We start from the raw sequence: 54247 nt of genomic DNA, 5'->3' as shown, positions 1-54247 counted from the left end.
GATGATCACGCAGGGCGCCAGGGTCTTGCACAGTTGCACCAGGTGGCTGAGGGTCTGGGCGCTGTTGAGTTCGCTGCGGGCGCGCTGGATGTAGCCCTTGTCGATCTTGACGATGTCCGGCCGGGTCTGGCGGATGAACTCCAGGGTGCCCAGGCCCGCGCCGAAATCGTCGATGGCCACCCGGCAGCCCAGTTCGCGCAGGCACAGGACAAACTCGCTGGCCGCCTCGATGCTCGGTGGCGTGGCGCTTTCGGTAATCTCGATGACCAGCCGCGCGGCCACGCCGGGAAAGTCTCGCAACTGCTGGACAATGGGGTACCAGAATGAATCGATGATCGCGCTCTGGGCCGAGATATTGCACCCCAGGCGCAGGCGTTCGTCCCGTTGCAGGCTGTCGATCACACAGAGCACCACGCTGCGGTCCAGCTCGCGCATCACCTGGTGTTTTTCCAGTAGCGCCAGGGGGTAGACATCCCCGCCCTGGGCATCGACATGGCGCAGCAACCCTTCGTGGTAGAGCACCCGGCTGCTGTCGGGCAGCCATACCACCGGCTGGAATGCCAGCATCAAATGGCCCTCGGCCAATTCACGATAAAAGTCTTTGATGCTTTGCATGACAGATCCATAGGCAAGCCAACGACGCACCCTCGAACATGGCACGACGAGCCCGCCGCCGCACTCGCCCAAGGGTCCCTGCCCAACCATGATCGACCCTGCCCGGGCCACCCGGAAGTGTTCCCGGATACCTTTCGCTTGTCCTCGGAAACCTGGGCCGGTGCTTATTCGTCTGTGGCCTTTTGTTTATTGCAATCATGCAAAAGGCCTCATCGATATCATTTAGCCACTAGTCCAGGAAGACCTATGCACAGAATGACCAGCGCCAGCTTTCGGGTGCTTGCCGATGTCATGAGAGAAGGCGGCGCGAATGTCGACGCCCTGCTCAGAACCTTCGGCAGCAGCATCCAGGACGTTGAGGAAAATCCCAAGGGCGTGAGGCTGGAACTGGTCTATCAAGTAATGCGCGAAGCCACCCGCCGCACCGGCAACCCGGACCTCGGGCTGCTGGCCTACAGCAAGGCCCACCCGGCCAACCTGGAGGCCCTGGGCTATGCGGTGATGTCTTGCGCGACCCTGGGGGCAGCGCTGCAGCGCCTGGTGGACTACCAGGCGCTGACCAGCAACGGCTTCTGCATGTGCCTGGAACGCAAGCCCGACGCGTTGCAACTGATCGGCTTCGACGTCACCGCCGAGCCTTCGCTGATCCCCCGGGCGGTGATCGACGCCGGCGCCGCCCAGACCCTGGGCCTGCTGCACTGGCTGCTACCCCAGCACAAGCCGCGGCCGCTGGTGGCGGCCTTCACCTACCCCGAGCCTGAGGACACGCGCATGCTGCGCCGGCTGATGGGCGACAACCTGCAGTTCTGCGCGCCCCACAACAGCCTGACCTTCAGCAGCCAGGACTGCGCCATCGCCCTGCCCACCGCCGACCCGGCGCTGGATGTGCTGCACATGGAATACGCCCGCAACCGCCTCAATGTGCTGCTCAGCGGCTCGATGACTGCGCGGGTGCGCCGCGCCCTGTCCGAATCCCTGGCCCAGGGCGCGCCCAGCGACCTGCCGCATATCGCCCAGGCAGTGGGGGTCAGCACCCGCAGCCTGCAACGCAGCCTGGGCCATGAAGACGTGCACTTCTCGGCGCTGCAGGACGAGGCGCGGCTGATGCTGGCCCACAGTTTTCTGCGCAACTCCATGCGCAGCGTCAAGTACATCGGCGCCCTGTTGGGCTTTCGCGACCAGAGCAGCTTTCACAAGGCCTGCCTGCGCTGGTTCGGCATGACCCCGGGGCGCTACCGCGAGCAGTGACAGCAACGCCGAGCAAAGGCTCGGCGCAAGGTGACAGGAGCCTGGATCAGTGGCTGGCTTGCAACTGCGGCTGCACTTGCGGCATGGCCGAAGAGTGGTGATTGAGGATTTTCCACTGCCCGCCCAGGCGCTCGTAGAGAAAGGTGTAACGGGCCTGGACCTGCTGTTTCTTGCCGTCGGCGGCAGTCAGGGTGAAGGTGTAGACGCCGCTGTCCATGGCCGCATCCGGGCCCAGGTGACGAATCTCCCGGTAGTTGATCTGGCCCACCGGCCGCGAGGCCATGAAGTGCTCGAAGTAGTCCTGGATCTGCGCGTGGGTGCTACGCACCTGGTTGGAGACCGTGGGTTGCAGCACTGCATTGGCCGCATAGAGGCTGACCACGGCTTGCGGGTTGCCGGTCTGCAGGGCGCTGTTCCAGCGGTCGAAGAGGCCGGCGATTTCCCGGTCCTGCAGGTTCTGCGGCTGCTCGGCCACGGTGCGGTACACGTAAGGGGTGGCTTCCAGGGCCTGAGCCAGTGGCGCGCTCAGCACGAAGAACAGGGCCAGGGCGGTGCTTTTCAGTTTCATTCACGGACTCCAGTGGGTTTCAATGAGCCCCACTGTGCCCCGGGCCGTCGCCCCTGCCATCGGCCAACTGGAGCCTGCGGCCTATGCCATTCGGCAGATAGGCGCGATACCGGGCACGGGGGTCTAATACCCTGCCCCGAACCACTGCACCGCCCCCACCCTGGAGTTTCCCGATGCCCAGCCCGCCCCTCGATCCCGCCAGCGCCCTGGCCCTGCGCAGCCAGTACCGGCAGTCGCAAAGCCGCGCCGCGCGCCTGCGGCTGCTGGTGGACACCGGCCAGGAGCTGCTGCAACTGCCCCCCGGACAGATGCGCCAGCGGGTGGTGCAGCGGGCCTGCGCCTTTGTCGCCATGGACCAGGGGCTGTTGCTGGAATGGAGCCGCGACGGCGTGGCCCATGCCAGCGCCGAACAGGGCCACGGCGAATGCCTGCAAGCCCTGCGCGCCGTGGCCGGGCAGGCCCAATGGCTGGAGCGCCCGCTTGCGCAAACCGGGGTGCTGCGCGTACTGCTGCACCGCGCCGACGGCCAGCCCTTCGGCGCCCTGCTGCTGGCCAACAGTGTGCCCATCAGCGCGCCGGACAGCGAAGACCTGGAATCCCTGCAACTGCTGGCCACGCTGTTGGCCACGCACCTGGAAAACCAGCGCCTGCTGCAGGACCTGCAAGCCCGGGAGCGCAGCATGTCGGAGCTGGTGCAGCGCCTGTTCAGCGCCCAGGAGGATGAGCGCAAGCGCGTCGCCTACGACCTGCACGACGGCCTGGCGCAAACCCTGGCCGGGTTGCACCAGCGCCTGCAGGGTTTCGCCGGGCGCTGCCCGCCGCTGCCGGAGCCCCTGCACGATGAACTGCAGACCATCCTGCAACTGGCCCAGGGTTGCGTCGGCGAAGGCCGGCAACTGATCGGCGGCCTGCGCCCCCATGTGCTGGACGACTTCGGCCTGTTGCGGGCCATCGACCGCGAGGCCGACCGCCTGCGCGACGCCGGGCTGGCGGTGCACTGGCAGCAGCGCTACCCGGAGCGCCTGCCGGCGGCCCTGGAAATCGCCCTGTTCCGCATCGCCCAGGAAGCCATCAACAACATCCTCAAGCATGCCCGGGCCCACAGCGTCAGCCTGAACCTGGCCCTGGAAGCAGGCCAGGCGGTGCTCGGCATCAGCGACGACGGCGCAGGTTTCCAGCCGGCATCCGGCCAGGGCATCGAACAGTTGGGCCAGGTGGCCATGCAGGAACGCGCCCATTTGCTGGGCGGGCGTTTCACCTGCCACAGCCGGCCCGGCAGCGGCACCCGGATTCTCGCCCGCGTCCCCGTCCCCTCCTTGGAGCACGCGGTATGACAGCGGTGATACGCCTGGTCCTGGCGGACGATCATGAAGTCACCCGCACCGGCTTCATCGCCCTGCTGGCGGGCAACCCGGAGTTCGAGGTGGTGGGGCAAGCCAGGGATGGCGAGCAAGCCCTGGCCCTGTGCGAGCAACTGCGCCCGGACCTGGCCATCCTCGATATCCGCATGCCCCTGCTCAACGGCCTGGGGGCCGCGCGCCTGCTGCAACAGCGCCAGCCCGAGGTCAAGGTGGTGATCTTCACCATGGACGACAGCCCCGATCACCTGGAAGCCGCCATGGCCGCCGGCGCCGTGGGCTACCTGCTCAAGGACGCCAGCCGCGAAGAGGTGCTCGACGCCCTGCAGCGCGTGGCCCGCGGCGAAGAGGCGCTCAACAGTGCGGTCAGCGCCCGCCTGCTGCGGCGCATGAGCGAGCGCGGCAACCGCCAGGCGCCCCAGGCTCAGGCCCTGACTGCCCGCGAGCGCCAGGTGCTGGGGCTGGTGGCCGGTGGCTTCAGCAACCGCGAGATCGGTGAAAAGCTGGGCATCACCACCGGCACCGCCAAGGCCCACGTGGAACGGGTGATCGGCAAGCTTGGCGCCGCCGATCGCACCCAGGCCGCGGTGCGCGGCATGGCCCTGGGGCTGGTGGCGCAACCTGCCGGGCAGTGGCCGTGAACCTGCTCAGCGCCCGGCGCTGGGCCGACCTGCCGCTGCGGGGCAAGGCGCTGGTGGTGATCTCCCTGCCGCTGGTGATCCTGCTGCTGTCGCTGGTGCTGATCTACAGCACCGAGCGCCAGACCGCCCGCGCCGAGGAGGACGTGCGCCGGGTGCTGCTGGTGCAGGGCGATATCCAGGCGGTGCACACCCTCCTGGCCGAGGCCGCCGCCAGCGTGCGTGGCTACCTGCTGACCCGGCGCGAGGACTTTTTGCCCGCCTACCTCCAGGCCCGGCCGCAGATCGAGGCCGCGCTGCAACGCCTGGACCAGAATGTCCAGGACCCGCGCATGCGCGACTACCTGCAGACCATCACCCCGCTGATCCGCACCAAGCTCGACGGCCTGGTGGCCCTGCGCAACGGCAGCCGCGACGACGCCGCCACGGTGACCGCGATCCTGATCGACAACAAGCAGGTACTGGACGTGCTGCGCGAGCAGATCAGCGCCATGCGCGTGCGCGAGGATGCGCTGCTGGCCGAACGTAGCGCAGCCGCCGCGGCAACCCGCATGCGCCTGCTGTTCGCCACCTTGCTGGCCGCCGGCTGCGGGCTGTTCGGCGCCATCGTCGCGGTGCTGTTGCTGTCCCGGGGCATCGTCACCCGGGTGCAGCAGGTACAGGGCAATGCCCAGCGCCTGGCCCTGGGCCAGCCGCTGCGCCCGCAAGCGCCGGAACAGGATGAAATCGGCCAGCTGGGCACGCGCCTGGTGGAGGCCGGGCAACTGCTGGCCGAGCGCGAACGGGCCCTGCGCGACAACGAGGAACGCCTGCGGCTGATCATCGACGGGGTCAAGGACTACGGGATCTTCGCCCTGGACACCGCAGGCCGGGTTACCACCTGGAACGTCGGCGCGGAACGGATCAAGGGCTACAGCGAGCAGGAAATCATCGGCCGGCATTTTTCCCTGTTCTACCTGCCCGAAGAGTGCCCCCAGCACCCGGACATGGCCCTGCGCGAGGCCACCGCCCACGGCCACTACATGGAAGAGGCCTGGCGCTGTCGCAAGGACGGCAGCCGCTTCTGGGCCAGCGTGGTGATCACCGCGCAGTACGACGCCAGCGGCGCCCTGCGCGGCTTTTCCAAGATCACCCGGGACATCACCGATCGCCGTGCCGCGGAAATCGCCCTGGGCACCGCCCGCGAGGAAGCGGAAAGCGCCAGCCGCGCCAAGAGCGAATTTCTCTCGCGCATGAGCCACGAACTGCGCACGCCGCTGAACGCCATCCTCGGCTTCGCCCAACTGCTGGACATGGATTCCAGTGCCGGCCAGCGGCCCCAGGTCGGGCATATCCTGCGGGCCGGGCAGCACCTGCTGGGGCTGATCAACGAGGTGCTGGACATTGCCCGTATCGAGGCCGGGCGCCTGCCGCTGAACGTCGAGCCCATGGCCCTGGCGGCGGTGCTGCACGAAGCCCTGACCCTGGTGTCACCCATGGCCGCGGACGCCGGCATCACCCTGGCGCCGCTGCCGGAACTGGCGGCGGACAGCGGCGTGATCGCCGACCGCCAGCGCCTGATCCAGGTGCTGCTCAACCTGCTGTCCAACGCCATCAAGTACAACCGCGCGGGTGGCCGGGTCAGCATCGACGTGGCGATCGAGGCATCGCGCCTGCGCCTGAGCGTGCTCGACACCGGCGCCGGCATCACCGCCGAGCGCCTGGAGCGCCTGTTCAAGCCCTTCGAACGCCTGGACGCCGACCCCAGGGTCGAAGGTACCGGCCTGGGGCTGGCCCTGAGCAGGAGCCTGCTGGAAATGATGGACGGCAGCCTGGGCGTACAGAGCAACCCGGGCAGCGGCAGTTGCTTCACCCTGGAGCTGCCCTTCGTGCGCCTGGCCGCTGCAGCCGCCGTGGCGCCCTGCAACGCCTCGGCGCTGAACGTGCCGGCGCCACAGCCCGCAAGCCGCTACCAGGGCAAGGTGCTGTGCATCGAAGACAACCTGCAAAGCCTGGCGCTGATCGAAACCCTGCTGCAACGGCGCCCGGGCATCCAGCTGCTGTCGAGCATGCAAGGCCAGATGGGCCTGGACCTGGCCCGCCAGCACGCGCCGCAGATGATCCTGCTGGACGTCAGCCTGCCGGACCTGCCCGGCCTGGAGGTGCTGCAACGCCTGCGGGCCTCCAGCGCCACGGCCGACACCCCGATCCTGATGATCACCGCCGACGCCAGCGAACCGACCCGGCGCGCCCTGCTCGACGCCGGGGCCACGGCGATCCTGACCAAGCCCATCCACATCCCGGTGTTCTTCGCCCACCTCGATGCCTGTCTTCCGGAGCTCCCATGACTGCCGATCTGCGCATCCTCATCATCGATGACCAGCGCCCCAACCTCGACCTGATGGAACAGCTGCTGGCCCGCGAAGGGCTGCACAACGTCCTCAGCAGCACCCAGCCGCTGCGCAGCCTGGAGCTGTTCAACAGCTTCGAGCCGGACCTGGTGATCCTCGACCTGCACATGCCCGAGTTCGATGGCTTTGCGGTACTGGAACAGCTCAACCGACGGATCCCGGCCAACGACTACCTGCCGATCCTGGTACTCACCGCCGACGCCACCCGCGACACCCGCCTGCGGGCGCTGGCCCTGGGCGCCCGGGACTTCATCAGCAAACCCCTGGATGCCCTGGAAACCCTGCTGCGGATCTGGAACCTGCTGGAGACCCGGGCCCTGTACAAGACCCTGCGCACCCTGGTGCCGCCGGAGCGCATCGAACTGCTGCGCCCACCAAGAACCTGACCTGCCGCACCTGGCCCCACCACCGCCCCCTGTAGCCGCTGCCGCAGGCTGCGGCTACAGGAAGCTCGGGGGGTCAGAGGTCGCGGAAGAACTCCCCCGGGGTGGCGTCGAACTGCTGGCGAAAGGCGGCGATAAATGCCGAGGTCGAGTCATAACCACAGGCCAGCGCCACATCGGTGACCCGCTCGCCCTGCTCCAGGGGAGTCAGGGCGCCCAGCAGGCGCAGGCGCTGGCGCCAGGCACGGAAGGTCAGCCCGGTGTCCTTGAGGAACAGGCGGCTGAGGGTCTTCTCCGTCACCCCAAGCTTCTGGCTCCACTGGCCCAGCGTCGTGGCCTGCTCCGGGTGCGCCTGCAGGCTGCGGTAGATCGCCCGCAGGCGCACGTCGTGGGGCAGCGGCAGCATCAGGTCCAGCTGCGGCGCGGCGGCCAACTGGTCCAGCAGCACCTGGGCCAGGCGCCCGTCGGCGCTGTCCTCGACATATTCCACCGGCAATTCACTGAAGGCGCGGATCAACTCCCGCAGCAGGCTGCTGACCGCCAGCACCTGGCAGCTGTCCGGCGCCGCCCAGGTGGTAACGCTGCAATCGAGGTACAGGCTGCGCATCTCGGTGCGCGGCGAGCTGAACACCCGGTGCGGCACCCCGGCGGGAATCCACACCGCCCGTTGCGGCGGGGCGATAAAGCGCCCGCCGCTGGTCTGGATCTCCAGCACCCCGGCAATGGCGTAGGACAATTGCACCCACGGGTGGCTGTGACGCCGGGTCAAGGCGCGATTGGGCAAGGATTCGGTGCGCCCGTACACCGGCCGCGGCAGGCTGGGCAAACCGGGAATACTGCGCCGGACGATCTTTTCATGTCCTTTAGGCGGCATTAACTGGCTCCTTGGCGTTAGTCGGTAAAACGCAGCCACGTTAGAGTCGCCCCACCGCACTTGGCAACCCCCGGATGATCCCGCTATGACTCGCTCGCGTCTTTTGCCCGACAACTTCACCCTGACCCTGATCGGCGTGGTGCTGCTGGCCAGTTTCCTGCCGGCCAGCGGCCAGGTGGCCATAGGTTTCGGCTGGCTGACCAACATCGCCATCGGCCTGCTGTTCTTCCTCCACGGCGCCAAGCTCTCGCGCGAGGCGATCATTGCCGGGGCCGGCCACTGGCGCCTGCACCTGCTGGTGTTCAGCCTGACCTTCATCCTCTTTCCCGTGTTGGGCCTGGCGCTCAAGCCGCTGCTGTCACCGCTGGTGGGCAACGACCTGTACATGGGCATGCTGTATCTGTGCGCCCTGCCGGCCACGGTGCAATCGGCGATCGCCTTCACCTCCCTGGCCCGGGGCAATATCCCGGCGGCCATCTGCAGCGCCGCGGCGTCGAGCCTGTTCGGGATCTTCCTCACCCCGCTCTTGGTGACCCTGCTGCTGAACGTGCACGGCGAAGGTGGCTCGACCCTGGACGCCATCCTCAAGATCAGCGTGCAGTTGCTGCTGCCCTTTATCGCCGGGCAGATCGCTCGACGCTGGATCGGCGCCTGGGTCGGGCGCAACAAGAACTGGCTGCGCTTCGTCGACCAGGGCTCGATCCTGCTGGTGGTCTACGGCGCCTTCAGCGAAGCGGTGAACGAAGGCATCTGGCACCAGATCCCGCTGTGGGAACTGGCCGGCCTGGTGGTGGCCTGCTGCGTCCTCCTGGCGCTGGTGCTGCTGGCGTCGAGCTTTCTCGGCAAGCTGTTCGGCTTCGACCAGGAAGACCGCATCACTATCCTCTTCTGCGGCTCGAAAAAGAGCCTGGCCACCGGCGTGCCCATGGCCCAGGTGCTGTTTGCCGGCAGCACCATGGGCGTGCTGATTCTGCCCCTGATGCTGTTCCACCAGATCCAGCTGATGGTCTGCGCGGTGCTGGCCCAGCGCTACGCCAAGCGCCCGGAATCGGTGGCCGAGCTGATGGGCCAGGTCGACCCGTAGCCTTTCCTGCAAGGCGGCCCGGCGGCTGGCCGGGCCTGCGCGCAGATGGCGGTGAAGATCGCGCAATGGCATGATGCCGCGGCGAAAATCATCAAGGACCGCTGATGTTTCCCCATCGAATTCAAACCCCCAGCCAGGCCGACCTGGAACTGCAGGTTAGCGCCCGGCTGGAGGCCGATGACCAGGCCCAGGTCATCGTCCAGTTCGCCAAGGCCGAACAGTACGACGACGAACTGCTGAGTCAGCTCGACACGCTCTGCGCCCGTTTCGGCGAGCGCCTCAATGTGCGTTTCTACAGCCACTATCCGGGCAGCGCGTTTGACGGACGCACCTTGCTCGCCCTGCCCAATGTTCACTCCCTGAGCCTGGATTGCCTGGACACGCTGGAACACTTCGAAACCATTGGCAGCCTGCACAAACTCAAGGATTTCGCCCTGCAAGTCATCAGCGCCGACCTGCCGGGCCTCTTGGCCCTGCCCAACTTGAGGGGGCTGCGAACGCTGCGCCTGTCCCTGGACAAGGGCCCAGCCATCGATCTCGCGCCCCTGGCCACCATGGCCGAGCTGCACACCCTGTCCCTCAGCGTGCAAAGCCATCACCTGGACGTACTGAGCCAGTGCCCGGGCATCCGCCACCTGGACCTGCATCGCATGCCGGCCAAGACGCCCCTGGGCATGGTCGCCGGCATGACCGGCCTGCACAGCCTCTCGGTAACCTTCGGCAGCCGTGAACAGATGCCGGAGCTGCGCAATCCCCAGGTCAAGGAACTGGAGATCATGCGGGTGCGCGGCCTCAACCGCCTGGACCTGGATGGCTTTCCCCTGCTTGAAGTGTTGAAGATCGAGGACCAGGCGCAACTGAGCCAACTGGACCTTGGTGGGGCACCGCAGTTGCGCAAGATGAGCCTGATCAACCTCAAGGCCCTGGGGGAACTCAGCGGCCTGAAAACCTCGAGCATCGCTGACCTGCGCATCATCAAGGCCCCACAGTTGGATCTACTGGCACTGATCGACAGCCACCTACCGGCCAACGTGCAGCACCTCAAGCTGCTCAGTGGCAAACGCGCCGTGGACAACCAGGTCAGAGCCCGACAACAGCAACTGGGCATTCCTGAACCCCGCGGCCCCTATTGACCCACCCTTGTAGGCGCGAGCTTGCTCGCGAAGGACGTCAACGATAACGCGCACTTGCAGGGAAGCTGCGGCGCGTTGGAAATCATCGCGAGCAAGCTCGCTCCTACAGATTCACCGCCCCTTCCGTGATCACCCGCACCCGTGGCGCGCATTGGCACCCCACGGCTGTGCTAACGTTCGCCAACCCCAAAGTTTGAAACCCTGCCCCATGTCCATCACTGAGAATCTCCTGGCCTTCACCCTGGCCGCCACGCTGCTGACCCTGACCCCGGGCCTGGACACCGCCCTGGTGCTGCGCACCGCCACTGTGGAAGGCCGGCGGCAGGCGCTGCGCGCAGCGTTGGGCATCAATGCCGGCTGCCTGATCTGGGGCGCGGCTGTGGCCTTCGGCCTGGGGGCCTTGATCGCGGTGTCGGAACTGGCCTTCAACCTGTTGAAGTACTGCGGCGCCGCCTACCTCGCCTGGCTGGGACTGAACATGCTGCTGCGCCCGCGCCACTCGTTTGCTCCCACAGGCGCGAACAGCGACCCCGGCACCAACTGGTTTCTCAAGGGCATGCTGGGCAATGTGCTCAACCCCAAGGTGGGAGTGTTCTACGTGTCCTTTCTGCCGCAGTTCATTCCCCAGGGCCAGCCGTTGGTGGCCTGGACCTTCGGCCTGGTGAGCATTCACGTGGTGCTGGGGCTGGTCTGGTCGCTACTGCTGATCGCCGCCACCCGGCCCCTGGCCGGTGTGCTGCAGCGGGAAAAGGTGATCCAGTGGATGGACCGCACCACAGGGATGATCTTCGTACTGTTTGCCGCTCGATTGGCCTTGAGCAGGCGCTGAACATCGCTCCCCTCAAACCTCAGCCAGCACCGCCCCACGCTCCTCCAGCAGCTTCACAAAGCTGCTCAAACTCTGGGACACGGTGCCGCGCCGCCAGACCAGCCAGGTGTGCAGGAAGCGAAAACGCGGGGACAACGGCCAGACGCTGACCGTGGCGCAGCCGGGCATGCTTTCCAGCATGCTGCGGGGCATCAGCGCCAGCCCGGCGCCGGCGCTGACGCAGGCCAGCATGCCGTGGTAGGACTCCATTTCATGGATCTTGCCCGGCACCGCGGCGTCTTGGGTGAACCAGCTTTCAAAGTGATGACGGTAGGAGCAGTTGGCGCGAAAGGCATAGATGCTTTCGCCGTTGACCTCCCGCGCCCGGGTAATCGGCGCATGCCCCAGCGGGGCGATCAGCACCATTTCCTCCTCGAACACCGGCAGCCCTTCCAGGGCCGGGTGGCGCACCGGGCCGTCGACGAAGGCGGCCACCAGGCGGCCAGACAGCACGCCGTCGATCATGGTCCCGGAGGGGCCGGTGGACAGGTCCAGTTCCACCTTAGCGTACTGCTGGTTGTAGGCCGCCAGCAGCGCCGGGATGCGTACCGCCGCCGTGCTTTCCAGCGAGCCCAGGGCGAACGGTCCCTGCGGCTCCTCGCCGGCCACAGTCAGACGCGCCTCGGCCACCAGGTCGAGAATGCGCCGGGCGTAGTCGAGGAAATTCCAGCCGGCGGGGGACAGGCGCATGCGGCTCTTCTCGCGGATAAACAGCTCCACCCCCAGGTCCTGCTCCAGTTGCTTGATCCTGGTGGTCAGGTTCGACGGCACCCGGTGGATCAGTTGCGCGGCGGCGCTGATGCTGCCCTGCTCGGCAACGGCCTTGAAAATTTCCAGCTGGACCAGATCCACGGCATTCTCCAAACGTGAACGACTTGCTCAATATTATTCAGTTTTCAGCAAAGATCCAGCACCGTAACCTGCCGCCATTCCCACCCGAGCAGGACGGTGCCATGAGCCTTGTTTCCAGCCACACCCACGCCTTGTCCATCAACCCCGCCACTGGCGAGCAGATCGGCGCCTACCCCTACCAGTCCGAGGCTGAGCAGGACGCCGCGCTGAGCCGTGCCGCCGCTGGTTTCGCCCAGTGGAAACGCCAGAGCATCGCCGAGCGCGCCAGCCGCCTGAACGCACTGGCCCAGGCCCTGCGGGACAACAGCGAGGCCATGGCCCGCATGATCAGCCTGGAAATGGGCAAGCCCCTGCCCCAGGCCCGGGGCGAAATCGAAAAGTGCGCCCAGCTGTGCCTGTGGTACGCCGAGCACGGCCCGGCCATGTTGGCCCCGGAAGCGACCCTGGTAGAAAACAACAAGGCACGCATCGAGTACCGGCCACTGGGCCCGATCCTCGCGGTGATGCCGTGGAACTTCCCGATCTGGCAGGTGCTGCGCGGCGCGGTGCCGGCGCTGCTGGCGGGCAACACCTACGTGCTCAAGCACGCCCCGAATGTCATGGGCAGCGCCTACCTGCTGCTGGACGCCATGCAGCGCGCCGGTTTCCCTGAAGGGGTGTTCGAGCTGCTCAACGTCACCCCGGACGGCGTATCCAGCGCCATCGCCGACCGCCGCATCGCCGCCGTGACCCTCACCGGCAGCGTGCGCGCCGGCATCGCCATCGGCGCCCAGGCCGGCGCCGCGCTGAAGAAGTGCGTGCTGGAACTGGGCGGCTCCGACCCCTTTATCGTGCTCAACGACGCCGACCTCGACGAAGCGGTCAAGGCCGCGGTGATCGGGCGCTACCAGAACACCGGCCAGGTCTGCGCCGCCGCCAAGCGCCTGATCATCGAGCAAGGGGTGGTCGCGGAGTTCACCCGCAAATTCGTCGAAGCCACCCGCGCTCTGGTGATCGGCGACCCGCTGGCCAGCGACACCTATATCGGCCCCATGGCCCGCTTCGACCTGCGTGACGAGTTGCACCAGCAGGTCCAGGCGACCCTGGCCGAAGGCGCCACCCTGCTGCTGGGCGGCGACAAGGTCGAAGGCGCCGGCAACTATTACCAACCCACGGTGCTGGCCAACGTCACCGAGCAGATGACCGCCTTCAAGCAGGAACTGTTCGGCCCGGTGGCCGCCATCATCAGCGCCCGGGATGCGCAACACGCCCTGGAACTGGCCAACGACAGCGAGTTCGGCCTCACCGCCACGATCTTCACCCAGGACCTGGAACGGGCCCGGCAGATGACCGACGAGCTGGAAACCGGCGGCGTGTTCATCAACGGCTACAGCGCCAGCGACCCCCGGGTGACCTTCGGCGGAGTGAAAAAAAGCGGCTTCGGGCGCGAGCTGTCGCACTTTGGCGTACGCGAATTCTGCAATGCGCAGACGGTGTGGCTGGATCGCCGTTGAGGCTCGGAGGCCACGTCATAGGCTGAACGACCCCGGTGAAAAGCGGACCTGGATCAGGTCCGCTTTTTAATCGGATTAGAGGCCGGCTCTGGTGCGAATCAGAACTTTCCTAATGAAAAAGCGCCGTTTTTTTCATTCTTTTAAGAATTTTCTTGAAGCAAGCAAGCCTGCCTCATTCTTATGATGCTGCTCTTTGGCATTACTCTGAGGTCCGCTATGTGCTCCTCCCTGCAAAAGTTCATCGTTCGTCTCCCAGGCGACCTGCACAACCAGCTCAAACACATTGCCAAACGAGAAAACCGCAGCATGAACAATGAAATCGTCGACCGCCTGGAAAAGTCCCTGGTCGTCGATGAAACCCGTGAGATGAATGAGAAGCTCATCAGCCTGCTGCTGCGCAAGGTCGATTCCATGGAGGAGCGGATCAAGTACCTGCAGATGGGCCACCCGGAGCCCGAGCAGGATTGCCCACCGCCGTGTTACGCAAGGACTTGAAGCGGCCACTCCCGCCACGCGATCTTCTACCTTTCCCGCCTTTACCCCCTCGCTGCAGCTTGTATGATGGCGCCTGCCCGACAGTACCCAGCGGCAACCGCCAGGCCCCGGCCTGATGCTCGCAGGGCTCCCCCGCTGTTCCTCACTACACACGCAGGTCGACGCTCGTAGCCTTCCCAGGAACCTCCCCCGGCTTCTGCCATGGGGCCGCGTCGCCTTCTAGGATTGTTCATGAGCCGGATTCACCCGACTGCCCGCGCGCGCACCTGCAGCTCAGCTTTGCCCCTCAACCGCCTGACCCTGGGCCTGCTGCTGGCCGGCAGCAGCGCCGTGGCCAACGCCGCGGGCACCCAGTTGCCGACCCAGACCGTCAGCGGCGAAGAGCCCTACGGCTATCGCGTCGACAGCGCCTCGGTGGGTGGTTTCAGCGAGACGCCCTTGCTGGATACCCCGGCCTCCATCAGCGTGATCAATGAAGACATGATCCTCGACCAGCAGGCCCGCCTGCTCAGCGACGTGCTGAAGAACGATGCCTCGGTGGGCCAGAGCTACGCGCCGGTGGGCTATTACGAAAACTTCGAGGTGCGCGGCTTCTCGCTGAATGCCGCCAGCAGCTACAAGATCAACAACCGCACCATCACCGGCGAACAGAACGTCGCCCTGGAAAACAAGCAGCGGGTGGAATTGCTCAAGGGCCTTTCCGGCCTGCAAAGCGGGGTCAGCGAGCCCGGCGGGCTGATCAACTACGTGACCAAGCGGCCCACGGACATTCGTTCGGTGACCGTTTCCACCGACGACCGCGGCAGCGGCTACCTGGCCACCGATGTCGGCGGCTGGTTCGGCAGCGAACAGCAGTTCGGCCTGCGTGCCAACCTGGCCCATGAAGACCTACACTCCTACGTCGAGCACACCAATGGCCAGCGCGACTTCGCCTCCCTGGCCCTGGACTGGAACATCAGCCCCGACGCCCTGCTGCAACTGGACATCGAATACCAGAACAAGCAGCAGCGCTCGGCACCGGGCTATCAACTGCTGGGGGGCTCCAGCCTGCCCCACCACGCCTCGCCGAAAAGACTCCTGGGGCACCAGAGCGGGTCAAAGCCGGTGACCAATGAATCGCTGAACATCGGCGGCAATTTCGAGTACCGCTTCAACGATGACTGGAAGGGCAACCTCAGTGCGTCGCGCAGCAAGGTGGTGATCGATGACTACAGTTCGTTTGCCTGGGGCGGCTGTACCACCGGCTGCATCAATGCCAACGGCAACTACTTCAGCCCCGAAGGCGACTACGACATCTACGACTTCCGCAGCCCCGACGACACCCGGCGCAACGATGAAGTGCAGGCGGTGCTCAATGGTCGTTTCGACACCGCAGGCCTGGGCCATGAGTTGAGCGTGGGAACCAGTGCGTTTCGCCGTGTAGTGGACCGGCGCGAGTCCATCAATCAATGGATTGGCACGGGCAATATCCAGAGCGAGCCTGAGAACTTCGGCCGCTACGACGGCGCCCTCAACGACACCCACAAACGCCTGGACAGCCGCCAATACGGCCTGTTCCTCAGCGACCGCATCAGCTTCAACGAACAGTGGCAGACCGTCCTCGGCGGGCGCGAAGTACGCCTGGACGAAGAGAGCTTCGACAAGGACGGCGTGCGCGATCGCCACACCCAACGCTATGTGTTCCTGCCCCAGGCCGCGCTGATCTACAAACCGATCAACAACATTTCGCTGTACACCCAATACAGCAAGGGCCTGAGCCTGGGTGGCCAGGCACCCTGGTTCGCCAGCAACAATGGCGACACCCTCGCCCCCACCGTCTCCCGGCAGATCGAAGCCGGGGTCAAGTACGACTGGCAGCGCATGAGCTTTACCGCCGCCCTGTTCCAGATGCGCCAGGCCTACCAGTACTCACGCCCGGATGCTGCTGGCGGTTTCACCTACGTCCAGCAGGGCCAGCAAAAGAACACTGGCCTGGAGCTCTCCGCCAACGGCTGGGCCACCCAGCGCCTGCAGATTGCCGCCAGCGTCGCGGCAATTCGCTCCCGGGTGGAGGGCACCGGTACCCCGGCCTACGAAGGCCATCAAACCCTCAACGTCCCCCGCCTGCGGGCCAGCCTGCAGGGCGACTACGCCCTGCCCTGGCTCGACGGCCTGGCCCTGCTGGGCGGCATGCAATACAGCGGCAGCCAATACGCCGACCGCCAGGGCAACGTCGCCACCGGCGCCTACGCCATCTTCAATATCGGCAGCCGCTACAGCACTCGAATTGATGGCTACGACACGGTGTTTCGCCTGACCGTGGACAACCTGTTCGACAAGCGCTACTGGCGCGACACCGGGGAATACATGGGCGACGACTACCTGTTCCAGGGCGCGCCGTTGACGGCGCGGTTGAGTGCTTCGGTGAATTTCTGATGCAGACCGCCCCTTCCTACCTCTCCCGTAGGAGCCGGCTTGCCGGCGAAGGCGATCTCGGGGGCCTCTTCGCTGGCAAGCCAGCTCCTACAGGCCAGCGGCCGGGGTCAGCCAGTCGCGCAGCAGTTCGGTGGTGCGCTGGGGATGCTCCAGGCGCGGCAGGTGACCGCATTGCGCCAGCACTTGCAGGCGTGAACCAACAATGCCCTGGTGCAGGAACTGCGCTTCGGCCAGAGGGGTGATGGCGTCGTTTTCGCCCACCACGATCAGGGTCGGCACCTTGATGCTCGCCAGCAGCGGGCGGTAGTCCGCACGGTCGATGATCGCTTGTTGCTGGCGCACAAACCCCTCTTTGCCAATGACCAGGGCCATGTCCTGCACCAGTTTCGCCACCGGCGTGTCCAGGCAGCGCGGGTGCATCAGCCGCGGCAGCAGGTGCGGGGTCACGCCCTTGAAACGGCCCTGACGGGCCAGGGCCAGCAAGCCGCGACGCATCCGCGCCCGGGCCTCGTCGTCAGGGCGGGCCATGGTGTCGAACAGCGCCAGCTTCAGCACCCGTTCGGGGGCCTGGCGCAACATTTCCATGGCCACATAGCCGCCCATGGACAAGGCCGCCAGGGCGAATTGCGCAGGCGCCTGTTGCAGGGTGCGGCGGGCCATCTCGGCAATGCTGGCATCCAGGCTGAGGTCGGCAATCTGCACCTCGCGCTCTGGCCCCAGGGCCCGTGCCTGTTGCTGCCACAGGCGTTCATCGCACAAGAGCCCGGGCAGCAGGACCAGGGGCAATGGTTTGTCAGTGCCTGAACCCGGCATCTCAACCTCCATTGGCAGCCACCTGGAACCGGGCGATGTGCTGCCACATCAGGCCCGGGTTGGAATACATGGGGAAATGCCCGCAGTCGGGAATCCGTGCCAGTTGCACACCCCGGGCCTGGAGCTGCGCCAGGTAGGACAGCCCGGCATTCTGCTCGCCGTACATGAACATGCGCGGGCACGGCAGGCCGAGAAAACGCTGCATCAGGTTGCCGTGATCGGATAGCTGGACCATGGATTCGAAGATGCCGCGAACCGCGCCTGCCCGCACCTTGTGCCCCAGGCTCGCGGCATACAGGGCACTGGCATAGGCCGGGGCATGGCGCGCGCGCTCGAGGAAATCGTCGAGGAAACGCTGCGCGTCCGCCTCGGGGTAGTCGACAATCTGCCGGCTGAGGAAGCAGTCCTCAGGGGCGATGTTGCCTTCGATATCGACAAAGCTCAGCACCCGCTCAGGGCAGCGGTCCGCCAGCATCAGGGCCGTCAGGCCGCCCATGGAATGCCCCACCAGATGGAAGCGCTCGATACCGAAATGCTCCAGTACCTGCAACGCGGTCTCCAGCAGGAACGGGATGGAGATCCGCGATAGGTCCTCACACTGGCTTGCCCCACAACCTGGCGCGTCGTAAGCGATAAAGGGCTGGCCGGCGAAGGCCGAGTGACGGGTGATATCGGCGTAATCCTCCTTGGTGGAACCAAAACCATGGAGGAACAGGATCGGCGCAGGGGTGCCGCCGCGATGCAGGGTGGCGATTTGCAGGGGCACGCCGGCCACGTTCAGCGGCAGATGGGTGTGGGTGAACTCGGGGGCTGATGGCACGAAACAATCCTTGGGCTTCAGGCAGGCGCAGGCGACAGGAAGGCCAGTCTCGGGGCCGGCAAGCTGCCTGTAAATTCCCCATTGCAGAACACAGCCATAGGGCAAAGCTATAAAACCCCGCCACTCAGTTGGCGCCCTGGAACTGCGCCACCAGCGCCTGCACCAGGGGATTGGCCCGGGTCGAATTCCAGGCCATGGCGGTGGTCACCACGTTCAGCCGTTGGCTCAGAGGCCGCAGCACCACGTTGTCCGGCGCCACGGTCTTCAGCGAGGCCGGCACCAGGGCAATGCCCTGGCCGCAGCTGACAAAGGCGATCTGCGAGGCCACCGAACGCACTTCATGCAGCACCCGGGGCGAGAAACCGCTGTCGCGGCAGGTGGCGATCAGGTTGTCGAAATACACCGGGCTGACCCGCCGGGAAAACATCACCAGCGGCTCGTTGGCCAGGCTCGACAGGCTGATGCGCGAACGCGAGGCCAGCGGGTGATCGGCGGGCAAAGCCACCGCCAGGCGGTCCTCGGTCAAGGGCAGCGAACGCACGCTGGCCCCCAGGTCGCCTTCCAGGCGGGCGAAGGCCAGGTCGATATCGCCGGCCTCCAGGGCCGGAATCGCCTCGACGCTGTCGATCTCGCGCACCGACACCGTCAACTGCGGGTAATCGGCCTTGAGCTGTTCGATCAGCGGCGGCAGCACATCGAGCATGGCGCTGGTGATGGCGCCGATGGTCAAGAGCCCGGTCTGCCCCGCCACCGCCTCGTGCACCGCCAGCTCCAGGCGCTCCAGTTGCTCGGCGAACTTGCGCACCGCCGGCAGGATCGCCGCCCCCACCGGGGTCAGCTGCGCGCCACGGCGCGAGCGGTCAAACAGCTTGACCTTGAGGGCGTGCTCCAGCACCTGGATCTGCTCGGTCAGCGGCGGTTGGGACATGCCCAGGCGCTTGGCGGCGCGGCTGAAATTCTGTTCTTCGGCCACCGCGAGGAACAGCCAGAGGTGGCGAATCAGGCGGAAATTGATCATGGAAATTCCATAGGTTGAACGTATGAAAGGCTTCTGCGATTCGTAATATACCTATCAAGGCCCAGCCTCGACACTGGCACCTCCTTCACCACGGGAGCCACCCATGCCCAGTGCCGATCCTCTCCAGCGCCTTGCCGCACTGGACAGCAACACCGTCTCCGACGCCCTCGACTTCCTCGCCCTGCCCGGCGCCACCCTGGGCCTGCGGCCCTTGTGGAACTGCGAAAAAATCGTCGGCCGCGCCAGCACCGTACTGCTCGGGCCCAAGACCGACCAGCAGCCCACGGCGCACCTGATTACCCCGGTGGTGGAGCAGATTTGCAGCACTGACCGGGTGCTGGTGATTGCCGGAGGCCTGGAGGGCATTTCCTGCTGGGGCGACATCCTGGCCAATGCCGCGAGCGCCAAACAGGTTCGCGGCACGGTGATCGACGGCTACAGCCGCGACATCGACGGTAGCGCGGCCATCGGTTACCCGGTCTACGGCCGTGGCGTGACCATGATCAGCGCCCGCAACCGGGTGGTGCAGCTGGCCAGCGCCGTGGCCATCGAGGTCGCGGGCACCTGGGTCAATGAAGACGACTACGTGATCGCCGACAACTGCGGCACGGTGTTCGTCGCCGCAGAGCATGTCGAACAAGTGCTGGAGCTGGCGGAACGCATCACTCGGCGCCAGGACGCCATGGTCGCCGCCGTGCGCAGCGGCCGCTCGGTGGCCGAGGTGATGCACGACAGCCACTTCGACGCCATCCAGCAGGAGCCGGCCCGATGAACAGCCAGGACCAGGAACTGGTGGCGCTGTTCGCCGGCCTCGACACCCCCGGAGTTTCCGATGCCCTGGACAAGCTCGGCCTGCCGGGCCAATGCCTGGGCCTGATGCCCCTGGACAACTACCGACAGACGCTGGTGGGCCCGGCCTTTACCGTGCAGTACGTCAGCGCCAGCGTGCCACCGGGCACCGTGGGCGACTTTATCGACGACGTGGCGCCCGGGGACGTGCTGGTGATCGACAACGGCGGCCGCAGCGACTGCACCGTGTGGGGCGACATCATGACCCAGTACGCCGGGCGCAAGGGTATCGCCGCCACGGTGATCGACGGCGTCTGCCGTGATGTCGGCAAGGCGCTGGGCGATGGCTACCCGGTGTTCAGCAAGGGCCGCTATATGCGCACCGGCAAGGACCGGGTGCAAGTGCAGGCCTTGAACCAGCCGGTCTCCATCGGCGGCGCCCGGGTCTGCCCCCGGGACATCGTAGTGGCCGACGCCAATGGCGTGGTGGTGGTGCCCCGCGAGCACGCCCGGGAAGTGGCCGCCTGCGCCCGCCGGATCGAAGCGGTGGAAGCCGATATCCGCGCCCTGCTCGACCAGGGCCAGACACTCAAGCAAGCCCGGGAAACCCTGGGCTATCACCAGTTGCAGAGGAAATCCTGAGCATGTTCAACGACCTCAAGGCCCAGGCCAAGCGCCTGGGCAGCTCGACCCTGTATGAAGCCAGCGGCCTGCCCTGCGCCGTGGACAGCCGAATTCGCCCGATCTGGGACGGCGCCTTCATCGCCGCCCCGGCCTTCCCGTTGCAGTGCTCCCCCGGCGACAACCTGGCGCTGCACCTGGCCATGGAGCGGGCGCCCCGGGGCAGCGTGCTGGTGGTGGCCACCGGCAATTTCATCGCCGGTTACTGGGGCGAAGTGCTGACCGTGGCCGCCGAGGCCGCCGGCGTGGAGGGCCTGGTGATCGACGGTGGCGTACGTGATGTGGCGGCGCTCAGGGCCCGGGGCTTCCCGGTATTCGCCCGAGGCGTTTCAGTGCAGGGCACGGTCAAGGCCAGCGCGCCCTCGGTCGGCCAACCCTTCAACTTCAACGGCGCCGCCGTGGCCCAGGGCGACCTGGTGGTGGCCGATGATGACGGGGTGATCATCATTCCCCAGGCTCATATCGCCCGCACCCTGGCCGAGGGCGAAGCCCGAGCGCAAAAGGAAGCGCAGATGATGCAGGCCCTGAAGCAGGGCCATTCGACCCTGGAACTGATGCAACTGACGGCCTGGAGAACACCGGCATGAACACAGACCAGCAACGCCTCAACCAGCGCCTGGCCGCCACCCAGCCTTCAGCCACCTACCGCATCATCGACCGGGTGGCCGAACGCCGCGCCGCGGGGGCCAGGGTCATCTCGCTGTGCGCCGGCGAGCCGGATTTCGACACCCCGCCCCACGTGCGCCAGGCCGGCATCCAGGCCATCGAGCATGGCCACACCCGCTACACCCAGGTGGCCGGCAGCCGCACCCTGCGCGAAGCGGTGGCGGCCAAGTTCCGCCGGGAAAACGGCCTGGAAGTGGAGTGGCAGGACACCCTGGTGTGCAACGGCGGCAAGCAGGTGATCTACAACGCCCTGGCCGCCACCCTCGATGAGGGCGATGAAGTGCTGGTGCCGGCGCCCTATTGGGTCAGCTACCCGGAGATGGTCCAGCTGTGCGGCGCCACCTCGCGGATCATCCGCTGCGAGGCCGGCAGCGGCTTCAAGTTGACGCCGGCCGCCCTGCAAGCCGCCATCACCCCGCAGACCCGCTGGCTGATCCTCAACTCACCGTCCAACCCCAGCGGCGCGGTGTACCGCCGCGAAGAGTTGCAGGCCCTGGCCGAGGTGCTGCTCAAGCATCCCCAGGTGCTGATCCTGGCGGACGACATTTATGAACACCTGATCTTCGATGGCCAGGCCTTCCACACCCTGGCCCAGGTGGAGCCGCGCCTGGCACCGCGCACCCTGACCATGAACGGCGTCTCCAAGGCCTACGCCATGACCGGCTGGCGCATCGGTTTTGCCACCGGGCCGCGCTGGCTGCTGGCGGCCATGGAAAAACTCCAGGGCCAGCAGACCTCCGGGGCTTGCGCCATTTCCCAGCAGGCCGCGGTGGCGGCGTTGAACGGGCCCAAAGACTTTATCCTGCACAGCCGAGAGGTATTCCAGCGACGACGGGACTGGATGGTGGCGCGCTTGAACGCCATTCCCGGGCTCAAATGCGCAGTGCCGGCCGGGGCCTTCTACGTGTTTGTCTGCTGCGCCGGCTTGCTCGGCCGCACCTCCCCCGGCGGCCGGCTGCTGAACAGTGATGAAGACCTGGCCCATGCCCTGCTGGAGGAAGCCGATGTGGCCGTGGTCCAGGGCAGCGCCTTTGGCCTGGGGCCCTACCTGCGCATTGCCTACGCCCTGGATGACCCAGCGCTGCAGCGCGCCTGCGACGCCATCGAACGCTTCTGCACCGCCCTGTAGAAGCCGGCTTGCCGGCGAAGGCGATCTCGGGGGCCCCTTCGCTGGCAAGCCAGCACCTGCAGAGACCTGCCGCCATCTGCCCCCGCGATAGCGCCATCTCCAATCTGCACGACCCACCCTCTGCGTATGCAGTTACGATATGGGCAACTCCCTCCCCACCCCGGCCTGACCTTCCGTGCGGTGCGAACAACAAACCGGAGATTGCCTGATGCTGCCCCCTGCCCCCGATATCGCCCGACTCCAGCCCCTGCCCGTCGCCCTGGTGGATGAACTGACCACTCTGCTGGGCCAACGCTTCAGCACCTCCGCCAGCGTTCGCGAGCACCATGGCCGGGACATCTCTGCCCTCGATCCGCTGCCGCCGCAAGGGGTGGCCTTCGTCAATCACCTCGACGAAATCATCGCCGTGCAGCAGGCCTGCCATCGCCATCGGGTGCCGATCATTCCCTACGGCAGCGGCAGTTCCCTGGAAGGCTGGCTGCATGCGGTGCACGGCGGGGTGTGCATCGATGTGTCGGCGATGAACCAGATTCTGGAAATCCGCGTCGACGACATGGACGTCACCGTGCAACCCGGGGTAACCCGCAAGCAGCTCAACGCTGCGCTGCACGGTACCGGCCTGTTCTTCCCCATCGACCCCGGCGCCGACGCCTCCCTGGGCGGAATGGCGGCGACCCGGGCCTCGGGCACCAACGCCGTGCGCTACGGCACCATGCGCGAAAACGTCCTAGCCCTGACCGCAGTGCTGGCCGATGGCCGAGTGCTGCACACCGGCGGTCGGGCGCGCAAATCCTCCTCGGGTTATGACCTCACCCACCTGCTGGTAGGCTCCGGCGGCACCCTGGCCACAGTGGCCGAGCTGACGGTGAAACTGCACCCGATTCCCGAAGCCATTTCCGCCGCGGTGTGCAACTTCCCCAGCGTCGACCAAGCGGTGCAAACGGTGATCCAGGCCATCCAGCTGGGGGTGCCGATCGCCCGTATCGAACTGATTGACGCCCTCACCGTGCGTGCCCTGAACGCCTACAGCAAAACCCGATTGAACGAGGCGCCGTCGCTGTTCTTCGAGCTGCACGGCTCGCAATCCTCGGTCCAGGAACAGGTGGAAACCATCCGCCTGCTGGCCGATGAACACGGCGGCCAGGACTTCGAATGGGCCGTGCACCCTGAAGACCGCAGCCGCCTGTGGCAGGCGCGGCACGACGGCTACTTCGCCGCCGTGGCCCTGCGCCCCGGCTGCCGCGCCCTGACCACCGACGCCGTGGTGCCGATCTCACGCCTGGCCGAATGCATCGAAGCCACCGCCGCCGACCTGCAGCAGCAAGGCTTGCTGGCGCCGATTTTCGGCCATGTCGGCGACGGCAATTTCCATGCGGTGATCCTGGTCAACCCCGACGACCCCGAGGAAGTGCAGCGCGCCGACGGCGTGGCCCAGCGCCTGGCGGAACGGGCCATCGCCCTGCAGGGTTCCTGCACCGGCGAGCACGGCGTCGGCCTGACCAAGCAGGCCTATATGAGCCTGGAGCACGGGCAGAACGCGGTGGACGTGATGGCGGCGATCAAGGTCGCCCTCGACCCGCAACAACTGATGAACCCGGGCAAGATCTTCCCCCGCGGCCCGGCCGTCGACTAAGGCAGCGGCCCGCCAAGGAGCCAGCATGGAAATCCGCCAGCTGAAATACTTCGTCGCCGTGGTCGATGCCGGCAGCCTGTCCCGCGCCGCCCGGGAAGTGCACGTGGCGCAATCGGCCCTGAGCAAGCAGATGTCGGCCCTGGAAGCCGACCTCGGCGCGCAGCTCTTTCATCGCAGCAACAGCGGCATCCGCGTCAACGACGCCGGCAAACTGTTCTACGAATACGCCCAGGGCCTGCTCAAGCACCTGCAGGACGCCCGCGCTGCAATCAGCAGCGAACCCGGCGCCCTAAGCGGCTCCATCGTCGTCGCCCTGCCCCAGAGCGTGGCCAGCACCGTGGCCCTGCCGCTGATCCAGGCCGTGGCCCGCACCTACCCCAAGGTCGAACTGCACCTCAATGAAGAGCTCACCGGCAACCTGGTGGACCAACTGGTGCGGGGCCGGGTCGACATTGCCCTATTCACCCCCATCGGCCTGCCGCCGCAAGTCAGCTTCAGCCCGCTGCTGGAAGAAGACTTCTACCTGATCCACCGCGCCGACGACCGCCACGCCCCGCCACCGGGCAGCGTCACCCTGGCCGAAGCCGTGGCCCGACCGCTGGTGTTTCCCAGCCGCGCCCACAGCCACAGCACCCGGGCCTGCGTCGACCAGGCCCTGGAACGCCTGCACTTGCCACCGGCCCAAGTGGCCATGGAGGTCAACTCGGTGCACATCCTCAAGAGCGCCGTGGAGGCCGGCATCGGCCCCAGCATCATGCCGCTGAACCTGGCCCTGCGCGAAGTCGCCGAAGGCCGGCTGGTGGCCCACGCCATTCACCCCCGGGAAGTCTTTCGCACCCTGGGCATCTGCGTCTGCGAAGCCCTGCCCGGCAGCAACCTGCGCAGCGCCATCGCCCACCTGATCGCCCAGGTGGTGCGCGACATGAGCCGCTCCGGCGAATGGCCCGCCACCCGCCTGCTACCCGAGGCCTGAACCGCTGTTTCACCCATTGCTTCGACAACAAGAATAAAGAGGCTAGCCATGCACCGACCTTCCCCGCCACCTGCGGCTCTCGACGACGCAGCCCTGCACTCGGCCTACCGCAAGACCGCCTGGCGCATCATCCCGCTGCTGATTTTGTGTTACCTGGTGGCCTACCTGGACCGGGTCAACGTCGGCTTCGCCAAGCTGCAGATGCTCGACGACCTCAAGTTCAGCGAAGCGGTGTACGGCCTCGGCGCCGGGATCTTCTTCGTCGGCTACCTGCTGTTCGAGATCCCCAGCAACATCGCCCTGCACCGCTTCGGCGCGCGGCGCTGGATCGCGCGGATCATGGTCACCTGGGGCCTGCTGTCGGCGGCCATGATGTTCATCGAAACGCCACTGACCTTCTACGTGTTGCGGCTGCTGATCGGCATTGCCGAAGCCGGCTTCTTCCCCGGCATCATCTTCTACCTCACCACCTGGTTCCCCAGCCAGCGCCGCGGGGTGATGACCGCCCTGTTCATCATGGCCCTGCCGATTTCCAGCCTGTTCGGCTCACTGATCTCCGGGCTGATCCTGCAACACCTCAACGGCGTCTCCGGCTATGCCGGCTGGCAATGGCTGTTCGTCATCGAAGGCCTGCCCGCCGTGGCCCTCGGTGCCGCGGTGTTCTTCCTCCTGCGCGACCGCATCGCCGACGCCCACTGGCTCACCCCGGAAGAACGCCACGGCATGCAGGCCGCCATCGACCGCGAAGCTGCCAACAAACAGAGCCACCGCCTGCGCGACGGCCTGCTCAACCCACAGATCTGGCTGCTGGGCGCGGTGTACTTCTGCCTGGTGCTGGGCCAATACGTCATCAGCTTCTGGCTGCCCACCATCATCCGCAACAGCGGCGTGCAACAGCCCTGGGCCATCGGCGCCCTCACCGCCCTGCCCTACGCCGCCGCAGCGGTGGCCATGGTCATCGTGGGTCGCAGCTCGGACCGCCACGGCGAGTACCGCTGGCACCTGGCGGTCTGCGCGGGGATTGGTGCGCTAGGCGTGGCGTTTGGCACCTTCTTTGGTGACAACCTGATACTGGCCATGTTCGGCCTGATCGTTGGCACCGCCGCCATGATCAGCAGCCTGCCGGTGTTCTGGGGCTTGCCCACCGCCGTAGTGGGCGGCGCGGCCGCCGCGGCGGGCGTGGCATTGATCAACACCCTGGGCAATGTGGCGGGGTTCTTCAGCACTATCGTGGTGGGCTGGCTGACCCAGGTAACGGGAAACACCCAGACCGCAATGTACTTCATGGCGGCCATCCTGCTGATCGGCGGCGGGCTGGGCTTGATGGTCAACCACGTACGCAAGACGGCACGACTACAAACTGCCTGACGCGCCCCCCTGTAGGAGCCGGCTTGCCGGCGAAGGCGCCCACAAGACCGCCCTCGCCGGCACAAATAACACCATCGCCGAGCACCTGAATCAGTCAAGCCACCAGCTCAACAGCGTCTCGTCCTCATCGTCATCGAGGTTTTTATAGACATTGGCGTAGTACCACTGGATCCCGGTTTGCTCGCGGAAACCATCGAAAAACCTGTTGATGTTCTCCATCCCGTTTTTTGCAGGGACCGCCAACGCCAGCGTCCCCCCGCACACCCCATCCAGAGTCCCATTCAGCTCACGAATGACATCGCTTTCGAGTACCGAGATCACCGCCGGATCAATGTAGTCGGCATAGATCTGAATGCAGAAATTCCCGCCCCGCTTCAGCACTTGCGCCGGCGCATCGGGATTGCGGATGGAAACGATATCGCCCCGCGCCAGGTTCTGCGCCAGCCCCGGTGAGGAGAGCAACTCGTAGATATGCTCATCGATGCGCCGCGCCAGCAGTTCCTCGCGAACGGCGCCATCGTCATCGGCCATGTACACCTGAATCAGCACAGGGGATTGCTTGTCGTCCATACGGGGCTCCACAGTTTCCACGTTCAACACCTGACCCTTGTCCTGCTACCCAGCGCTTCCATCCCCTGCCTCAGGGCAACGGCTCAAAACGCCCACTGCCCGCATTCCACGCAAACCCCGGCAACGTGCAGTCCTGAAAGCCAATCCGCAGTTGCTCCCCCTCAGCCTGCACCTGCAAGGTATCCACCCCCAGGTTGCGACACCCCGGCGCCGCAACCGCCAGGCTCTGCAGCAACTTGCCACTGGCCTTGTCCATCACCTCCAGCGTCGTGATCCGCTGATCATTGCCCGGCATCGGCACCTGGAAATACCAGCGTTTGGTGGAAGCACTCTGCAACAGCGTGGTGATCGGCTGCGGCCACGAGCGATCCGAATCCACCAGGCCCACCAGCTTCAGCGCAATGGGCAAGGTCTTGCCCGTGCGATAACTGGTCCAGGTGCCGCGCACCTGCTCCTGCTGGCGGGAGTTCAGCAAGTCATTGAACTGCAGACGCGCCACCGGCAAGCCCTGCTCGTCCAGCTCATCCATGGCCAGCGTCTTGTTGCTGTAGCTGAAGGTTGGCTTGAGGCGGATCGGCGTGCGATAGCGCTGATAGGCATAGGTGCCCTGGTAGACCGCATTCTGGCTGCCCAGGGTCAAGACAACCGCCTGCTTGCCCACCGTGCCCTCATACACCCCGTGGGACGCCTGCGCCGGCAACAGCCACAGCGCCAACACCAGCACCGCCAGCCCCCGAGCAACATCAAACCCACGCATCAGAAACGCTCCTCGCCCGACGACAGATATTCCAGCCGATCAGGGCTGATCACCCGGTAATAATCCCAACGCCGAGTGCGCTGGTCGTAATTGATGAAGTCCTGCTTGCTGAACTCCATCTGGCCACCGGGGGAAAAGCGCAGATCCCCCTCCACCGCGAACTGCTCCAACTGCGGATGGCGCAAGTATTCCCGGCGCTCACGGTTGTACAGGTAGTACTGAGTGGGCGAGCACCACAGCCGGCCATCCGACTCCGCCAGGCGATAGCCCTGGGCCTGAAAATCAATCCGCGCCTCGGCCTGGAAATGCCCGAAGGTCAGCGTCCTGGTACCGACCGGCGACAGGCACCACTGCCCACTGATCTCCTGCACCCGCCGCCCGGTGGTGCGGCTCATCACCCGAATACTGTCCACCCGCGCCACCTCCTCCCCGGCCTTGCGCGCGGCATGCACACTGAAATAGAAATCCCGATCGAACACCGGCTGCAGCAACTCCCCCTCAAAAGCGCCCAGCTGACTGTCACCAAAACGCGTCACCCGCTGCAACTGCAACGGCTGCTGCGTGCCCGTGCGCAGATCCACCAGACTGCCCTGCAACGCCTGCGCCCCCTCGGCGAACGGCTGCAACGACACCGCCGTCGCCGGCAGAGTCGGGTTGTCCATGATGTTGATCAAGAGCGCGGAGCCGGGATGGAAAGGCGTGGATTCCAACGCCATGGGCAGGCGCTCGGATTCGGAGAACCAGTAGCCGGACATACCGCCGCCGTATTGGGAGTCGTAGGTGAGCGCCAGTTCAACCGGAGTGGAGCCGAGGGTGCCGCGGTAGGTGGTGGTGGGGTTGGCTTGGGCGGTTGGGGTGAGGAGCCCGAGGCCTAGCAAGAGTGCGGCAGTCAGCCGGAACAGGAGGTGTTGCAGGTGACGCTGTTGGCCAGCCCTTGTTTGTGGACTGCTGCCAATGGGCTGGGTCATGCCTGCGCTCCTTGCGGTGGGGAAAAGGGGGCGCAGGATAGCAAAATCGACTGGAGGTCAGATGGCTTTGCCGAGGACTGGCCCGAATCTGAAATGGTCCAACAGGCTGTTGGACAATTACCGGGGGGCCACAATCTGCTGCTGATCACCAAGCTGAAAGGCCTATAAAGCTATGTGTCAGGCACAGCGGATATGAATTCCCCGGAGAGTTCAGCCGGTCCTTACTAGCAATAGAGACCGTTCCTACAGAAGCGCCATTGTCCCGGACCTGCCCCGTCCCTATAGTTTTCTCGTCCGCTGAATTTTGTCAGCGGCAGGGTTTCGCAGCCCAACAGAAAGATTCAAGCAACACAGTCACTGCCAACTCAGGCAAACTTCGCCTGCGTTTCGTTTATGGCAGCTGTGCGTGGGAGACCTTCGGGTCTGCCGGGTTTGTTTCTTTCCTCGGTCTGCGAACCCGCGTACAGCTGCCACCCAGTTGATTCGCAGCAACAGGTGGCGATTTTTCATTTTCTTGGAAGAAACGACACCATGAATACTCAAGATCTATCCGAACGATTTATTCCCATGACCCCAATCGCCAGCGATGGGCCGGTGCTGTTTGTTGACAGCCAGGCGCCGTTGATGGATCTGCATGCGTGTGCGAGTGAGCGGTTGGTGACTGCACTCGATTATCTGAATCTGATGGCCTGCGCTACGTTGCGTGATGCGAGCGATAAGGACCTTGGCACCGTGACCAACACCACCAGGTTGTTGATGCAAGATGTACGGGATGTGTTGGCGGTAATTGAGACAAGGGCATTTAGCGTTTGATTTAAATACCAAGAAAGCCGGCCACAAGCCGGCTTTTTAATTGTCCGAAATAATCCTATCCCATCCAAGAATCTTCCTGATAGCTTAGCTATTCCGGGGGTTTCAGGCATTCCTCTGTCCGATGGCGTTCAACGCCATTTGACCTCATCCGACGATGAAGTGGGGGGTCAGGTGGGGGGACAAAAGGGACGACAGGGGAAATCTAATGGCTAAGCTGAATCCGAAACAAGTCGAAAACCTGACCGAACCTGGCACCTATGAAGATGGTGATGGCCTACGGTTGGAAGTCAAACCTAGCGGAAGCAAATCCTGGACACTTCGCTTCCAACTGGCAGGTCGCCGTAGAGAGATGGGCTTGGGCTCATTCCCTGAAGTGACTCTCAAAAAGGCTAGGCTCGCCGCCAGCGCCAAACGCACTCAAGTGAGCGACGGTGTAGATCCGTTAGCCGTTCGCGACATCGAACGCGCAGCCCAACGCGAAGCACAGCGATCCAGCGAGGCTAAACAGCTGAAGTTCGAGACGCTCGCGAAAGAATACTGTGATGCCCACGGGGGCACCTGGTCAGAGAAATGGCGCAAAGGCTGGCTGCGCAAGCTGGAGCTGTATGCGTTTGACCATATCGGCAAGTTGTCTGCCGATGAGATAGGTACGCCTCAGGTGCTCAAGGTGCTGCAACCCATTTGGGCCACCAAAACCAGAACCGCTGACGAGGTACGTGGCCAGATTGAACAAGTTCTGGATGCAGCCAAGTCACACAACCTGCGAGAAGGTGAGAACCCTGCACGGTGGCGTGGTCACTTAGAGAATCTGCTAAGTCGTGCTGAAAAGAAGAAGGCTCGCAAACGCGAGCACTTCGAAGCCTTGCGGTGGCAGGACGTGCCAGCTCTGATGACAAAGCTCAGTACAAACACGGCACCGGCCTCCCTTGCAGCTCAATTGCTGATCATGACCAGCGCCCGCGCTCACATGGTGAGGTTCGCTCGTTGGGACGAGTTTGATTTGGAAGCTGGTACTTGGTCGCTGCCAGACGAGCGGATGAAGATGCGGGTAGCATTCGTAATTCCACTTGCTGAAGAAGTCGTGACGCTGGTGAAGAGCTTTGAGCGAAGTGATAGCCCGTTTCTATTTCCAGGCCAGGGCAAGTCAGGGGTCATGCACGCAAACGCCATACGAACGCTCCTACACGGCATGAAATACGAACACATCACACGACACGGCTTTCGTTCATCATTTAGAGACTGGGCTGGGGAATGTACCCACTACCCTCGTGAGGTTTGCGAGATGGCTCTGGCGCATGATGAACGCGACCAGACTGAAGGGGCTTATTCGCGTTCGGACTTTCTCGATAAACGCCGACTGCTCATGAAGGACTGGGCGACTTTTCTCAAACCAACGCTCAATAACAATCTCGAAGTCTGAGTGTTTAGGTTATCAAGCCTGTATGCCGAAGGAATCGAAATGACCAACTTGCCGCAACCTCAAGCTGAAGCCCTGCATGAATTAGAGTGTCTAACAGAGGCGCTACGCACAAACTGGAAGAACGAAAGACTTCGAATAGAAGATTCTTTGAAATACTTGGTGACTTACGCCCTTCACGACGACTACGACCACATTAAAAGCACCATAACAACTAAAATACAAACTGGAGACAAACACAAAGACCAGAAGACATCTCAATGGGTGATAAGTAACTCATCTTCGCATATCACCCATGAACGAAAGAACACCTTAATCGCTCTCACCTATCTCCTGCTGTCCGAAGCCGAATACCGTCAAAATTTAATGGCTAGCGCTTTCAAGCTTATCTGTCACGCTAGCTACTTCGAGGGATATGCAAGTGGACTGGTCCAGCCCCGAATTAATGAAGGGGCTCGCGGGCGATCAAAGAACAGCCAAGAGAATCAGAACAAAATGGCGGCTTTAATCAGTTCGCATCGACCGGAAGGGGGTTGGAAGAAAGAGCGAGACGCTGCGAACTACCTTTACGATGAAGCCGTAAAATTAAATAAAAGTGCGAGCATGCATCTTACCCCTTCACACCTTGCCAACCTCATGACAGATTGGATGAAGAAAGACGGCTCTGCATGCAGGGCTGCATTCCTAGGCAATGATTAAGCTAATCACTTGGTAGTGCCTCAGGCTGCTTTCTGGGCCTACCTCGCTTTGTTTCCTTGGGAGATGCCTTTCCTCCTTTCCCGAAGCACCTGCCTCCGTCAGGTGCAATCATTCGGATAAAGTAATCCGGTTTAGTCAAATATGCCGCAACAAGGCTTAACCCCGCCCGCAGACTGGTTTGATGATGACTGATCATGCCAACCCCTAAGATCCCTTTCTTTTCAAACACTGCCTTGTTTTTGTTGCAGTTGTAATAAATCCCTTTGCCTTCAGTCACTTTGTCCACCCAGTATTCCCCCAGAATCTTGGCGATGACGATATCTTCCCGATGATCAACTCCATTCAAAAACAACAAAAAGTGATAGTGGTAGGATTTATCAAGGCCATACTCCAGTTTCCACGCATACCCTACGACACCCGGTGACTTAGGGCCCCTGAGATATTTCAGTAAGGCTTTACGATGTCTTTTGGCTTCGGCATGGGTGATGGCCACATCTCCGCGAGGAACACAGTACTGGCTCCTATAGGTAAAATCGACACGAATCACTAGCATCCTGGCATAACGCACGAACAACGCTTCGTTATAGTCAACCAGACTTTTATAATTTTTATTGGCAGGCCGACTAAACCCTTTCAAAACCTTTTGGAACTCCACCCCACGGATTTCCTGCTTAACCTTTTCGGTCAAGTCATGGAGCAGGGACAACTCATCAGATTGAAGCAACTCGACCTTATACACATCCGTCCTTAGTTCTACCCCGACAAAGTACTTCATAAAAACTCTCAGCAGCGGATTAAACTCATGATAGGGATAAACCTCTTTGATCATCCCAAAGTCTACCTTTAGCAAGCTTAGACAGTCCTGCTCCAACACTCTGACCTTCTTCTGCTTAGACATTGCCATTGTACGAGGCAGAAACAACCCCTTCTCAAAGGCCTTCAGGCGCGCCGTCACGTCGACAATCAAACGGATATCACTCGCCAGCAACACTTGATCGGTATACTGCTCAACCGTCTCACCGTTGATGTCCGCATACATGTACGACTCATGTTCAAAATAGAACTCTAATTCTTCATCAAACCTCATACACTCACCTTATGTGGGCAGGCACTCTAATCATCTCTCACATAGAGCACTCAACTAACAATACATATTGCAACTTCTACTTTAGCCACTACTGTACGCGTCGCCGCATACTGCCCATGCACACCAATGCTCTATCACGGAGTGCATGGGAGACGGGTATTAGGTATAGACATTAAATATAGATACTAGAGATATTATTCTAGATATAACATAGATACCAATATTCAAGCTCTCTGTTTGCAACGGTCACACCAACGAATTAGATAAACAACACCAACGCGCGCCGGGGATATTTACAAACTGAAAAATGAAAGTTAGTGCTTGTGTCTAGTTCGGATTAGCCCCAACACAGGACGAACTAGCGCACCGATGTAGCCAAGCATTAACGTCTTCCTCCAGCCATCCCACAGCAAAGCTGCCCAATTTAAAAGGCTTAGGAGACGTTGCGTCATATCGCGAAGACCTTGGGTTGATCCGATCATAAATGGTTGATCGCGACAGCCCCACCCTAACTGAGAGCTGTTTGAGCCTGATAACACTTGGATGCACTGCCGAAGCTTGCTGCATGGTAGATACCTCGGGTTGTAATGAAACCCAACGGTAAAAGATCTTCTGCCCGCACTCACTCGACTTAACACCCAGTAAAAAATTCCCAGGGGACAAACCAGAACTCCAACTGACGACCATGACACGGACGGACGCATGCACAAGCCAACCTTCCAGTGCAGAAAGTTGGTTCCCAGCTCTGAAATGTTGGTTCCTCTTTCGCGGGGAACTAACTTTGGCTCTCTTTGCTGACACCATGACTCAATTCGAAACAATTTTAGCCGTACATGACACTAAGGAGGCATCAATAGTCTTTGACATATCCAGCAACCTGGGAGCTGAAAAAATGAATAGATGTCCAAGCTGCGGCTCGTCAGCCGTGGCAAAGCAAGCCATAGCTAAGAAAACAGGTGCCGCCATCGGCGGTGTGAGCGGTGTGCTCAGAGGATTGTCCGCCACGTCTATCGGCGCCAGCATCGTTTTGATAACCAGTAGCCCAACTGGTGGGCTCACCACCACAATCGGGCGGTTAGCCTCAGCTATTACAGCGGCATTTGTCAGTGGCGCAGCAGGATGTATTGCAGGAGCGAAGATAGGAACAGTGATTGATCACTATGTCTTCGACGCCTACCAATGCAACCAATGTAATTGTTCTTTCCGTATGCACTTACCCACAACACCCCGACCAATTCAACGCACATTCGAAGCATCTCAAGAAGACTGACAACTAAATCACTTGTGCACGCCTCCCTGCTGATATCTCAGCAGCGCTGCCGTGTGCCTATCGAACGAGAGAAAACCAATGGCTCACTATGTTGAACAAATGGCCTATGTCGGGCAGGCACCGTGGCATGGCCTCGGCTCCGCGCTTTCACCTAAACAACCTATTGAGGTCTGGCAGAAAGAAGCCGGTATGAACTGGCGCATAGAAGACAGCCCCGTCCATTTCAAGGCCAACACGGTAGGTAACCTGGGATCAATTTATACATTCCCAGAACAGAAGGTTCTGTACCGTTCTGACACCAAAGCAGCGCTTTCAGTAGTCTCACAGCGCTACCAAATAGTGCAGCCTCGCGATGTGCTGGAATTTTACCGCGATCTCACTGAGGTCTCCGGGTATGAGTTGGAAACTGCGGGAGTGTTGAAAGGAGGTCGTAAGTTCTGGGCGTTGGCACGGACAGGACAAACCGCCGCGCTGGCGGGTAATGATGAAGTGAATGGTTATCTGCTACTGGCAACCTCGTGCGACGGTACGTTAGCTACCACCGCCACACCCACCACCGTTCGAGTCGTCTGCAACAACACACTGACTATCGCCCTGGATGGGGCAAGCCGCGCCATCAAGGTTCCGCACAGCACTCGGTTTGATCCGCATGCGGTAAAGAAGCAGTTGGGAATCGCGGTCTCGCAGTGGGACGAATTCATGCACCGAATGCACATGCTTGCAAAGCGCAGAGTGCAGTGGCCGGAAGCGATGAGCTTCTTCCTCAGCGTGCTGTGCGACACCCCTGCTAACAGCCCCATTCCTGAAGTGCTACCGAACGAACGAGCACTACGCAAAGTACAAAGCCTCTATGAAGGACAAGGCAGAGGCTCAACCTTGCAGTCTGCTAAAGGTACCGCATGGGGACTGCTCAACGCCGTGACCGAATATGTCGACCATGAGCGCCGAGCAAGGAGTGCTGAGTATCGGATGGACTCAGCATGGTTTGGACAAGGTGCCGTTATTAAACAGAGGGCGCTGGATGCGGCTCTGCGTCTCGCGGCCTGATCCATTTGGTAAACACCGCCCAGTCAGTTCCTGCTGGCTGGGCGCTTTATGTCCGATGGGAGCACCATAACAATACAAGTTTCCCCCACCCGAGTGAGTGATGCAAAAGATGGGCTGATATAGGAATTAAGAACGGCCTTGTAACAAGCCGCTGATCAGTTGCAAGTCATAGCCCTGCGTCGATGAACAAGTCTGAAGGTTTGCAGTGCAAAGCATGAGCAATCCGGAGGATGTTCAGAAAGGTAACGTTCCTCTCCCCTCGCTCTATTTTCCCCATGTGAGAACGGTCAATCCCGGCAGCATCCGCCAAGGCTTCTTGCGACAGCGTATGCCCTAGCCGTCGTGCGCGTACCGCCGCACCAAGCTGTACCAGGTCGCCGTCTTTATCGTGAGTCGCAGAGATTCTTGCCATGGCGGAAATCGTCGCGCTATGATGCTTTAACGGCCACGGTATTTACGACCCTTTTGCAAATACAAGGCATCACGCTACCTCAGCGTGAGAGTCACCTCCTACGCTCAGCAAAGAGAACTTTAAACATGCCACTCAAGACAGTTAATGGCCTAAACGAAGCTGAAATAGATATTCTTCTGCGAGCCAAAGCATCTTTCGTGATTGTAGGTTTGCGAGGTCAGTTCATGAAGAGCGTACTGAAAGTTGAGAAAAAGATAGAGAGCCTTGGACTTAAGTGTCGCGTCAGTAGCGACTTAAAAGGCGTGGTAGCCAAAGGTGGAGTGCTGGGGGTATTTGGAGCAGTTGCGTCCATATCAACGCTACCGCTACTAGCTATCTCAGCAGCTACGATCACGGCTCATAAGCTGGCCACCTACAACCCTGATTACGAAATAATAAAGGACTTTGTAAATAAAAAAATAACCGTCAACTACAAACCCAACTGAATTCCTCCACAGACCGAAGCCAGCCCAACACTTAAAAAGGACTTCCCATGACACAACTCATTCGCAATTTGGTAGTAGCACTACCCATTCTTGTATTTGGCACATTAGCAAATGCAGCAGTGGACTATGGTTATACTTACTCACCAATGTTTCCGAGTGAGGTAACAATGGAGGGGCTGCCCTATGCAATTCCTTGCGCCAAAGCAAAAAACCAATATGGTGCTGAATTTTATCGGTGCACCTGGAAAGTATTGCCACGGTTGATCAGTGCATTCGATGCAACCCAACAACAACACGTCACATACAACAACCAACTCAGCGGGCTATGCCGTCGAGGCAAGTGCATTGTGCAAGGCGCTGATGGTGTATTCGGTTTAATTGACCAAGACATGAGTTTTACGGTATCTCGCCATTACTACATCTACCCGAGCAGTGATGGCTTACCTATCGCGTACCGTATGGACGGTGGGCCATATCAAAAAGGTAAAGATGTCTCTTATGCACAAGCTCGGGGACTGCTCTCTGACTTCCTATTAGATCATGGACAGTTGGAGTCTATCGTGAAGGACGATCTTGCGGCATACACCTTGGACGCAGGCGCCAAACAGTCGGCTGCTGCACCCAAGTCGAAAGCAGATGTGAAAGAGGCATGGTGTAACCCCCAAATGGACGATGATTGCCACGTTAACAAGAAGAAGGTGGCGATAGCCGATCTGGACCAGTACCTTCCGACAGTCAAAGTGGATGATGTGGAAAGTGCTGGCGGCTACTGTGAGTATCCGATTTGCTATGACAACAAAGATAAACCTATTGGCATTCGATAACCTGGAGTCAGTGAAACTTATAAATAAAAAAGGCCCCTGAAAAAGCGGGCCTTTTAAATTTCTAGACTTTCAAGCACCATCACCAGGATCAATGACCTTACTCGGTATACGCTCCGCCATAGAGCGAAAAACCAAAGGAGCCGTTACACCAACATTGAGCGCCAGCAATGGAGTTAAGGTCGTATTAGACTCCATATAGACATATGCTAAAAACCCCCCTATCAGAGGCAATACCAAGAAAGGCACCCAATACACAACCTCTTTCAAATTCGGGCGCTGAGTCACTGGTAGTTTATGAATTTCAGCCAACTCCAGTGATTTAACTGCCAAAGCGCCTACAAATGCACAAACAACTGGAAATGAGACAAAATCCATTTAATCCGCCCTATTACGTAACGCTGATCCCAAGCGAGAAAGAGTACTCGAATTTTTTTTACGCTTTTCTCTTGTCGAATACAAGGCTTCACCGGTAGGACTAAATGACGAGGACTGCACTATCTCCGATGCATTCTTCTCTATAATCCCTAAAACCCTAGACGCATCTAACCCGGTAGCTGCACTCAGCCCTTTAATGGTTCGCCACTCGTAATGACCGTCATTAAGAGCATTGATAACTTCTGCTTCTTCTCTATTCATCTCGATCTCCACCCTTAGACGCCAAGCGCAATCGGAATTTCGATTTTCGGCTGAATTGCAATCAAACTACTCAGATACTTTGCTTGCACCTTTTCGTAAAGATCAGGAATGCGATTCGACTTCACTGTTACGACTAACGCATAGGAAAGCTTTCCAGCACGAACAGGAGTCACGCTATTCCCTGGTTCTCTTGCGATATAATGAATATCAAAAACCGGCTCACAGAGAGAGCTACCTCTCTTTTTTACTTTATTGCTGCGGACCGTATCCCACTTATGCGCATCGGTCCTTAATTCTTGCTCATTACTTTTTTCATGACGCCCAAAAAAAGAACTCGTATCGGGATAAAGCTTATCTTTTTTGAACTTATTCTTATTCGGGCGAAACTTAACATCCAGCCCAGCCCTAGTATACTCACCAGGCATATGGGGATCAGTTGAGCAACTATAGCAGAAGGTTGCTTTTATTGTGAAATCCCCTTCAAGCGCTTCATCTGGCAGAGGAATAGGTGCCCTCAGAACCTTACCAGGCTCCAACTTCCCAGTATAGAGAACTTTAATTTCTCCATCTTCACAAGTAACAATACTTCGAATGTCTGGATTAACTATGCCCCAACCAACCTCTTCACGCGCATGCCCATTATCGTCCGCAGAATGAATCAACAACGCCCTAATTGCAGGTGTAGTAAGAGCATTTCCAAAATAAGCACGCAATCCAGCAGCGATACGCATGACCGCTGGAGTGGCAAAACTAGTGCCACGATCCTCAGCAATCACCGGTCCGGGAAATAGAAACTTGAATTTATTACCGTCAACGCCACCAAAGGCTAATATATCAGGTTTTATTAGGCCTGGACTCCTCCCAGGTCCAATCGAGCTATAAGGAGCTCTACGCCACCCGTCATGAAATCCATCACTAGCACCAATGGCCAAAGCGTTGACGGAGTCACTAGGCACCTGAATTCGAGACTCAGGCCAAGCCCTATCACCATCATTCCCGACAGCTACCGCCGCCAATATATCCCCCTCCCCTAAGTGGTCATCAAGCATAGAGGTCCAGGCAGTAACCTCTTCGTCCCCTGCAACTTGGTAGGGGCCAATACTGAATGAAACCAGCGGATAGGTAGTTTGAGAGAGAACATTATCCACATACAGCATTACGTCATAAAGACTATCATCCGAGATTAAGTCTCCCAACACTCTATAATGATCAATTTCAGCATAAGGCCTTTCTAAAGCGCCAGGCTGAACATTGCCAAACAGGAGTGCCGAGGTAACCGCCTGCCCATGATCTTGCAACTCAGATATTGCATTACCAATATTAAAATTCGACGACGGCTCTATATTTTTTGCCCAGCGACCAAAGGGATGATCGTCTGGCAATCCGCCATCAAAAATAGCGACTTTAAAACTTTCATCCAGAGCCTTTTCAACGGGTATCGTAATCCTAGCCGCGCCACTTGATCGAACCAATTTCGGCTGGCTAATAGTTCTAAGCTTTGGCATCTTCCTAATGGCGCGCACGAAAGAAAATTTGGCCAATTCTTTTACAGAATCCTCATCCCCTTTAGCGGCCAAAAACAACAAACCACGAGTCTGATAAGAACGAGACATATCTAACAGAATATGACTTTTTTCAGCGTACTTTACAAAATCGGACTCCCAATCGAGATCGATCGCACTGTCAAAATGCACTACGACTTCTAAATTATTCTCTTCCTTATCAAAATCCCCTAAGAGCCTATCTTCCGCTCTCAATACCTCCAAACGCTCAACCTTCACAATCTCTTTCGAAAGCTTTGATCCTTCTTCGATACTAGGCAGACTTTTTCTGAGTTTGGAGAAAGACTTGTATTCCCCAGCAACGTACAAGGTTGTGGATGCAACCCCTTCCTCTTTATCGCTACCCCGTCCCGCCTCAGGCTTATTCTTCTGAGGTTTGCTGCCGACGAGACGAAGGGAAAAAGCATTTAGAAGGTATTCAGGAAATCCAGACCTTGCAACGTACTTAGGGTGAAGAGTAAGTGCCGCGACAGCATTTCCATCGGCCAGGGCATCCTTAGGTATTTCTTTGAAGTCCTTTTCTAGGGTTTCGAGCATTAAATCCAAACGCTCAACCTGTTCAGACAATGTATAAGGAGGTAATGACTTATCAAATCCTCCCTTATACGGAACATGATCAGCCAACTTCTCCCCGCGCCCAAACAAAAATCGCTCTTTACCTTCCATGCTTTAAGCTCCCGCAGTCATTGCTGCTCTTAATGTGTCACGCGAAACGCCCGTTATCTTACTTGCCGTTCTTTGAGACGCTTTTCCTTTGGTCACCAGAAGCAATGCCAAGGTTTTTCTTCTAGCGCGATCTTCTCCCGGGCATTGACGCTCAAGAAGGAAGCGCAAATACTCTAAAGCGCCATTCTCGCCTTCGAGCACAAGTGCCTTACGCAAGTTGTTTATTTCTCGCTGAAAGTCGCTAAACGATGTTTCTTCCATCAAAGAGGCAATGAAGTATATCCAAGCCTTGGGAATCTCACCACTTGAACCCAACCCCATTCCGACTCTCATTAGATCATCTATACTAGGACGCTTAAACTCAATAACCTGATCAAACCGTCGCTGTACCGCAGGATCCAACAAGTGATAATGATTAGTGGCAGCTATCAATAAATTACTACCTTGCCACTGATCTAGCTCCTGCAACATCACAGTAACCAGTCGTTTAACTTCACCTATATCAGACGAGTCATCCCTCTTTTTAGCAATAGCATCCATCTCATCCAAGAGCAGAACACAAGGCCTACTTCTGGCATATGCGAGAGCTTTTCTTAAATTATTCCCCGTCCTACCCAAATAACTACTAACTACTGTAGCCAAGTCTAACGTCAGCAATGGAACTTTCAGCTTCTGCGCCAAGTACTTTGCACAAACAGTTTTACCTACTCCTGGAGGCCCAGTAAAAAGTATCTTGCTAGTAGGACTAATGCCAGCATCTAGCAGTCTCTTCGAGTTCTTGCTCTCTGACAAAATAAGATTCAGAGGCCCCTTAATTTCATCAGAGCTAACAAAGCCATTCGGTAGTTTTATCGGATCCTCTACCGACAGCAACTCGCTATTTGACTCTGAGTCCGTCGGAACAGGCGAGGATATACCGGCATCTTTAACCCTCCGAATGCTAGACGCACTGACCTCATCAAATTTCTGTGAAAAAACCTCTTTATGAATCAGGTCTGCAAAGGGGTCTCCAGACTCCCTCAGAGCCCGAATAAGCCGAAGGGTTTGGATGCGAACCTTCTCGCCATCACCAACCGCCCCAACCTTCGTGATCTGGACTAATTTCTCTATAAGCGCTCTAGACTCGTCCATTGCACACGTAACCTATTGATTTTTAATAAAAATAAAGTGGACTAGGCGCATTATCCCACTTGACGTGGAAAGCGGCAAGGTATAAGCACGGCGTAACCGACGAAAGGCTGTATAAAAACACAGTAAAAAACAAAGCTGCTGGAGGAGCATCCGGCTGCGATCATAAAATTTGATCCAGTCGGCACGATTTAGTGGGAACTACACGTATGCAGATCTAAGAAATGGACGCACGCGCCTGCAAATGCGGAATATGAGAGCGCTTGAGCATCTAAAGCTGCGCCAATGGGGCATGCTAGCCGCGCAAAGACGGGAGCCTACATTCAAAGATCACGGCTGCTCTAGATGGACTAGGCTGAGGTTTAAATAAACAAACTGTGAAAATTGACGCTATGACCGAATCAAACGATGACCTGCTCGATTTTTCCCCCCTAGAAGACTCTAAGTTCCCGTCTGACTTTTCTGGCCAGCCGTTATTTATCCAGGGAAATGATTGGCACAACAACGCAATGTTGGGCTGGACTCATTTCCCCTTGGACTTATATGCATCAGGGTACAAAGACGCGGCTGATGGACTGCTGTACGCCCTGGCCGAGCGCAAGGTCAGTCTCGACAGTGTTATCTACCCGTTGGTGTTTCTATACCGGCAGGGTCTTGAGCTTGAGCTTAAGTTGATGGTGCCCTTAGCTCGCCGATTGGCAGGCGTGCCAGAAAAAGCCGACCATAGCCATGGTTTGATGCCGCTGTGGAGCGAGCTGCGTACTCTCCTTGAACAGCTCGACCCACGCGAAGATGACAAAGAGCTGCCGGCAATAGAGGACTTCATCCAGCAATTGGATAAAGCCGATCCGGGATCCTTTGCTTTCCGCTATCCGACAACAAAGAAAGGGCTGGAATCACTGCCAGGGCTGCGTTATGTGAACGTGCGTCATCTCAGTGAAATTATGGATAGCGTTTTTAAGATGATGTGGGGGATCCACTCGCTACTAGGAGAAATGGAACAACAGGACGGGTATTGAGCACCCAGCGAGCCATTGCTTTATCAAGTTTCCTTACCGGAAACATTGCCTCGCTGGCTGATTAGGGGGAGGGATGATTCCGTTCAGTGAGAAGCAGCTTTAGTTCACAGAGGAAACTGTGCCGGTGCTTAGCGGTGGATGAGCAGACGAGTTTGCCGCTGGCTTACGAACGAAAGACCACTCACGAGGAATGAAAGTGGGGGGACAAATGGGGGGACAGAAACAGCTATCTATACCGAAGCCAGATAAATAGGGCCATAACTCAACAATAACGCCGCCCACAAGCCGGCTTTTTCTACCCCATCAAATTTCCTCCGACAGTACCGCCGTCCAAATCTGCTTCAACGGCAACTCTGACTTGATCCCCTCGTCAAGCCGGTCGTAATACATAAACAGCTGTTCCAGCAGATCGTCCTGGTTCCATAAGCGCAGACGGAAAAAACTCGACGCCAGCTCTTTTTGTACATTCGAGCGATAACCACCCCACGCCACGAATAGCCCCTGACCAGCATTGAACTTAGTCATTGCGCCGAGCAATTTATCGACCGTTGGCCGATCTACCAAACCTGTACCTGACTTCACTTCAACGCAGATGGCTTGCCCGCCAAAGCCCATCACACCGTTACTGGCCAAAATATCAACGCCCCCGTCGGCGCCTTCGGGGCTTTGCCAGACGCTGAAACCTTGCGCACGCAGTATCGCCGCCACCAGGGTGGTCAGACGGTGCCCTTTAAAACGTCGCTCAATCAGTCGAACGATATGGTCTTTGCCGGTACGTTCTAGATCCGTTTCGGCCTCTTCAACAGCCACCTCATCCGATGCAGTAGCGGTGTCACACACCAACTGCTGCAACGTCTCGGGCTGCCAGTTGTGGCTGGCCATGGAACGAATGCGCTCTTCTGCGTTATTACGCTGAATGCGGCAGATGGTCATAAACGCGCCGAAGCTGTAGAGCAGGTCTTGGGAGAAATTGGAACGCGGGATTGCTTCGCCAATCCACTCAACCGCTCGCCAATGAAAGAATGGATCAGGGCCGGCGCTGGAGAACTGGTAGCCCTCGACAAGTTTGCCGATATAAACCACCGGCTGGGTTTTGAGCGGCAGTACGATCAAATCTCCAGCCTGCATACGCTGAGCGAAGGGCCAAATCTGGCTGCTCCAATTTTGCAGCGTTTTCGGCTTCGATTCTGGGTATCGTACCGACAACTCTGCCTGGACTTGTTCGCGATTCTTGAGGGTGCTCAAGTCGATATTCAGCCCATCCCACGTCACATAGACGCGGCGCTCACTGATGAACTTGTCCTCAAACTCCCCTGCAGACCCTGCCCGGACCAGCCATACGGCCATTGGTATTTCTCCCTGTTTGTTGTTCAGAGCCACTATCGAGCTGGTTCTTGCTAGCGCAACTAACCGATACGTATGTGCTCTTTGAGTCATCTAACTCGGCGGATGACCTTTGGTGCGTAGAGCTGATACCCGACGATTGGATCAAGTGCAAGGGTTGGATGGCGTTTCGTTGTCGCTCAATGGCGGTTCCTCGGTTTGACCCAACTCGACTGGCACAAGGTCATTGCCCACTTCACAACTCCTTGTAAGGCTAACCCCTTCCATCCCCCCCGAACACGATATCGATACCCAGCGCATTCGCTTGGCCTTGGCCGCGCATAGCGCTGAAACCTCGATCCTCAATAGCCTAAAAGACACCGTGCCTACGTCCGTAGGTCATCAATCCATGTTTAGTGTCCGCCCCGGCATCAATGCCGAAGAAGCGTTGGTGCATGTGTCGTTGCTGCTGGACTGTGCGGTACAGGTCAGCGATGAAATCACCGAACGCGCCAGCAGTGTGGAGCGTGGTTTGATTTGGTCGATGATTCATTCGGTGGAGATGGCTAGAGCGGTGGTGGATTCGTTGCTGGATGCCAATAGACCGGCAGAAAACATTCAGCAAATCTGAGGAAGGAGAAAACGGGGTAAGACGTGACTTACCCCGTTGCCATCTGACTGAAGCGCTAAACAGCTTGCGACTAAAACTCAGTAACCGGCTTCTTTCTGGTGCCGAAAGGCAAGTAGGTAAACAGCATCATCCGCACGCTCATGCCGATAAAGTGCGACATAACCCGAATCACCGAACTCGATGATCAGCTCGCGCAGCTCCGGCAGTTCTGGAAAGGGATGATCGATTTCTGGGTCTTCCTCCAGTCGAGCGATTTGACGCTCAATCACTTGGGCAGCTCGTTGAGCGATCAGCGGGCCTTTCTCGACTAGAAACTGGCGACAACGCTCCAACCCTTGCGCAGCACCTTCGGTGAGAATCAATCGTGGCACTTAGGCAGCTCCGCCTCAGCCTCGGTACCCCAGGTATTGAGCCAGGCCCGAGTTTCTTCGCCGGTCAGATGCCGACCCGTTTCCTGATACGCCGCCCAAGACGCCAAGGCTTCTTGTTTGAAGCCCTCACGGGTTTCCTCGCGCTCGACGTACTGCGCTATTGCTTCGCGCATGATCCAGTGGGACGAACGTTGACGCAGCCCCGCCAGATGCTGAATGCGCTTTTTCAGCTCGTCATCAATCTTGATAGAAGTGGCCATTGCCGAACCCTTGTTATCTAAAGGTATTACCTTTCGATAAGGTATAAGGCACCCAACGCAGGTGTCCATGCGCCGAAGGCGCGGATAATGTCACGCAGCACTGGCCTGGGAGGACACGTGGGGTGACAGATATGTACTTTAAAATAAACCTGATTTACCCCGTCTCCCTCTAACTTCTGCTGCTCGCAAGAACAGGCTGTTCGATGATCAGGCGCTTGATATAGCACTCAAACGCCTAACCACCAGCAGCTTCAGCCTTGAACTGGTTACCTATTAAATAGAGCTCAGGCGGTCTTGCGGCCGCCTTCGCTGGCAAGCCAGCTCCTACACGGGCTGGCGTCAACCGATGGCTGTGCGGGGTCACCGAACATTCCGATACAACATCAACCGCGCGCCCTCATGCATCCCCCGGGTCAACTCCAGCAACCGTTCAAACTCCTGCGGATGCTCCTGCGCCACATCCTCACGCGGTGTGTTTGACGCGAGGTCATGCAAGGTCGCGCCACTGCCGTCGTGCTGCATCTGCAACAAAAAGTCCTTGGTCACGCCGCCAATCACTGGAAAGGTCCCTTCCCTCAATACCAGCGGTACCACCCGCTCCCCCTCCGGCGCTGGCTGCTGAATGTCCCGACCCATGGCGCCATTGGTGAAGGGCATCCCGGCCATGCCGGCTACGGTGGGCAGCAGGTCGGCGAGGCCGACGGCTTCTTCGAACACTCTGGGCTGCAACATCCCCGGGGCATGGATCAGCAGCGGTACGTTGTTGCTTTCCAGCCCTAGCTGTTCAAAGGCGGGGGCCATGTGGGGGATCTGGCTGATGCGGGTGTTGTGGTCGCCGAAGAACACGAAAATCGTGTTGTCGTAGTAGCCCCCCGCTTTGGCGATGTCCATCAGGCGGCCGATGTTGAAGTCCAGCAGGCGCACCGCGTTGTATTGCTCCAGGCTGCGGGAACCGGCGGCCTGGACCTGTTCCAGGGGCAGGTCTTGAGCTTGAAAGCCGTCGTTGTCCTTGGGGATGGTGAACGGGCGGTGGTTGCCGGAGGTTTGCAGGTAGGCGAAGAACGGCTGGTCCTGGGGGATGGCGCGCAGCAGGCGGTCGCTTTCCTTGAACAGGTCGAGGTCGGAGATGCCCCAGACGTCCACCTGGGGCGATTGCCAGTGGCTTTCGTCGTACAGGCGCACGTTGTCGATGCTCTGGCGGATCAGGCCATTGATGTTGGCCCAGCCGGCGTTGCCGCCGATCAGGTAGAGCTTGTGGTAGTCGCTGAAGGCGTTGATCAGGCTGTGTTGGCGGGTGATCAGCGGCTGGCGGGTGGCGGTCTCTTGGCGGGTGACGTCGGGCACGCCGGTGATGCTGGCCCACACGGTCTTGGCGGTGCCGGTGACCGGGACATAGAAGTGTTTGAAGAACCAGCTCTGGCTGGCCAGGCGGTCGAGGTTGGGGGTGGGGTTGAGCGGGTTGCCGTAGGCGCCCACGGCGCTGGTGCCGAGGGATTCGAGCATGACGAAGATGACGTTGGGCGGCCGGGGGCGGTCGATGCGGTAAGGCTGAATGCCTTGTTGGCGGGTGAAGTTCAGGCGCTGTGGGTCCGGCTGGTCGACGCCGAGGTAGCGGGCCAGGGCCGGGTAGTGTTGGCGCACTTGGGCTTCGTCGTACTGGGCCTGGCCGGCCTTGAGGGTGTCGTAGAAGAACAGCACGGGGTTCAGGCCCAGGGCGGCGATCTGGCTGTTGCCGGAGAAATAGGCGTCGCTCCAGCGCAGGGGCACGGGGTTTTCCAGGTTGAGGTTTTCTACCCGGCCCAGCAGGCCGAGGAACACGGCGGCGATGCCCAGGGCGCTGACGCTGGCCAGGGGCAGCCGGCCCACGGCTTGCGCCGGGCGGTCGAGGGTCAGGCGTTCCAGGCGCAGCAAGGCGTAGCAGCACAGGGCCAGGGCGCTGCCCCAGGCGAGGACGATCCACAGCACCGGGTAGCTTTCCCAGAGCATTTGCCGGGAGATCTGTGCGTCGTCCAGGTAGCGCAGCACGGTGGCGTTGATGCGCACGCCGAGGTAGGCGTAGTGGCCGAAGTCGATGATGTACAGCAGCCCTACCCCGCCCAGTACCAGCAGCAGGTAGGCCCGGGCCAGCCAGCGCAAGGCCGGCAGGCGCAGCAGGTTCCAGCGCGGCAGCCAGGCCAGCAGGGCCAGGGGCAGCAGTATCAGCAGGGTCAGGCGCAGGTCGAAGCGCAGGCCGATGCCGAGGGTCTGGAGGATGGCTTCGCGCTGGTCGGCGGCGCTCAGGTCCACCCCGGAAAAACCCACGGCGAACAGCAGCCGCAGCAGTGCCAGCAAGCCGAATACCAGCCCGATTGCGCCCACGCCGTAGCGCAGGCGGCGTGATTGCAACCCGCCCATCATTGACCTCTGTGTGGTGTTGTCGAAGGCCGCCGCGCGGCCTGTTGGTTTACCCGGCAAGGGGTTGCCCGCGGCTGCGCTGGGCAAAGCGGCGCCACAGCCACAGCAGCAGCCCGCCGCTGCCGGCGATCAGGCAGTAGCCCGCCAGCAACGGGTCCAGCAGGTAGTCCCAGTAGTTTTCCGAGGGCTTGAGGCGCAGGGCAAAGGCCAGGGTCCCGGCTGCCAGCATCAGTACCCCCAGGAGGTTGCGCTGCCACAGCAGCACCAGCGCCGCCAGGCCCATCAGCACGATCATCGGCCGTGGGTTGTAGCCCCAGCGGTAGGGGTCGAGGTAGGTCAGGCCCAGGGTCGCGGGGTACAGGCTCAGGGTCAGGCCGATAAACAGCAGCAAAACCTGCACCCGGTGTTTGGCTGGCAAGGGCGCAATCACCCCCAAGTGCCGCAGGCTGACCCAGCCCAGCAGCACCAGGGTGCTGATGGCCAGATCATCGGTGAAGCTGCGCACATAGGCCGCCAGCGGCAGCTGGTTCAGTGGAATAAAGCTGACCAGCGCCAGCACCGGCAGCAGCCAGGGCCGCCAGGGCGCGGTCAGGCGCAGGCTGCCAAGCAGCACGAAGCCCAGGAGGATAAAACTCAGGTGGGCTTGCCATAGCGACATCATCACAAGCGCTCCGCCAGCCACGCCGCGTTGAAGCTGACGTGCTTGATAAAGGTGTTGTTCCAGGAATAGACCAGGTGGTACAGGCCGTCCGCCCCGCGGCTGAAGTAGGGGTATTCGTACTCGAAGTCGCAGCCCTGGGGCTTGCACACCCGGTAGTCGAGGTTGCTCAAAAAGCGCTGTTCCAGGGGCAGACGCCGGGCGCCGCTGGAGGCACGAAAGCCTTCGCCGATGATGTCCTTGTAGGCCTCGTGGGAAAACGGCTGGCCCAGGGGATCGGGGGACTGGTCCAGTTCCACCAGGGGCCGCCACTGGCTGAGGCCGGCGTCGGTGCCGTACAGACTGAGTTTGAAGCGCCCGTCCTGCAGATCGTTGAGGGCCACCAGCAGGCCCTGGTGGTCGGTGCCCACCGCCGCCAGCGATGAGTTGGGGTTGGACGGTTGCAACGGATAGGGCTCGCTCCAGGTCTGCCCGGCGTCTTCGGTGCGGCTGGCCAGGACCTTGTGGTGGGTGTCGCCGGCGTAGCGCAGCATGGCCACGGCGCGGCGTTCGTCCAGGGGCACGATGGTCGGTTGCAGGGAGTGCTTGCCACGGCTGATGCGGAATTTGTCGATCACCGCGCCATCGGCGCTCAGGTACAGGTACTCGGCGAACTTGCCCATGAACTCGTGGTACACCGGCAGGCCGATCGAGCCGTCGGCATGGAACACCGGCGCGGCGCGCACCAGGGTGCTGATGTTGAAGAACGGCGAGGTCACCAGCTGTCGCGGCGCCGACCAGCTGCGCCCCAGGTCATCGGAAACCATCAGGTTGATGGCGCTGGTGGCCCAGCCGCCCACCGACACCGAAACGTAAAACATCCACAGGCGCTGGTCCGGGCCCAGGGCGATCACCGGGTTGCCGAGCTTGCGGATATAGCGCCCGGTGCCGTCACGGGTCGATTCGCGGGTGGCCAGTACTTGCTCGGCGCCCCACTCGCCGCTCTGGGCGTCAAAGCGTGCGCTGCGCACCTGGACGTCGGCGGCGCCTTCCCGGGAGCCGGCGAACCACACGGCCATCAGGTCGCCGCCGGGCAAGGCGGTCACCGAGGAGGAATGCACGAAGTCATCCAGGTCCGAAGAGACGAAGCGGCTGTTGTATTGCGGCGTGCTGTTGGCTTTAGCCGCATCGCTGCCGACGGCGGCCTGGGCGAACGGCGCCAGTTGGTGAGGCGGATGGCTGCGCCAGGCGGCGATAAAGACGACGGCCAACAGCAGGCTGCCGCAGAGGAAGATCAGGCGAAAGGACAGCGCACGCATACAGGAGCCCGTGGCAAATACAGGGTGGGAACAAGGGAAAAACCATTAGCGCTTATCACTGCCCGGCAAGGGCCGGCGGCGGCCGGTGAGCATCGACAACGGCAGATTGTCGCGCACCTGCAGGCTTTCAAAAATCGCCGCGCACAGGTGCAGCAGCACCAGCCCCACCAGCACATCGGCGCTGGTCTCATGCACTTGCAGCGGCCAGTCGGCGCCCCACAGGGCATCGACCTCTTGCATCAGGAAACCGCTGATGCCGATCAGCAACAGGGCCAGCAGCATCAGCAGCATCACCAAAGCCCCGAGGGGCGAATGCCCCAGGCGATGCTCGGGACGCCCGGCCAGCAGCGAGCGCAGGTGCCGCGCCAGCCGGGCCCGGGTCGGCCAGAAGTCGGACCAGCGCGCACTGCGCGGCCCGACAAATCCCCAGGCTGTGCGCAACAGCAGCCAGGCCATGGCGTAGTAGCCGAGCCAGACGTGCCAGTCGTCACCGGCTTCATTGAAGAAGTAGTTGCCGATAAAGACCCCGGCGATGGACAGGTGAAACAGTCGCACCAGCGGGTCCCACAGCCGCAGGGAAGCGTGCGGCATCAGCCTTTGATCTCGGTCTTCACCGCTTTGCCGGTGACCGGGTCGTGGTAGATCTCGACCTTGCGCTGGTCCTTGTCGAAGCCGTAGATCTCGTAGCAGTTGCCGTCGGTGACCTTGAACTTGCTGATCTGGTAGCCCTGGGCCTTGAGCTGTTCCTGAAAGGCCTTCTGATCCTGCCATTGCGAGCGTTCGGCGGTGGTGCATTGCGGGCCGGCGAGGGCCAGGGGGCTGGCGAGAACCAGGGACAGCAGGAGGATCTTGCGCATGGAAAACGCTCCGGTGATGGGGGAGATTCCACTGTGCAAAACCAAGCTTAGTGAAAGCTTAGTTGGCAACGCGCGGTAACATTTTCCCCGCGAAAAACCCCTGCCGGCCAAGCTTGGCCGGCGTCATCATGCGCCCCTTCCCTGCCCCTCGCCCGACCGAGAACCACCCATGCGCCTGCTGCTTGTCGAAGATGATCGTGCCCTCGGCCAGGGCATTCGCGTGGCCCTGAGCGCCGAAGGCTACACCCTGGACTGGCTGCAGGACGGCGCCAGCGCCCTGCACGCCCTGCGCACGGAAAGCTTCGACCTGTTGCTGCTGGACCTGGGCCTGCCGCGGCTCGACGGCCTGGAGTTGTTGCAGCAATTGCGCGCCGCCCAGCAGGACCTGCCGGTGCTGATCCTCACCGCCCGCGACGGCACTACCGAGCGCATCGCCGGGCTGGATGCCGGGGCCGACGACTACCTGGTCAAGCCCTTCGACGTCGAGGAATTCAAGGCCCGGGTCCGCGCCCTGCTGCGCCGCAGCCAGGGTCGTGCCCAGCCGTTGCTGGAACACGCCGGCATCCGCCTCGACCCGGCCAACCAGCAGGTGCAGTACCACGACGCCGAGGTGGTGCTGACGCCCATGGAATACCAGTTGCTGCACCAGCTGATGGTACGCCCGGGCAAGGTGGTGACCCGCGAGCGCCTATCCCGGGCGCTGTACGGCTGGCAGGACCGGGTCGAGAGCAACACTCTGGAAGTGCTGATCCATAACCTGCGCAAGAAGCTCTGCAGCGAGCTGATCCGCACCGTGCGCGGCGTCGGTTACGTGCTGGCGCTCAAGCCATGAACTCGGTGCGCACGCGGATTCTGCTGCCGGTCCTGGTGCTGGTGCTGCTGGGGGATTTGCTGATCAGCTGGCTGGTGCTGCGCGACAGCCACCACGAAATCGAAGAGGTCTACGACGCCCAGCTGGCCCAGAGCGCGCGCCTGCTGCAAGGGGTGCTGCGCCAGCGCGACCCGGCTCAAAAGCCGGACGCGGCGGACTGGGAGCGCCTGCACCAAGCCTTCGACCAGGCCATGAGCCGGGTCGGCGTGGACGGCGCCGCCCACCCCTATGAAACCCGCCTGACCTTCCAGGTCTGGCGCGACGATGGCCAGTTGCTGATGCGCTCCGCCGAGGCCCCGCTGCTGGAGGCGCCGCCCACCACCCTTGGGGCCCACGACATTCTGGAAAACGGCAAGGACTGGTGCGCCTTCCTGCTGGCCGACCCACAGCAGGGCTTGCTGATCTGGGTCGGCGAGCGCGATGACATCCGCCAGGACCTGATCCAGCGCATCGTCCGCCATACCCTGTGGCCGACCCTGATCGGCGTGCCGCTGCTGGCGTTGCTGGTCTGGCTGACCATCGGCTGGGGCCTGGCGCCGCTGCGGGCCATGGCCCGGGCCATTCGCGGACGCAGCAGCGACACCTTGCAGCCGCTCGGGCTCAAGCCCCTGCCCCAGGACCTGGAGCCAATGCAGACCGCCCTCAACCAGTTGTTGGCCCAGATCGACAGCCTGCTGGAGCGCGAGCGGCGCTTTATCGCCGACGCCGCCCATGAACTGCGCACGCCCCTGGCGATCCTGCGGATTCATGCGCAGAACGCCCAGAGTGCCGGCAGCCCGGAGCAGCGCCGGGAAGCCCTGGATTTTCTGGTGAGCGGCGTCGACCGGGCCACCCGCATCGGCAGCCAGTTGCTGACCATGGCCCGCATCGAACCGCAGCTGAACAGCCCGCGCCTGAGCCGCATCGACCTCAGCGCCCTGGTGCGCGAAGAGCTGGCGGAACTGACGCCCCTGGCCCTGGAGAAAGACGTCGAACTGGTGCTGGAAGGCGACGAAGGCTGCCTGATCGCTACCGACCCGGTGGCCCTGGCCATCGCCCTGCAGAACCTGGTGACCAACGCCCTGAACTTTGCCCCAGCGGGCAGCGAGGTACGGGTCGGCCTGCGACCTCAGGCGGACGGCGCGATGCACCTGTGTGTGGAAGATGCGGGGCCGGGTATCGACGAGCAGCAGCGCGAGCGTTTGCTGGAGCGCTTCTACAGCCAGGGCAACGCCAATGGCGCCGGGCTGGGGCTGGCGATTGTGCAGATGATCGTCAGCAAGATCGGCGGTCGCCTGGAGTTGCGCAATCGGCCTGAGGGCGGGCTGTGTGCGTTGTTGTTGCTGGGGCCGGCGCTTTAGTCGGCGGCGCGAAGGGCCTATCCTGTGCGCCGCTCGGGAATGGGGGCGGCCTTGCGGGCGTATTCGCTGGCAAGCCAGCGCCTACACAAGCACGCCCCCGTAGGAGCCGGCTTGCCGGCGAAAGCATCCGTAAGATCGCCTTCGTCGGCAGCCGACTCCTACAAACGAAATGACAATCAGGGAGACACCCATGGCCATGCCGGAACGGCTGAAACCAACACCCGCCACGCCGAAAATACGTGCGCTGATGAAGGGCTTGCTGAAGCAGATCCTCGACCGCATCTGGGACAACCAGGAACGGGAAAGCCCCGAGATCAGTGCGCTGATCCAGCAGTGGAACAGCCACGCCGGCCGGCCTTTCGAGTTCCACGAATTTCGCGATATGCACAGCCATACCAGCGCGGCGAACTTTCTGCGCACGGCCTTTCATCAGGAGCGCTACGTTGACGACCTGAGCTTCGCCGAGGCCTGCGCCGTGGCGGATTTCATCTGCCAGTGCGAAGGCACGGAGTCTGATACGGACTACGCCCTGAACCTGCTGGAAACCAACTTCCCCGAGGCCAATGCCTCGGACCTGATCTTCTGGCCCAACGAGTGGTTTGGCGATCAAGATATGTTGCATATCGAGCTGAGCTCGGCGCAGATCATCGGTTATCTGATGGCGCAGTCTTCGCGGCAACTGCAGGATGCACCGCCGATCACCTTGCCCTACCCCATTCCACCGCAGCCATAGAGGCCCTCGGGCTGGCCAGCTGCATAAGCACCGCCGTGGCCAGCCACAGGTAAGGGCGTCCAGTTCGCCCCTCGTTCAGCCCTGATCGCCGCCGCCCACCGGCAGCACCGTGCCGGTGATATAGGAGGCTTCGTCGGAGGCCAGGAACAGAATCGCCGCCGCCTGCTCGTCAACGCTGCCGTAGCGGTGCATCAGGCTGCTATCCAGGGTCTGGTCGACGATCTGCTGGTACCAGGCCTGCTCTTCGGTACTGGGCTCGGCGCTGTTGCGCGGAATGCGCCGCGGCGGTGCCTCGGTGCCGCCGGGAGCGGTGGCGTTGACCCGCACGCCGCGGCCGGCGGTTTCAAAAGCCAGGCATGCAGTGAGTGCATTGATGCCGCCCTTGGCCGCGCCGTAGGGCACGCGGTTGAGGCTGCGGGTGGCGATGGAGGAAACATTGACGATGGCGCCGCGGCCCTGCTCCAGCATCTGCGGCAAGGCGGCGTGGCAGCACCACAGGGTGGGGAACAATGAGCGACGCACTTCGGCTTCGATCTGCGCCGGCTCGTAGTGCTCGAAAGGCTTGGCCCAGATGGTGCCGCCAACGTTGTTGATGAGGATGTCGAGGCGGCCGAAGTGGGCGATGGCGGCGGCCATGATCCGGCTGCATTCGCTGTACTGCTCCAGGTCGGCGGTCAGGGCCAGGATCGGGTAGCGGGGGCTGAGTGCAGCGGCCAGTTCGAAGACCAGTTCCGAGCGGTCCACCAGCACCACGCGAGCGCCCTCCTCGGCCAGGCGTTCGGCAACGCGACGGCCGATGCCCTGGGCGGCGCCGGTGACCAGGGCGACTTGGTTGTGGAAACGGTTCATGGAAACCTCGTGAATGCAAAAAGATAGGGAGAACACCACCCAACGTAGGAGCCGGCTTGCCGGCGAAGAGGCCCTCGAGCCTTGCAGCGCTCTTGTGGACGCCTTCGCTGGCAAGTCAGCTCCTACAGCGGCGAGGCGCTCTTCAGGCGGCGCTGGCGGCGAACTTCTCGTAGTAGAAGTTCGCCGGGGCGATGCCCTGTTCGCGGATGAACTGGCTCACCGCCTCCACCATTGGCGGCGGCCCGCACAGGTAGACATCCACATCGCCCTGGTTGAGGTGCGTCGGTTCGATGTGCTGGGTCACGTAGCCCTTGCGCGGGTACTGGCTTTCGGGGTTGGCCACGCAGGCGCTGAAGCTGAACTGCGGGATACGCGCGGCAAAGTCTTCCAGGCGCTCCAGTTCCACCAGGTCGAAGTCGTTGGTCACGCCGTAGATCAAATGCAACGGGTGCTCGCTGCCCTGCTCGGCAATTTTCTCCAGCATCGCGGTGAACGGCGCCAGCCCGGTGCCGCCGGCCAGCAACAGCAGGGGCCGGCGGATGTCCCGCAGGTAGAAGCTGCCCAGGGGCCCGGCCAGGGTCATGCTGTCGCCGGCTTTGGCAAGACCGGTGAGGAAGCTGCTCATCAGGCCTCCGGGCACATTGCGGATCAGGAAGCTGACCTCGCCATCGCGCTGCAGGGAGCTGAAGGAATAGGCGCGGGTCTGCTCGCTGCCAGGCACGCCGAGGTTGACGTACTGCCCCGGCAGGAACGCCAGCTGGTTCAGGGCCTCGCCCTTGATCGACAGGGCGATGGTGCTGTCGGACAACTGGCGCACCGCGCTGATGCTGGCCTGGAAGGTGGCCTGCCCGGCCCGGCAGACCTGGGACGAGGCCGGCACCCGTACCACGCAATCACCGAGGGCGCGCATCTGGCAGGTGAGGACAAAACCCTGCTCGGCCTCGTCGGCGCTCAGGGCGTCTTCGATGTAATCCTCCCCCAGCTCGTAGAGCCCCGCC

57 protein-coding genes (2 of these 57 only partly in view) are annotated in these 54247 nt (G+C 61.2%); 30 read left to right on the top strand and 27 right to left on the bottom strand.

Translation table 11 applies throughout. The features are described from left to right. Window positions 1-615: the 5' portion of an EAL domain-containing protein gene (locus AC1RL5_RS30000; protein ID WP_072452811.1), read on the bottom strand. It extends 159 nt beyond the left edge of the window; only the first 615 of its 774 coding nucleotides appear in the window; the start codon lies at window positions 613-615; the stop codon falls past the left edge of the window. Window positions 616-861: 246 nt separating this feature from the next. On the opposite strand from AC1RL5_RS30000, the gene AC1RL5_RS29995 reads away from it, so the two are divergent. After that, entirely contained in the window at window positions 862-1863 is a 1002-nt protein-coding gene (locus AC1RL5_RS29995) for an AraC family transcriptional regulator (RefSeq protein ID WP_072452809.1), read from the top strand. Between the two features lie 46 nt (window positions 1864-1909). Here the strand turns inward: AC1RL5_RS29995 and AC1RL5_RS29990 are convergent, their stop codons facing one another. After that, window positions 1910-2431: an SgcJ/EcaC family oxidoreductase gene (locus AC1RL5_RS29990; RefSeq protein ID WP_053152622.1), complete on the bottom strand. Its 522-nt coding sequence runs from the start codon at window positions 2429-2431 to the stop codon at window positions 1910-1912. A gap of 173 nt (window positions 2432-2604) precedes the next feature. Here AC1RL5_RS29990 and AC1RL5_RS29985 point away from each other — a divergent pair, with 173 nt between their 5' ends. The 4 genes from AC1RL5_RS29985 to AC1RL5_RS29970 are packed head-to-tail and all read left to right on the top strand — an operon-like array spanning window position 2605 to window position 7203. Further along, window positions 2605-3765: a sensor histidine kinase gene (locus AC1RL5_RS29985; RefSeq protein WP_065363281.1), complete on the top strand. Its 1161-nt coding sequence runs from the start codon at window positions 2605-2607 to the stop codon at window positions 3763-3765. Then, window positions 3762-4430 (top strand): response regulator, encoded by a 669-nt coding sequence (locus AC1RL5_RS29980; protein ID WP_123577663.1) that lies wholly within the window; start codon window positions 3762-3764, stop codon window positions 4428-4430. The genes AC1RL5_RS29985 and AC1RL5_RS29980 overlap by 4 nt, the downstream gene beginning before the upstream one ends. Then, window positions 4427-6754 (top strand): ATP-binding protein, encoded by a 2328-nt coding sequence (locus AC1RL5_RS29975; protein ID WP_185021775.1) that lies wholly within the window; start codon window positions 4427-4429, stop codon window positions 6752-6754. Before AC1RL5_RS29980 ends, AC1RL5_RS29975 begins: the two co-directional genes overlap by 4 nt. After that, window positions 6751-7203, top strand: a complete 453-nt coding sequence (locus AC1RL5_RS29970) for a response regulator (RefSeq protein ID WP_015636233.1) — start codon at window positions 6751-6753, stop codon at window positions 7201-7203. The genes AC1RL5_RS29975 and AC1RL5_RS29970 overlap by 4 nt, the downstream gene beginning before the upstream one ends. Before the next feature lie 73 nt (window positions 7204-7276). Here the strand turns inward: AC1RL5_RS29970 and AC1RL5_RS29965 are convergent, their stop codons facing one another. Further along, window positions 7277-8074 (bottom strand): AraC family transcriptional regulator, encoded by a 798-nt coding sequence (locus AC1RL5_RS29965; protein WP_015636234.1) that lies wholly within the window; start codon window positions 8072-8074, stop codon window positions 7277-7279. A gap of 85 nt (window positions 8075-8159) precedes the next feature. On the opposite strand from AC1RL5_RS29965, the gene AC1RL5_RS29960 reads away from it, so the two are divergent. The 3 genes from AC1RL5_RS29960 to AC1RL5_RS29950 all read left to right on the top strand — a co-directional run bounded on the left by AC1RL5_RS29960 (window position 8160) and on the right by AC1RL5_RS29950 (window position 11120). Then, window positions 8160-9158 (top strand): bile acid:sodium symporter family protein, encoded by a 999-nt coding sequence (locus tag AC1RL5_RS29960; protein WP_015636235.1) that lies wholly within the window; start codon window positions 8160-8162, stop codon window positions 9156-9158. A 104-nt stretch (window positions 9159-9262) separates the two neighbouring features. Then, a complete protein-coding gene (locus AC1RL5_RS29955; protein ID WP_492590069.1) occupies window positions 9263-10291 on the top strand; it encodes a hypothetical protein in 1029 nt (342 codons plus the stop codon). Window positions 10292-10499: 208 nt separating this feature from the next. Next, complete coding sequence (locus AC1RL5_RS29950) at window positions 10500-11120, top strand: LysE family translocator (RefSeq protein WP_011062117.1); 621 nt, start codon at window positions 10500-10502, stop codon at window positions 11118-11120. Window positions 11121-11132: 12 nt separating this feature from the next. Here AC1RL5_RS29950 and ptrR read toward each other — a convergent pair whose 3' ends face one another. After that, window positions 11133-12011 (bottom strand): putrescine utilization regulator PtrR, encoded by an 879-nt coding sequence (ptrR, locus tag AC1RL5_RS29945; protein WP_072452833.1) that lies wholly within the window; start codon window positions 12009-12011, stop codon window positions 11133-11135. Window positions 12012-12112: 101 nt separating this feature from the next. Here ptrR and AC1RL5_RS29940 point away from each other — a divergent pair, with 101 nt between their 5' ends. From AC1RL5_RS29940 to AC1RL5_RS29930, 3 genes are all read left to right on the top strand, one after another. Continuing rightward, window positions 12113-13504: an aldehyde dehydrogenase family protein gene (locus AC1RL5_RS29940; RefSeq protein WP_072452803.1), complete on the top strand. Its 1392-nt coding sequence runs from the start codon at window positions 12113-12115 to the stop codon at window positions 13502-13504. Window positions 13505-13684: 180 nt separating this feature from the next. Further along, window positions 13685-13999 carry an Arc family DNA-binding protein gene (locus tag AC1RL5_RS29935; protein ID WP_305955270.1) on the top strand — a complete coding sequence of 105 codons (315 nt, stop codon included), beginning with the start codon at window positions 13685-13687 and terminating at the stop codon, window positions 13997-13999. Window positions 14000-14230: 231 nt separating this feature from the next. Further along, window positions 14231-16414 carry a TonB-dependent siderophore receptor gene (locus AC1RL5_RS29930; protein WP_492590067.1) on the top strand — a complete coding sequence of 728 codons (2184 nt, stop codon included), beginning with the start codon at window positions 14231-14233 and terminating at the stop codon, window positions 16412-16414. Window positions 16415-16501: 87 nt separating this feature from the next. On the opposite strand, the gene AC1RL5_RS29925 is transcribed toward AC1RL5_RS29930, so the two are convergent. The 3 genes from AC1RL5_RS29925 to AC1RL5_RS29915 form a co-directional block, all read right to left on the bottom strand. Next, complete coding sequence (locus AC1RL5_RS29925; protein ID WP_492590065.1) at window positions 16502-17227, bottom strand: alpha/beta fold hydrolase; 726 nt, start codon at window positions 17225-17227, stop codon at window positions 16502-16504. 1 nt (window position 17228) lies between these two features. Beyond that, window positions 17229-18047, bottom strand: a complete 819-nt coding sequence (locus AC1RL5_RS29920) for an alpha/beta fold hydrolase (protein ID WP_492590063.1) — start codon at window positions 18045-18047, stop codon at window positions 17229-17231. A gap of 124 nt (window positions 18048-18171) precedes the next feature. Next, window positions 18172-19065 carry a LysR family transcriptional regulator gene (locus AC1RL5_RS29915; protein WP_072452796.1) on the bottom strand — a complete coding sequence of 298 codons (894 nt, stop codon included), beginning with the start codon at window positions 19063-19065 and terminating at the stop codon, window positions 18172-18174. 103 nt (window positions 19066-19168) lie between these two features. Between AC1RL5_RS29915 and AC1RL5_RS29910 the strand changes: the two genes are divergently transcribed. The 7 genes from AC1RL5_RS29910 (at window position 19169) to AC1RL5_RS29880 (ending at window position 26304) form a co-directional block, all read left to right on the top strand. Then, complete coding sequence (locus AC1RL5_RS29910) at window positions 19169-19837, top strand: RraA family protein (RefSeq protein WP_103408209.1); 669 nt, start codon at window positions 19169-19171, stop codon at window positions 19835-19837. After that, the gene (locus AC1RL5_RS29905; protein ID WP_103408210.1) at window positions 19834-20496 is read left to right on the top strand and encodes an RraA family protein; all 663 of its coding nucleotides are present in this window, start codon (window positions 19834-19836) and stop codon (window positions 20494-20496) included. The genes AC1RL5_RS29910 and AC1RL5_RS29905 overlap by 4 nt, the downstream gene beginning before the upstream one ends. Window positions 20497-20498: 2 nt before the next feature. Then, window positions 20499-21122, top strand: coding sequence for an RraA family protein (locus AC1RL5_RS29900; RefSeq protein ID WP_103408211.1), 624 nt, complete (start codon window positions 20499-20501; stop codon window positions 21120-21122). Continuing rightward, window positions 21119-22330 carry a pyridoxal phosphate-dependent aminotransferase gene (locus tag AC1RL5_RS29895; protein ID WP_065363270.1) on the top strand — a complete coding sequence of 404 codons (1212 nt, stop codon included), beginning with the start codon at window positions 21119-21121 and terminating at the stop codon, window positions 22328-22330. Before AC1RL5_RS29900 ends, AC1RL5_RS29895 begins: the two co-directional genes overlap by 4 nt. Before the next feature lie 208 nt (window positions 22331-22538). Beyond that, window positions 22539-23963, top strand: coding sequence for an FAD-binding oxidoreductase (locus tag AC1RL5_RS29890; RefSeq protein WP_492590061.1), 1425 nt, complete (start codon window positions 22539-22541; stop codon window positions 23961-23963). A 25-nt stretch (window positions 23964-23988) separates the two neighbouring features. Further along, a complete protein-coding gene (locus AC1RL5_RS29885) occupies window positions 23989-24936 on the top strand; it encodes a LysR family transcriptional regulator (protein ID WP_401336002.1) in 948 nt (315 codons plus the stop codon). Between the two features lie 48 nt (window positions 24937-24984). Continuing rightward, a complete protein-coding gene (locus AC1RL5_RS29880; protein ID WP_492590059.1) occupies window positions 24985-26304 on the top strand; it encodes an MFS transporter in 1320 nt (439 codons plus the stop codon). 90 nt (window positions 26305-26394) lie between these two features. Here the strand turns inward: AC1RL5_RS29880 and AC1RL5_RS29875 are convergent, their stop codons facing one another. The 3 genes from AC1RL5_RS29875 to AC1RL5_RS29865 form a co-directional block, all read right to left on the bottom strand. Further along, window positions 26395-26874, bottom strand: a complete 480-nt coding sequence (locus AC1RL5_RS29875) for a DUF4265 domain-containing protein (protein ID WP_492590057.1) — start codon at window positions 26872-26874, stop codon at window positions 26395-26397. Window positions 26875-26944: 70 nt separating this feature from the next. Next, entirely contained in the window at window positions 26945-27631 is a 687-nt protein-coding gene (locus AC1RL5_RS29870) for a hypothetical protein (protein WP_492590055.1), read from the bottom strand. Continuing rightward, on the bottom strand, window positions 27631-28599 hold the full coding sequence (locus AC1RL5_RS29865; RefSeq protein WP_492590053.1) for a hypothetical protein: 969 nt from the start codon (window positions 28597-28599) through the stop codon (window positions 27631-27633). The genes AC1RL5_RS29870 and AC1RL5_RS29865 overlap by 1 nt, the downstream gene beginning before the upstream one ends. Window positions 28600-29130: 531 nt before the next feature. Between AC1RL5_RS29865 and AC1RL5_RS29860 the strand changes: the two genes are divergently transcribed. From AC1RL5_RS29860 to AC1RL5_RS29850, 3 genes are all read left to right on the top strand, one after another. Further along, on the top strand, window positions 29131-29412 hold the full coding sequence (locus AC1RL5_RS29860; protein ID WP_404673043.1) for a fructose-bisphosphate aldolase: 282 nt from the start codon (window positions 29131-29133) through the stop codon (window positions 29410-29412). 205 nt (window positions 29413-29617) lie between these two features. Further along, window positions 29618-30832, top strand: coding sequence for a tyrosine-type recombinase/integrase (locus AC1RL5_RS29855; RefSeq protein WP_492590051.1), 1215 nt, complete (start codon window positions 29618-29620; stop codon window positions 30830-30832). Window positions 30833-30871: 39 nt separating this feature from the next. After that, window positions 30872-31528: a hypothetical protein gene (locus tag AC1RL5_RS29850; RefSeq protein ID WP_492590049.1), complete on the top strand. Its 657-nt coding sequence runs from the start codon at window positions 30872-30874 to the stop codon at window positions 31526-31528. Window position 31529: 1 nt separating this feature from the next. Here the strand turns inward: AC1RL5_RS29850 and AC1RL5_RS29845 are convergent, their stop codons facing one another. Further along, window positions 31530-32615, bottom strand: a complete 1086-nt coding sequence (locus AC1RL5_RS29845; RefSeq protein WP_492590047.1) for a rolling circle replication-associated protein — start codon at window positions 32613-32615, stop codon at window positions 31530-31532. A gap of 327 nt (window positions 32616-32942) precedes the next feature. Beyond that, window positions 32943-33182: a helix-turn-helix transcriptional regulator gene (locus AC1RL5_RS29840; protein WP_492590045.1), complete on the bottom strand. Its 240-nt coding sequence runs from the start codon at window positions 33180-33182 to the stop codon at window positions 32943-32945. A gap of 235 nt (window positions 33183-33417) precedes the next feature. Between AC1RL5_RS29840 and AC1RL5_RS29835 the strand changes: the two genes are divergently transcribed. Next, window positions 33418-33885: a hypothetical protein gene (locus tag AC1RL5_RS29835; protein WP_492590043.1), complete on the top strand. Its 468-nt coding sequence runs from the start codon at window positions 33418-33420 to the stop codon at window positions 33883-33885. Window positions 33886-33963: 78 nt separating this feature from the next. Next, window positions 33964-34932 carry a DUF932 domain-containing protein gene (locus AC1RL5_RS29830; protein WP_492590041.1) on the top strand — a complete coding sequence of 323 codons (969 nt, stop codon included), beginning with the start codon at window positions 33964-33966 and terminating at the stop codon, window positions 34930-34932. Between the two features lie 166 nt (window positions 34933-35098). Here the strand turns inward: AC1RL5_RS29830 and AC1RL5_RS29825 are convergent, their stop codons facing one another. Further along, window positions 35099-35344: a helix-turn-helix domain-containing protein gene (locus AC1RL5_RS29825; RefSeq protein ID WP_492590039.1), complete on the bottom strand. Its 246-nt coding sequence runs from the start codon at window positions 35342-35344 to the stop codon at window positions 35099-35101. 125 nt (window positions 35345-35469) lie between these two features. On the opposite strand from AC1RL5_RS29825, the gene AC1RL5_RS29820 reads away from it, so the two are divergent. Together AC1RL5_RS29820 and AC1RL5_RS29815 are read left to right on the top strand one after the other, a co-directional pair. After that, window positions 35470-35829: a hypothetical protein gene (locus tag AC1RL5_RS29820; RefSeq protein WP_492590037.1), complete on the top strand. Its 360-nt coding sequence runs from the start codon at window positions 35470-35472 to the stop codon at window positions 35827-35829. A gap of 47 nt (window positions 35830-35876) precedes the next feature. Next, complete coding sequence (locus tag AC1RL5_RS29815) at window positions 35877-36653, top strand: hypothetical protein (RefSeq protein ID WP_492590035.1); 777 nt, start codon at window positions 35877-35879, stop codon at window positions 36651-36653. Window positions 36654-36722: 69 nt separating this feature from the next. Here the strand turns inward: AC1RL5_RS29815 and AC1RL5_RS29810 are convergent, their stop codons facing one another. Genes AC1RL5_RS29810 through AC1RL5_RS29795 form a run of 4 tightly spaced genes read right to left on the bottom strand, consistent with a single transcriptional unit; the run spans window position 36723 to window position 40648 of the window. Next, window positions 36723-37028: a hypothetical protein gene (locus tag AC1RL5_RS29810; protein WP_492590033.1), complete on the bottom strand. Its 306-nt coding sequence runs from the start codon at window positions 37026-37028 to the stop codon at window positions 36723-36725. Then, a complete protein-coding gene (locus AC1RL5_RS29805; protein ID WP_492590031.1) occupies window positions 37029-37289 on the bottom strand; it encodes a hypothetical protein in 261 nt (86 codons plus the stop codon). It lies immediately after the preceding gene. Window positions 37290-37303: 14 nt separating this feature from the next. Beyond that, the gene (locus AC1RL5_RS29800; RefSeq protein ID WP_492590029.1) at window positions 37304-39517 is read right to left on the bottom strand and encodes a S8 family peptidase; all 2214 of its coding nucleotides are present in this window, start codon (window positions 39515-39517) and stop codon (window positions 37304-37306) included. 3 nt (window positions 39518-39520) lie between these two features. After that, the gene (locus tag AC1RL5_RS29795) at window positions 39521-40648 is read right to left on the bottom strand and encodes an AAA family ATPase (protein WP_492590027.1); all 1128 of its coding nucleotides are present in this window, start codon (window positions 40646-40648) and stop codon (window positions 39521-39523) included. 389 nt (window positions 40649-41037) lie between these two features. On the opposite strand from AC1RL5_RS29795, the gene AC1RL5_RS29790 reads away from it, so the two are divergent. Further along, window positions 41038-41664: a hypothetical protein gene (locus AC1RL5_RS29790; protein WP_492590025.1), complete on the top strand. Its 627-nt coding sequence runs from the start codon at window positions 41038-41040 to the stop codon at window positions 41662-41664. A gap of 303 nt (window positions 41665-41967) precedes the next feature. Here the strand turns inward: AC1RL5_RS29790 and AC1RL5_RS29785 are convergent, their stop codons facing one another. Beyond that, entirely contained in the window at window positions 41968-43011 is a 1044-nt protein-coding gene (locus AC1RL5_RS29785; protein ID WP_492590023.1) for a restriction endonuclease, read from the bottom strand. Between the two features lie 223 nt (window positions 43012-43234). Between AC1RL5_RS29785 and AC1RL5_RS29780 the strand changes: the two genes are divergently transcribed. After that, on the top strand, window positions 43235-43618 hold the full coding sequence (locus AC1RL5_RS29780) for a DUF6124 family protein (RefSeq protein WP_492590021.1): 384 nt from the start codon (window positions 43235-43237) through the stop codon (window positions 43616-43618). A gap of 77 nt (window positions 43619-43695) precedes the next feature. Here AC1RL5_RS29780 and AC1RL5_RS29775 read toward each other — a convergent pair whose 3' ends face one another. From AC1RL5_RS29775 to AC1RL5_RS29745, 7 genes are all read right to left on the bottom strand, one after another. Continuing rightward, the gene (locus AC1RL5_RS29775; RefSeq protein WP_073698916.1) at window positions 43696-43989 is read right to left on the bottom strand and encodes a type II toxin-antitoxin system RelE/ParE family toxin; all 294 of its coding nucleotides are present in this window, start codon (window positions 43987-43989) and stop codon (window positions 43696-43698) included. Continuing rightward, window positions 43977-44249, bottom strand: coding sequence for a CopG family ribbon-helix-helix protein (locus tag AC1RL5_RS29770; RefSeq protein WP_093409233.1), 273 nt, complete (start codon window positions 44247-44249; stop codon window positions 43977-43979). The genes AC1RL5_RS29775 and AC1RL5_RS29770 overlap by 13 nt, the downstream gene beginning before the upstream one ends. A 360-nt stretch (window positions 44250-44609) precedes the next feature. Beyond that, window positions 44610-46643 carry an LTA synthase family protein gene (locus AC1RL5_RS29765; protein ID WP_492590019.1) on the bottom strand — a complete coding sequence of 678 codons (2034 nt, stop codon included), beginning with the start codon at window positions 46641-46643 and terminating at the stop codon, window positions 44610-44612. Window positions 46644-46692: 49 nt separating this feature from the next. Beyond that, window positions 46693-47304 (bottom strand): hypothetical protein, encoded by a 612-nt coding sequence (locus AC1RL5_RS29760; RefSeq protein ID WP_072452766.1) that lies wholly within the window; start codon window positions 47302-47304, stop codon window positions 46693-46695. Then, window positions 47304-48599 (bottom strand): sialidase family protein, encoded by a 1296-nt coding sequence (locus AC1RL5_RS29755; RefSeq protein ID WP_072452764.1) that lies wholly within the window; start codon window positions 48597-48599, stop codon window positions 47304-47306. The genes AC1RL5_RS29760 and AC1RL5_RS29755 overlap by 1 nt, the downstream gene beginning before the upstream one ends. A 45-nt stretch (window positions 48600-48644) precedes the next feature. Further along, window positions 48645-49190 (bottom strand): cytochrome b/b6 domain-containing protein, encoded by a 546-nt coding sequence (locus tag AC1RL5_RS29750; protein ID WP_072452762.1) that lies wholly within the window; start codon window positions 49188-49190, stop codon window positions 48645-48647. Continuing rightward, entirely contained in the window at window positions 49190-49456 is a 267-nt protein-coding gene (locus AC1RL5_RS29745; protein WP_042941807.1) for a PepSY domain-containing protein, read from the bottom strand. Before AC1RL5_RS29745 ends, AC1RL5_RS29750 begins: the two co-directional genes overlap by 1 nt. Window positions 49457-49625: 169 nt before the next feature. Here AC1RL5_RS29745 and AC1RL5_RS29740 point away from each other — a divergent pair, with 169 nt between their 5' ends. The 3 genes from AC1RL5_RS29740 to AC1RL5_RS29730 all read left to right on the top strand — a co-directional run bounded on the left by AC1RL5_RS29740 (window position 49626) and on the right by AC1RL5_RS29730 (window position 52400). Further along, a complete protein-coding gene (locus AC1RL5_RS29740) occupies window positions 49626-50288 on the top strand; it encodes a response regulator (RefSeq protein WP_072452760.1) in 663 nt (220 codons plus the stop codon). Continuing rightward, the gene (locus AC1RL5_RS29735) at window positions 50285-51667 is read left to right on the top strand and encodes an ATP-binding protein (RefSeq protein WP_072452758.1); all 1383 of its coding nucleotides are present in this window, start codon (window positions 50285-50287) and stop codon (window positions 51665-51667) included. The genes AC1RL5_RS29740 and AC1RL5_RS29735 overlap by 4 nt, the downstream gene beginning before the upstream one ends. Window positions 51668-51857: 190 nt before the next feature. Further along, window positions 51858-52400 carry a hypothetical protein gene (locus AC1RL5_RS29730; protein WP_072452756.1) on the top strand — a complete coding sequence of 181 codons (543 nt, stop codon included), beginning with the start codon at window positions 51858-51860 and terminating at the stop codon, window positions 52398-52400. Between the two features lie 75 nt (window positions 52401-52475). Here AC1RL5_RS29730 and AC1RL5_RS29725 read toward each other — a convergent pair whose 3' ends face one another. Both AC1RL5_RS29725 and benC read right to left on the bottom strand, forming a co-directional pair. Further along, window positions 52476-53249 carry a 1,6-dihydroxycyclohexa-2,4-diene-1-carboxylate dehydrogenase gene (locus AC1RL5_RS29725; protein ID WP_072452754.1) on the bottom strand — a complete coding sequence of 258 codons (774 nt, stop codon included), beginning with the start codon at window positions 53247-53249 and terminating at the stop codon, window positions 52476-52478. Window positions 53250-53391: 142 nt separating this feature from the next. Beyond that, window positions 53392-54247: the 3' portion of a benzoate 1,2-dioxygenase electron transfer component BenC gene (gene benC / locus AC1RL5_RS29720; RefSeq protein ID WP_072452752.1), read on the bottom strand. 158 nt of this gene lie beyond the right edge of the window; only the last 856 of its 1014 coding nucleotides appear in the window; the start codon falls outside the window, past its right edge; the stop codon is at window positions 53392-53394.

The sequence above is a fragment of the Pseudomonas sp. GW822-FHT06D10 genome (assembly GCF_058799535.1).
This window is presented reverse-complemented; position numbering and strand designations above follow the sequence as displayed.

What these genes read in the sequence shown, in the direction of transcription:
- AC1RL5_RS29995 (WP_072452809.1), top strand. Translation starts at nt 862, where the DNA reads ATGCACAGAATGACCAGCGCCAGCTTTCGGGTGCTTGCCGATGTCATG.
- AC1RL5_RS29990 (WP_053152622.1), bottom strand. Translation starts at nt 2,431, where the DNA reads ATGAAACTGAAAAGCACCGCCCTGGCCCTGTTCTTCGTGCTGAGCGCG.
- AC1RL5_RS29985 (WP_065363281.1), top strand. Translation starts at nt 2,605, where the DNA reads ATGCCCAGCCCGCCCCTCGATCCCGCCAGCGCCCTGGCCCTGCGCAGC.
- AC1RL5_RS29980 (WP_123577663.1), top strand. Translation starts at nt 3,762, where the DNA reads ATGACAGCGGTGATACGCCTGGTCCTGGCGGACGATCATGAAGTCACC.
- AC1RL5_RS29970 (WP_015636233.1), top strand. Translation starts at nt 6,751, where the DNA reads ATGACTGCCGATCTGCGCATCCTCATCATCGATGACCAGCGCCCCAAC.
- AC1RL5_RS29965 (WP_015636234.1), bottom strand. Translation starts at nt 8,074, where the DNA reads ATGCCGCCTAAAGGACATGAAAAGATCGTCCGGCGCAGTATTCCCGGT.
- AC1RL5_RS29960 (WP_015636235.1), top strand. Translation starts at nt 8,160, where the DNA reads ATGACTCGCTCGCGTCTTTTGCCCGACAACTTCACCCTGACCCTGATC.
- AC1RL5_RS29955 (WP_492590069.1), top strand. Translation starts at nt 9,263, where the DNA reads ATGTTTCCCCATCGAATTCAAACCCCCAGCCAGGCCGACCTGGAACTG.
- AC1RL5_RS29950 (WP_011062117.1), top strand. Translation starts at nt 10,500, where the DNA reads ATGTCCATCACTGAGAATCTCCTGGCCTTCACCCTGGCCGCCACGCTG.
- AC1RL5_RS29940 (WP_072452803.1), top strand. Translation starts at nt 12,113, where the DNA reads ATGAGCCTTGTTTCCAGCCACACCCACGCCTTGTCCATCAACCCCGCC.
- AC1RL5_RS29935 (WP_305955270.1), top strand. Translation starts at nt 13,685, where the DNA reads ATGATGCTGCTCTTTGGCATTACTCTGAGGTCCGCTATGTGCTCCTCC.
- AC1RL5_RS29930 (WP_492590067.1), top strand. Translation starts at nt 14,231, where the DNA reads ATGAGCCGGATTCACCCGACTGCCCGCGCGCGCACCTGCAGCTCAGCT.
- AC1RL5_RS29925 (WP_492590065.1), bottom strand. Translation starts at nt 17,227, where the DNA reads ATGCCGGGTTCAGGCACTGACAAACCATTGCCCCTGGTCCTGCTGCCC.
- AC1RL5_RS29915 (WP_072452796.1), bottom strand. Translation starts at nt 19,065, where the DNA reads ATGATCAATTTCCGCCTGATTCGCCACCTCTGGCTGTTCCTCGCGGTG.
- AC1RL5_RS29910 (WP_103408209.1), top strand. Translation starts at nt 19,169, where the DNA reads ATGCCCAGTGCCGATCCTCTCCAGCGCCTTGCCGCACTGGACAGCAAC.
- AC1RL5_RS29905 (WP_103408210.1), top strand. Translation starts at nt 19,834, where the DNA reads ATGAACAGCCAGGACCAGGAACTGGTGGCGCTGTTCGCCGGCCTCGAC.
- AC1RL5_RS29900 (WP_103408211.1), top strand. Translation starts at nt 20,499, where the DNA reads ATGTTCAACGACCTCAAGGCCCAGGCCAAGCGCCTGGGCAGCTCGACC.
- AC1RL5_RS29895 (WP_065363270.1), top strand. Translation starts at nt 21,119, where the DNA reads ATGAACACAGACCAGCAACGCCTCAACCAGCGCCTGGCCGCCACCCAG.
- AC1RL5_RS29890 (WP_492590061.1), top strand. Translation starts at nt 22,539, where the DNA reads ATGCTGCCCCCTGCCCCCGATATCGCCCGACTCCAGCCCCTGCCCGTC.
- AC1RL5_RS29885 (WP_401336002.1), top strand. Translation starts at nt 23,989, where the DNA reads ATGGAAATCCGCCAGCTGAAATACTTCGTCGCCGTGGTCGATGCCGGC.
- AC1RL5_RS29880 (WP_492590059.1), top strand. Translation starts at nt 24,985, where the DNA reads ATGCACCGACCTTCCCCGCCACCTGCGGCTCTCGACGACGCAGCCCTG.
- AC1RL5_RS29875 (WP_492590057.1), bottom strand. Translation starts at nt 26,874, where the DNA reads ATGGACGACAAGCAATCCCCTGTGCTGATTCAGGTGTACATGGCCGAT.
- AC1RL5_RS29870 (WP_492590055.1), bottom strand. Translation starts at nt 27,631, where the DNA reads ATGCGTGGGTTTGATGTTGCTCGGGGGCTGGCGGTGCTGGTGTTGGCG.
- AC1RL5_RS29865 (WP_492590053.1), bottom strand. Translation starts at nt 28,599, where the DNA reads ATGACCCAGCCCATTGGCAGCAGTCCACAAACAAGGGCTGGCCAACAG.
- AC1RL5_RS29860 (WP_404673043.1), top strand. Translation starts at nt 29,131, where the DNA reads ATGAATACTCAAGATCTATCCGAACGATTTATTCCCATGACCCCAATC.
- AC1RL5_RS29855 (WP_492590051.1), top strand. Translation starts at nt 29,618, where the DNA reads ATGGCTAAGCTGAATCCGAAACAAGTCGAAAACCTGACCGAACCTGGC.
- AC1RL5_RS29850 (WP_492590049.1), top strand. Translation starts at nt 30,872, where the DNA reads ATGACCAACTTGCCGCAACCTCAAGCTGAAGCCCTGCATGAATTAGAG.
- AC1RL5_RS29845 (WP_492590047.1), bottom strand. Translation starts at nt 32,615, where the DNA reads ATGAGGTTTGATGAAGAATTAGAGTTCTATTTTGAACATGAGTCGTAC.
- AC1RL5_RS29840 (WP_492590045.1), bottom strand. Translation starts at nt 33,182, where the DNA reads ATGCAGCAAGCTTCGGCAGTGCATCCAAGTGTTATCAGGCTCAAACAG.
- AC1RL5_RS29835 (WP_492590043.1), top strand. Translation starts at nt 33,418, where the DNA reads ATGACTCAATTCGAAACAATTTTAGCCGTACATGACACTAAGGAGGCA.
- AC1RL5_RS29830 (WP_492590041.1), top strand. Translation starts at nt 33,964, where the DNA reads ATGGCTCACTATGTTGAACAAATGGCCTATGTCGGGCAGGCACCGTGG.
- AC1RL5_RS29825 (WP_492590039.1), bottom strand. Translation starts at nt 35,344, where the DNA reads ATGGCAAGAATCTCTGCGACTCACGATAAAGACGGCGACCTGGTACAG.
- AC1RL5_RS29820 (WP_492590037.1), top strand. Translation starts at nt 35,470, where the DNA reads ATGCCACTCAAGACAGTTAATGGCCTAAACGAAGCTGAAATAGATATT.
- AC1RL5_RS29815 (WP_492590035.1), top strand. Translation starts at nt 35,877, where the DNA reads ATGACACAACTCATTCGCAATTTGGTAGTAGCACTACCCATTCTTGTA.
- AC1RL5_RS29810 (WP_492590033.1), bottom strand. Translation starts at nt 37,028, where the DNA reads ATGGATTTTGTCTCATTTCCAGTTGTTTGTGCATTTGTAGGCGCTTTG.
- AC1RL5_RS29805 (WP_492590031.1), bottom strand. Translation starts at nt 37,289, where the DNA reads ATGAATAGAGAAGAAGCAGAAGTTATCAATGCTCTTAATGACGGTCAT.
- AC1RL5_RS29800 (WP_492590029.1), bottom strand. Translation starts at nt 39,517, where the DNA reads ATGGAAGGTAAAGAGCGATTTTTGTTTGGGCGCGGGGAGAAGTTGGCT.
- AC1RL5_RS29795 (WP_492590027.1), bottom strand. Translation starts at nt 40,648, where the DNA reads ATGGACGAGTCTAGAGCGCTTATAGAGAAATTAGTCCAGATCACGAAG.
- AC1RL5_RS29790 (WP_492590025.1), top strand. Translation starts at nt 41,038, where the DNA reads ATGACCGAATCAAACGATGACCTGCTCGATTTTTCCCCCCTAGAAGAC.
- AC1RL5_RS29785 (WP_492590023.1), bottom strand. Translation starts at nt 43,011, where the DNA reads ATGGCCGTATGGCTGGTCCGGGCAGGGTCTGCAGGGGAGTTTGAGGAC.
- AC1RL5_RS29770 (WP_093409233.1), bottom strand. Translation starts at nt 44,249, where the DNA reads ATGGCCACTTCTATCAAGATTGATGACGAGCTGAAAAAGCGCATTCAG.
- AC1RL5_RS29765 (WP_492590019.1), bottom strand. Translation starts at nt 46,643, where the DNA reads ATGGGCGGGTTGCAATCACGCCGCCTGCGCTACGGCGTGGGCGCAATC.
- AC1RL5_RS29760 (WP_072452766.1), bottom strand. Translation starts at nt 47,304, where the DNA reads ATGATGTCGCTATGGCAAGCCCACCTGAGTTTTATCCTCCTGGGCTTC.
- AC1RL5_RS29755 (WP_072452764.1), bottom strand. Translation starts at nt 48,599, where the DNA reads ATGCGTGCGCTGTCCTTTCGCCTGATCTTCCTCTGCGGCAGCCTGCTG.
- AC1RL5_RS29750 (WP_072452762.1), bottom strand. Translation starts at nt 49,190, where the DNA reads ATGCCGCACGCTTCCCTGCGGCTGTGGGACCCGCTGGTGCGACTGTTT.
- AC1RL5_RS29745 (WP_042941807.1), bottom strand. Translation starts at nt 49,456, where the DNA reads ATGCGCAAGATCCTCCTGCTGTCCCTGGTTCTCGCCAGCCCCCTGGCC.
- AC1RL5_RS29740 (WP_072452760.1), top strand. Translation starts at nt 49,626, where the DNA reads ATGCGCCTGCTGCTTGTCGAAGATGATCGTGCCCTCGGCCAGGGCATT.
- AC1RL5_RS29735 (WP_072452758.1), top strand. Translation starts at nt 50,285, where the DNA reads ATGAACTCGGTGCGCACGCGGATTCTGCTGCCGGTCCTGGTGCTGGTG.
- AC1RL5_RS29730 (WP_072452756.1), top strand. Translation starts at nt 51,858, where the DNA reads ATGGCCATGCCGGAACGGCTGAAACCAACACCCGCCACGCCGAAAATA.
- AC1RL5_RS29725 (WP_072452754.1), bottom strand. Translation starts at nt 53,249, where the DNA reads ATGAACCGTTTCCACAACCAAGTCGCCCTGGTCACCGGCGCCGCCCAG.